The organism is Cupriavidus sp. 05T42 (genome assembly GCF_056396345.1).
The window spans coordinates 1-57,311 of the sequence record NZ_JBFTLH010000018.1 but is presented as its reverse complement, the minus strand read 5'-3'; the positions used below and the strand labels follow the sequence as shown (position 1 = coordinate 57,311).

53 protein-coding genes (1 of these 53 running past the window's edge) are annotated in these 57,311 nt (G+C 67.5%); 42 read left to right on the top strand and 11 right to left on the bottom strand.

Annotated elements, in window-relative coordinates:
* Nucleotides 1–820: the final stretch of a sigma-54 interaction domain-containing protein gene (locus AC1EJR_RS21465; protein WP_477147535.1), read on the top strand. Its footprint begins 893 nt before the window's first position; the window shows 820 of its 1,713 coding nt (coding positions 894–1,713); its start codon lies beyond the left edge, outside the window; its stop codon occupies nucleotides 818–820.
* 16 nt (nucleotides 821–836) lie between these two features.
* Here AC1EJR_RS21465 and AC1EJR_RS21460 read toward each other — a convergent pair whose 3' ends face one another.
* On the bottom strand, nucleotides 837–1,262 hold the full coding sequence (locus AC1EJR_RS21460; protein WP_441590972.1) for a DUF1801 domain-containing protein: 426 nt from the start codon (nucleotides 1,260–1,262) through the stop codon (nucleotides 837–839).
* A 208-nt stretch (nucleotides 1,263–1,470) separates the two neighbouring features.
* Between AC1EJR_RS21460 and AC1EJR_RS21455 the strand changes: the two genes are divergently transcribed.
* Both AC1EJR_RS21455 and loiP read left to right on the top strand, forming a co-directional pair.
* Nucleotides 1,471–3,189, top strand: coding sequence for a cation:proton antiporter domain-containing protein (locus AC1EJR_RS21455; RefSeq protein ID WP_092301184.1), 1,719 nt, complete (start codon nucleotides 1,471–1,473; stop codon nucleotides 3,187–3,189).
* A 176-nt stretch (nucleotides 3,190–3,365) separates the two neighbouring features.
* Nucleotides 3,366–4,115, top strand: a complete 750-nt coding sequence (loiP, locus tag AC1EJR_RS21450) for a metalloprotease LoiP (protein WP_441590976.1) — start codon at nucleotides 3,366–3,368, stop codon at nucleotides 4,113–4,115.
* Between the two features lie 30 nt (nucleotides 4,116–4,145).
* On the opposite strand, the gene AC1EJR_RS21445 is transcribed toward loiP, so the two are convergent.
* Entirely contained in the window at nucleotides 4,146–5,069 is a 924-nt protein-coding gene (locus AC1EJR_RS21445; protein ID WP_477113674.1) for a LysR family transcriptional regulator, read from the bottom strand.
* 119 nt (nucleotides 5,070–5,188) lie between these two features.
* Here AC1EJR_RS21445 and AC1EJR_RS21440 point away from each other — a divergent pair, with 119 nt between their 5' ends.
* Entirely contained in the window at nucleotides 5,189–5,617 is a 429-nt protein-coding gene (locus tag AC1EJR_RS21440; RefSeq protein ID WP_092301176.1) for a VOC family protein, read from the top strand.
* A gap of 101 nt (nucleotides 5,618–5,718) precedes the next feature.
* Here the strand turns inward: AC1EJR_RS21440 and AC1EJR_RS21435 are convergent, their stop codons facing one another.
* Nucleotides 5,719–6,714, bottom strand: a complete 996-nt coding sequence (locus AC1EJR_RS21435; RefSeq protein ID WP_092301173.1) for a LacI family DNA-binding transcriptional regulator — start codon at nucleotides 6,712–6,714, stop codon at nucleotides 5,719–5,721.
* Nucleotides 6,715–6,928: 214 nt separating this feature from the next.
* On the opposite strand from AC1EJR_RS21435, the gene AC1EJR_RS21430 reads away from it, so the two are divergent.
* From AC1EJR_RS21430 to AC1EJR_RS21305, 26 genes are all read left to right on the top strand, one after another.
* On the top strand, nucleotides 6,929–8,059 hold the full coding sequence (locus AC1EJR_RS21430) for an L-talarate/galactarate dehydratase (RefSeq protein WP_477110701.1): 1,131 nt from the start codon (nucleotides 6,929–6,931) through the stop codon (nucleotides 8,057–8,059).
* Between the two features lie 167 nt (nucleotides 8,060–8,226).
* A complete protein-coding gene (napE, locus tag AC1EJR_RS21425; RefSeq protein ID WP_092301325.1) occupies nucleotides 8,227–8,385 on the top strand; it encodes a periplasmic nitrate reductase, NapE protein in 159 nt (52 codons plus the stop codon).
* A gap of 86 nt (nucleotides 8,386–8,471) precedes the next feature.
* The gene (locus tag AC1EJR_RS21420) at nucleotides 8,472–8,855 is read left to right on the top strand and encodes a chaperone NapD (protein ID WP_092301167.1); all 384 of its coding nucleotides are present in this window, start codon (nucleotides 8,472–8,474) and stop codon (nucleotides 8,853–8,855) included.
* Entirely contained in the window at nucleotides 8,827–11,322 is a 2,496-nt protein-coding gene (napA, locus tag AC1EJR_RS21415; protein WP_477147534.1) for a periplasmic nitrate reductase subunit alpha, read from the top strand. Before AC1EJR_RS21420 ends, napA begins: the two co-directional genes overlap by 29 nt.
* A 30-nt stretch (nucleotides 11,323–11,352) precedes the next feature.
* Nucleotides 11,353–11,826, top strand: a complete 474-nt coding sequence (locus AC1EJR_RS21410) for a nitrate reductase cytochrome c-type subunit (RefSeq protein WP_255370982.1) — start codon at nucleotides 11,353–11,355, stop codon at nucleotides 11,824–11,826.
* A 19-nt stretch (nucleotides 11,827–11,845) separates the two neighbouring features.
* On the top strand, nucleotides 11,846–12,436 hold the full coding sequence (locus AC1EJR_RS21405; RefSeq protein WP_477113672.1) for a NapC/NirT family cytochrome c: 591 nt from the start codon (nucleotides 11,846–11,848) through the stop codon (nucleotides 12,434–12,436).
* A 57-nt stretch (nucleotides 12,437–12,493) separates the two neighbouring features.
* Nucleotides 12,494–13,129, top strand: coding sequence for a cytochrome c biogenesis heme-transporting ATPase CcmA (gene ccmA, locus AC1EJR_RS21400; RefSeq protein WP_477147533.1), 636 nt, complete (start codon nucleotides 12,494–12,496; stop codon nucleotides 13,127–13,129).
* Nucleotides 13,129–13,794, top strand: a complete 666-nt coding sequence (gene ccmB / locus AC1EJR_RS21395; protein WP_092301152.1) for a heme exporter protein CcmB — start codon at nucleotides 13,129–13,131, stop codon at nucleotides 13,792–13,794. Before ccmA ends, ccmB begins: the two co-directional genes overlap by 1 nt.
* 4 nt (nucleotides 13,795–13,798) lie before the next feature.
* On the top strand, nucleotides 13,799–14,560 hold the full coding sequence (locus AC1EJR_RS21390) for a heme ABC transporter permease (protein WP_477147532.1): 762 nt from the start codon (nucleotides 13,799–13,801) through the stop codon (nucleotides 14,558–14,560).
* An 18-nt stretch (nucleotides 14,561–14,578) separates the two neighbouring features.
* Nucleotides 14,579–14,731 (top strand): heme exporter protein CcmD, encoded by a 153-nt coding sequence (locus tag AC1EJR_RS21385; RefSeq protein WP_477147531.1) that lies wholly within the window; start codon nucleotides 14,579–14,581, stop codon nucleotides 14,729–14,731.
* On the top strand, nucleotides 14,728–15,183 hold the full coding sequence (gene ccmE, locus AC1EJR_RS21380; protein ID WP_092301143.1) for a cytochrome c maturation protein CcmE: 456 nt from the start codon (nucleotides 14,728–14,730) through the stop codon (nucleotides 15,181–15,183). The genes AC1EJR_RS21385 and ccmE overlap by 4 nt, the downstream gene beginning before the upstream one ends.
* The gene (locus tag AC1EJR_RS21375; RefSeq protein WP_477147530.1) at nucleotides 15,180–17,189 is read left to right on the top strand and encodes a heme lyase CcmF/NrfE family subunit; all 2,010 of its coding nucleotides are present in this window, start codon (nucleotides 15,180–15,182) and stop codon (nucleotides 17,187–17,189) included. Before ccmE ends, AC1EJR_RS21375 begins: the two co-directional genes overlap by 4 nt.
* Nucleotides 17,186–17,725 (top strand): DsbE family thiol:disulfide interchange protein, encoded by a 540-nt coding sequence (locus tag AC1EJR_RS21370; RefSeq protein ID WP_092301137.1) that lies wholly within the window; start codon nucleotides 17,186–17,188, stop codon nucleotides 17,723–17,725. The genes AC1EJR_RS21375 and AC1EJR_RS21370 overlap by 4 nt, the downstream gene beginning before the upstream one ends.
* Nucleotides 17,718–18,731, top strand: coding sequence for a cytochrome c-type biogenesis protein CcmH (locus tag AC1EJR_RS21365; RefSeq protein ID WP_477113670.1), 1,014 nt, complete (start codon nucleotides 17,718–17,720; stop codon nucleotides 18,729–18,731). Before AC1EJR_RS21370 ends, AC1EJR_RS21365 begins: the two co-directional genes overlap by 8 nt.
* Before the next feature lie 471 nt (nucleotides 18,732–19,202).
* The gene (locus AC1EJR_RS21360) at nucleotides 19,203–19,478 is read left to right on the top strand and encodes a phage tail assembly chaperone (RefSeq protein ID WP_477113669.1); all 276 of its coding nucleotides are present in this window, start codon (nucleotides 19,203–19,205) and stop codon (nucleotides 19,476–19,478) included.
* Nucleotides 19,475–20,056, top strand: a complete 582-nt coding sequence (locus AC1EJR_RS21355) for a DUF7338 family protein (RefSeq protein WP_477113668.1) — start codon at nucleotides 19,475–19,477, stop codon at nucleotides 20,054–20,056. The genes AC1EJR_RS21360 and AC1EJR_RS21355 overlap by 4 nt, the downstream gene beginning before the upstream one ends.
* Nucleotides 20,043–20,711 carry a hypothetical protein gene (locus AC1EJR_RS21350; RefSeq protein ID WP_477113667.1) on the top strand — a complete coding sequence of 223 codons (669 nt, stop codon included), beginning with the start codon at nucleotides 20,043–20,045 and terminating at the stop codon, nucleotides 20,709–20,711. Before AC1EJR_RS21355 ends, AC1EJR_RS21350 begins: the two co-directional genes overlap by 14 nt.
* Before the next feature lie 10 nt (nucleotides 20,712–20,721).
* The gene (locus AC1EJR_RS21345; RefSeq protein ID WP_477113666.1) at nucleotides 20,722–21,195 is read left to right on the top strand and encodes a hypothetical protein; all 474 of its coding nucleotides are present in this window, start codon (nucleotides 20,722–20,724) and stop codon (nucleotides 21,193–21,195) included.
* On the top strand, nucleotides 21,192–21,734 hold the full coding sequence (locus AC1EJR_RS21340; protein ID WP_477113665.1) for a hypothetical protein: 543 nt from the start codon (nucleotides 21,192–21,194) through the stop codon (nucleotides 21,732–21,734). The genes AC1EJR_RS21345 and AC1EJR_RS21340 overlap by 4 nt, the downstream gene beginning before the upstream one ends.
* 281 nt (nucleotides 21,735–22,015) lie before the next feature.
* Nucleotides 22,016–22,723 (top strand): FadR/GntR family transcriptional regulator, encoded by a 708-nt coding sequence (locus AC1EJR_RS21335; protein WP_477147529.1) that lies wholly within the window; start codon nucleotides 22,016–22,018, stop codon nucleotides 22,721–22,723.
* Nucleotides 22,724–22,751: 28 nt separating this feature from the next.
* Nucleotides 22,752–24,164 carry an FAD-binding oxidoreductase gene (locus AC1EJR_RS21330; RefSeq protein WP_441590993.1) on the top strand — a complete coding sequence of 471 codons (1,413 nt, stop codon included), beginning with the start codon at nucleotides 22,752–22,754 and terminating at the stop codon, nucleotides 24,162–24,164.
* A gap of 76 nt (nucleotides 24,165–24,240) precedes the next feature.
* A complete protein-coding gene (locus tag AC1EJR_RS21325) occupies nucleotides 24,241–25,449 on the top strand; it encodes an efflux RND transporter periplasmic adaptor subunit (RefSeq protein ID WP_477147528.1) in 1,209 nt (402 codons plus the stop codon).
* Between the two features lie 25 nt (nucleotides 25,450–25,474).
* On the top strand, nucleotides 25,475–26,188 hold the full coding sequence (locus AC1EJR_RS21320) for an ABC transporter ATP-binding protein (RefSeq protein WP_441590997.1): 714 nt from the start codon (nucleotides 25,475–25,477) through the stop codon (nucleotides 26,186–26,188).
* Nucleotides 26,189–26,222: 34 nt separating this feature from the next.
* On the top strand, nucleotides 26,223–27,377 hold the full coding sequence (locus AC1EJR_RS21315; RefSeq protein WP_092301125.1) for an ABC transporter permease: 1,155 nt from the start codon (nucleotides 26,223–26,225) through the stop codon (nucleotides 27,375–27,377).
* Between the two features lie 22 nt (nucleotides 27,378–27,399).
* Nucleotides 27,400–28,566: an ABC transporter permease gene (locus tag AC1EJR_RS21310; protein WP_477147527.1), complete on the top strand. Its 1,167-nt coding sequence runs from the start codon at nucleotides 27,400–27,402 to the stop codon at nucleotides 28,564–28,566.
* 146 nt (nucleotides 28,567–28,712) lie between these two features.
* Nucleotides 28,713–33,587, top strand: coding sequence for an ESPR-type extended signal peptide-containing protein (locus tag AC1EJR_RS21305; protein ID WP_477147526.1), 4,875 nt, complete (start codon nucleotides 28,713–28,715; stop codon nucleotides 33,585–33,587).
* A gap of 74 nt (nucleotides 33,588–33,661) precedes the next feature.
* Here AC1EJR_RS21305 and AC1EJR_RS21300 read toward each other — a convergent pair whose 3' ends face one another.
* Complete coding sequence (locus tag AC1EJR_RS21300) at nucleotides 33,662–34,552, bottom strand: LysR family transcriptional regulator (RefSeq protein ID WP_441644214.1); 891 nt, start codon at nucleotides 34,550–34,552, stop codon at nucleotides 33,662–33,664.
* A 135-nt stretch (nucleotides 34,553–34,687) separates the two neighbouring features.
* Between AC1EJR_RS21300 and AC1EJR_RS21295 the strand changes: the two genes are divergently transcribed.
* Nucleotides 34,688–36,694, top strand: coding sequence for an FUSC family protein (locus AC1EJR_RS21295; RefSeq protein ID WP_477113662.1), 2,007 nt, complete (start codon nucleotides 34,688–34,690; stop codon nucleotides 36,692–36,694).
* Between the two features lie 33 nt (nucleotides 36,695–36,727).
* Here the strand turns inward: AC1EJR_RS21295 and AC1EJR_RS21290 are convergent, their stop codons facing one another.
* From AC1EJR_RS21290 to AC1EJR_RS21280, 3 genes are read right to left on the bottom strand one after another with little or no spacing between them, the layout of a single operon-like run.
* Nucleotides 36,728–37,693, bottom strand: coding sequence for an SRPBCC domain-containing protein (locus AC1EJR_RS21290; protein WP_477147525.1), 966 nt, complete (start codon nucleotides 37,691–37,693; stop codon nucleotides 36,728–36,730).
* Entirely contained in the window at nucleotides 37,677–38,033 is a 357-nt protein-coding gene (locus AC1EJR_RS21285) for an ArsR/SmtB family transcription factor (protein WP_092301107.1), read from the bottom strand. Before AC1EJR_RS21285 ends, AC1EJR_RS21290 begins: the two co-directional genes overlap by 17 nt.
* Nucleotides 38,034–38,087: 54 nt before the next feature.
* Nucleotides 38,088–38,711, bottom strand: a complete 624-nt coding sequence (locus tag AC1EJR_RS21280; protein ID WP_092301320.1) for a TetR/AcrR family transcriptional regulator — start codon at nucleotides 38,709–38,711, stop codon at nucleotides 38,088–38,090.
* Nucleotides 38,712–38,862: 151 nt separating this feature from the next.
* On the opposite strand from AC1EJR_RS21280, the gene AC1EJR_RS21275 reads away from it, so the two are divergent.
* The 9 genes from AC1EJR_RS21275 (at nucleotide 38,863) to AC1EJR_RS21235 (ending at nucleotide 48,979) form a co-directional block, all read left to right on the top strand.
* On the top strand, nucleotides 38,863–40,167 hold the full coding sequence (locus AC1EJR_RS21275; protein ID WP_477113660.1) for an alkaline phosphatase family protein: 1,305 nt from the start codon (nucleotides 38,863–38,865) through the stop codon (nucleotides 40,165–40,167).
* A 64-nt stretch (nucleotides 40,168–40,231) separates the two neighbouring features.
* Nucleotides 40,232–41,494 carry a cytochrome-c peroxidase gene (locus tag AC1EJR_RS21270; protein WP_477147524.1) on the top strand — a complete coding sequence of 421 codons (1,263 nt, stop codon included), beginning with the start codon at nucleotides 40,232–40,234 and terminating at the stop codon, nucleotides 41,492–41,494.
* A gap of 205 nt (nucleotides 41,495–41,699) precedes the next feature.
* A complete protein-coding gene (locus tag AC1EJR_RS21265; protein ID WP_477147523.1) occupies nucleotides 41,700–42,374 on the top strand; it encodes a CDP-alcohol phosphatidyltransferase family protein in 675 nt (224 codons plus the stop codon).
* 7 nt (nucleotides 42,375–42,381) lie between these two features.
* Entirely contained in the window at nucleotides 42,382–43,209 is an 828-nt protein-coding gene (locus AC1EJR_RS21260) for a HalD/BesD family halogenase (RefSeq protein WP_092301095.1), read from the top strand.
* Entirely contained in the window at nucleotides 43,206–44,207 is a 1,002-nt protein-coding gene (locus AC1EJR_RS21255) for a flippase-like domain-containing protein (protein ID WP_477147522.1), read from the top strand. The genes AC1EJR_RS21260 and AC1EJR_RS21255 overlap by 4 nt, the downstream gene beginning before the upstream one ends.
* Nucleotides 44,208–44,231: 24 nt before the next feature.
* A complete protein-coding gene (locus AC1EJR_RS21250) occupies nucleotides 44,232–45,017 on the top strand; it encodes a phosphocholine cytidylyltransferase family protein (RefSeq protein WP_477113658.1) in 786 nt (261 codons plus the stop codon).
* Nucleotides 45,014–46,723 carry a phosphoenolpyruvate mutase gene (gene aepX, locus AC1EJR_RS21245; protein ID WP_454757048.1) on the top strand — a complete coding sequence of 570 codons (1,710 nt, stop codon included), beginning with the start codon at nucleotides 45,014–45,016 and terminating at the stop codon, nucleotides 46,721–46,723. Before AC1EJR_RS21250 ends, aepX begins: the two co-directional genes overlap by 4 nt.
* On the top strand, nucleotides 46,720–47,925 hold the full coding sequence (gene aepY, locus AC1EJR_RS21240) for a phosphonopyruvate decarboxylase (RefSeq protein WP_477106112.1): 1,206 nt from the start codon (nucleotides 46,720–46,722) through the stop codon (nucleotides 47,923–47,925). Before aepX ends, aepY begins: the two co-directional genes overlap by 4 nt.
* Complete coding sequence (locus AC1EJR_RS21235; protein ID WP_477147521.1) at nucleotides 47,912–48,979, top strand: 2-aminoethylphosphonate aminotransferase; 1,068 nt, start codon at nucleotides 47,912–47,914, stop codon at nucleotides 48,977–48,979. The genes aepY and AC1EJR_RS21235 overlap by 14 nt, the downstream gene beginning before the upstream one ends.
* A 149-nt stretch (nucleotides 48,980–49,128) precedes the next feature.
* On the opposite strand, the gene AC1EJR_RS21230 is transcribed toward AC1EJR_RS21235, so the two are convergent.
* Both AC1EJR_RS21230 and AC1EJR_RS21225 read right to left on the bottom strand, forming a co-directional pair.
* Nucleotides 49,129–49,464: a helix-turn-helix transcriptional regulator gene (locus tag AC1EJR_RS21230; RefSeq protein ID WP_177220013.1), complete on the bottom strand. Its 336-nt coding sequence runs from the start codon at nucleotides 49,462–49,464 to the stop codon at nucleotides 49,129–49,131.
* A gap of 62 nt (nucleotides 49,465–49,526) precedes the next feature.
* Nucleotides 49,527–51,125, bottom strand: coding sequence for a phospholipase D family protein (locus tag AC1EJR_RS21225; RefSeq protein ID WP_477113657.1), 1,599 nt, complete (start codon nucleotides 51,123–51,125; stop codon nucleotides 49,527–49,529).
* A 130-nt stretch (nucleotides 51,126–51,255) separates the two neighbouring features.
* Here AC1EJR_RS21225 and AC1EJR_RS21220 point away from each other — a divergent pair, with 130 nt between their 5' ends.
* Complete coding sequence (locus AC1EJR_RS21220; protein ID WP_441644207.1) at nucleotides 51,256–52,335, top strand: alkene reductase; 1,080 nt, start codon at nucleotides 51,256–51,258, stop codon at nucleotides 52,333–52,335.
* 25 nt (nucleotides 52,336–52,360) lie between these two features.
* On the opposite strand, the gene AC1EJR_RS21215 is transcribed toward AC1EJR_RS21220, so the two are convergent.
* Nucleotides 52,361–53,500 (bottom strand): Rieske 2Fe-2S domain-containing protein, encoded by a 1,140-nt coding sequence (locus AC1EJR_RS21215; protein ID WP_441591016.1) that lies wholly within the window; start codon nucleotides 53,498–53,500, stop codon nucleotides 52,361–52,363.
* A gap of 243 nt (nucleotides 53,501–53,743) precedes the next feature.
* Here AC1EJR_RS21215 and AC1EJR_RS21210 point away from each other — a divergent pair, with 243 nt between their 5' ends.
* On the top strand, nucleotides 53,744–55,690 hold the full coding sequence (locus AC1EJR_RS21210) for a PAS domain-containing hybrid sensor histidine kinase/response regulator (RefSeq protein ID WP_441644206.1): 1,947 nt from the start codon (nucleotides 53,744–53,746) through the stop codon (nucleotides 55,688–55,690).
* Nucleotides 55,691–55,709: 19 nt separating this feature from the next.
* Here the strand turns inward: AC1EJR_RS21210 and AC1EJR_RS21205 are convergent, their stop codons facing one another.
* Entirely contained in the window at nucleotides 55,710–56,795 is a 1,086-nt protein-coding gene (locus tag AC1EJR_RS21205) for a flavodoxin family protein (protein ID WP_477147520.1), read from the bottom strand.
* Nucleotides 56,796–57,311: the final 516 nt, after the last annotated feature.

Here is a 57,311-nt window from a genome sequence, read left to right as displayed (position 1 = left end):
CACGCCGCTGGTCAGCCTGAACCTGGCCGCGTTCCCGGCCACGCTGATCGAGGCCGAACTGTTCGGCCATGCGGCGGGCGCCTTCACGGGCAGCCATCGGCATGGCCAGCCCGGCAAGCTCGAACAGGCAGCCGGCGGCACGCTGTTCCTGGACGAAGTCGCCGATATTCCGATGGAGATGCAGGTCAAGCTGCTGCGCGTGCTGGAAGACCGCATGGTCGAGCGGCTCGGCAGCCGGCAGGCGCGGCGGGTGGATTTCCGGCTCGTGACCGCCACCAACCGCGACATTCAGGCGCTGATCGACGGTGGCCGCTTCCGGCTCGACCTCTACTACCGCCTCAGCGGCGTGGTGCTGCGCGTGCCGGCGCTGGGCCAGCGGCTGGAGGACATTCCCGCCCTGCTCCATCACTTCGTGCAGGCGTTCTGCCAGCGCAACGGCGTGCCGGTGCCGCAGGTCATGCCCGATGTGGCGCGGCACCTGGCCTCGCGGCGCTGGCCCGGCAATGTGCGCCAGCTACGGCAGAAGATCGAGGAAGCGCTGGTGTTCTGCGACGGCAGCCGGCTCCGGGTGCAGGACTTCGCCCGGGGCGAGGAAAACCATATGGCGACCATGGTGGCGCCGGCAACGCACCCGCTCGGGCAGGTCTTCGCGCCCGAGGATGCCCCGGCCCCGGCGGCGGCCCGGCTGCGCGACCTCGCTTATGACGCCGTGCTGCAGGCCATCGCCCGCCATGGCGGCAACAAGAAGCAGGCCGCGCTGGAGCTGGGCATTTCCCGCTCCCATCTATATAAGATGCTCGAGCGCGGCGGCGAAGCCTGAACCGGGAATTCCGGAACTAGCCCTTGCCCTGGTTCAGCGCAACGGCGGCACGGATCAGGGCCTTCAGCGCCTTGGCATCGATCTTCTCGCCCTCACGGAAGTCGATGGCGCGCCGGGTGTTGCCGTCCAGGCTGGAATTGAACAGGCCGGACGGGTCGTCCAGCGAGGCCCCCTTGGCGAAGGTCATCTTCACCGCGCTCTTGTAGGTCTCGCCGGTGCACAGGATGCCGTCGTGGGACCACACCGGCACGCGCCACTTCCATTCCTCCACCACCTCGGGGTCGGCTTCCTTCACCAGCGCGCGCAGGCGGGCGAGGGTTTCGCCGCGCCAGTCGCCCAGTTCCGCGATCCGGGCGTCGATCAGGGCTGCCGGGGACTCGTCCGCTGGCGCGGTGGCCTTGGTTGCGGTCTTGGCCGGGGCTTTGGTCTTCGTTTGGGTCATTCCCGCCTCTCCTCTCGTATTTATCCGCCTTTTGGTGCGTGTATGGTTGTCGAAGTGGCGCACCTTGCCAAGCCCCCGCTGGCGGGCGCTGGCCGGAATCTGCCCGTTTTTTCATGGGCCCCGCCGTCGAGGCCGGGCACCTGCCGTTACAATTGCCCCTCGCCCCAGCATTTCACTGGCCGCTTGCGCAGCACCCCGCAGACGACGCATGGACCACGACTTCACCCTCATCACCACCATCGCCGCCGGCTTCGGCATCGCCCTCGTGCTTGGCTTCCTGGCCGAACGCGTCAAGATTCCCGCCCTGGTCGGCTACCTCGTCACCGGCATCATCATCGGCCCCGGCACGCCGGGCTTCGTCGCCGATGTTCATCTGGCCTCGCAATTATCCGAAATCGGCGTGATGCTGCTGATGTTCGGCGTCGGCCTGCATTTCTCGCTGCGCGACCTGCTCGCGGTAAAACGTATCGCCATTCCCGGGGCAGTGGTGCAGATGGCGATTGCCACCGCGCTGGGCATGCTGGTGGCGTGGATCTGGGACTGGAGCCTGGGCACCGGGCTGGTCTTCGGCCTCTCCCTGTCGTGCGCGAGCACGGTGGTGCTGCTCAAGGCGCTGGAAACCCGCAACGTGCTGGAAACCATGAACGGGCGCATCGCCGTGGGCTGGCTGGTGGTGGAAGACCTCGCCACGGTGCTGGTGCTGGTGCTGCTGCCGCCGCTGGCCGGGCTGCTCGGCGGCACAAACGCCGCGCCAGACCAGGGCGCGCAGGCGCTCGGCTTCACCATCCTCCAGACGCTGCTCCAGGTGGTGGCGTTTATCGCGCTGATGCTGGTGGCCGGGCGACGCATCCTGCCGTGGCTGCTGTGGCAGGTGGCCAAGACCGGCTCGCGCGAGCTGTTCACGCTGGCCGTGGTGGCGGTGGCGATTGGCATTGCCTATGGGGCGGCCGAACTGTTTAACGTGTCGTTCGCGCTGGGCGCCTTCTTCGCCGGCATGGTGATGCGCGAGTCGGAGTTCAGTCATCGCGCCGCCGAGGAATCGCTGCCGCTGCGCGACGCGTTCTCGGTCCTGTTCTTCGTCTCGGTGGGCATGCTGTTCAAGCCGGCCATCCTGATCGAGCAGCCGCTGCACGTGCTGGCCGTGGTCGCCATCATCGTGTTCGGCAAGTCGCTGGCGGCCTTCGCGCTGGTGCTGGCCTTCCGCTATCCGCTCAATACGGCGCTGACGGTGTCCGCCAGCCTGGCGCAGATCGGCGAATTCTCGTTCATCCTGGCCGGGCTGGGGGTCACGCTGGGGCTGCTGCCGGAGGAAGGCATGAGCCTGGTGCTGGCCGGCGCGCTGATTTCCATCGCGATCAATCCCCTGCTGTTTGCCGGCGTGGAGCCGCTGCGAAAGTGGATTCTCAAGCGATCGGCGCTGGCGCGGCGGCTGGAGCAGCGCGGCGACCCCTACGCCGAGCTGCCGATGACCACCGAGCGCAAGTTTCTGGAAGGCCAGGTGGTGCTGGTCGGCTACGGCCGCGTGGGCAAGCGGATTGCCCAGGCGATGCAGGAGCGCGGCATTCCCTTCGTGATTGCGGACGAGAACCGCGAGCGTGTGGAGTCCCTGCGCCGCGCGGGCTTCGCGGCGGTCTCGGGCAATGCGGCCGACCCGGCGGTGCTGATCCAGGCCCATATCGCCCACGCGGCGATGCTGGTGATTGCCGTGCCGGAGCCGCTCTACGTGCGCCAGATGGTGGAAACCGCCAAGACGCTGAACCCCAACGTGGAGATCGTGCTGCGCACGCATAGCGAGGACGAGTCCGCGCTGCTGCGCAAGGAAGGGCTCGGCACGGTGTTCTATGGCGAGGAGGAACTGGCCAAGGGCATGACCAGCCATGTACTGGGGCGCTTCGTGCCGCGCGGCGCGCATGAGGCCACGGCTTGAGTCGCGTCAGGATCGATTCACGATTACCTCAGGATTGATGCGATTGGCAGAAATCCGATTTCCATAGCCAGCGCGCGGAAACACGGCGGACCTTGATCTGGATGCGGGTTCGCCCGCGATGAAGTGGCATAGCCTCCCATTCCCGGGAAACTCCCGCCACTACCTCGCGAACCGCTATGAAAGGCTTCCTCGTACTTCCGCTGCTCACCACTGCCCTGCTCGCCGGTTGCGCCGGCACCGATGTCAACAGCCTGGTCACCGCCGGCACCTCGCTGGCGCAGGCCGCCACCCTGACCGACGCGGAGGTGAAATCGCTGTCGGACCAGGCCTGTGCCGAGTCCGACCAGACCAACAAGACCGCCGGCCCCCGCACCAACTACGCAAAACGCCTCACCAAGGTCATGGCCGGGCTGAAGAACAGCGATGTGCCCAATCTCAACGTGCGGGTGTACCTGACCAAGGACGTCAACGCCTGGGCCATGGCCAACGGCTGCGTGCGGGTCTACAGCGGCCTGATGGACATGATGAGCGACGACGAGGTCCGCGGCGTGCTGGGCCACGAACTCGGCCACGTGGCGCTGGGCCACAGCAAGAAGGCCATGCAGGTGGCCTACGCCGCCACCGCCGCGCGCAGTGCGGTCGGCGCCACCAACGGCGCCATGGCCGCGCTGTCTTCCTCCCAACTGGGTGAACTCGGCGAAAAGCTGGTCAACGCGCAGTTCTCGCAGGCGCAGGAGACCGCCGCCGACGACTTCGCCTTCGACCTGTTGACCAAGAACAAGGCCAATACCAAGGCGCTGGTCACCGCGTTCGAGAAGCTGGCCAAGCTCGATGGCGGCAAGTCGAGCATGTTCGGCTCGCATCCGGGCTCGGAGGCGCGCGCCAAGCATATCGAGGGCCGCATCAGCAAGGTCGCATCGAAGTAAGACCCGTACGATCAATACGAAAAAAGGGGCCTAAGGCGTGGCGATGCCGCGCAACCGGGCCTCCAGCGGGGCGAGCCGCTCGCGCAACAGCGCCTGCAAGTGGCGCACCGCCGGCGAGAACTGCTTGCGATGCGGGCAGATCAGGCTGAGCGGCGCGCTCTCGCCCGGCTGGTGCGGCAGCACCACCTCCAACGTGCCCGCTTCCACATCCGCGCAGACATCGAGCCACGACTTGTAGGCGATGCCCTGCCCCGCCACCGCCCAGCGGCGCGCCACGTCGGCATCGTCGCAGATCATCGCCCCGTTCACCGCCACCAGCCGGCGCTTGCCCTCCACCGGGAACACCCATTTGTCATAGAGGCGCCCGCCCAGCAGGTACAGCACGCAGCGGTGGCGCAACAGGTCGTCCAGGCTTGCCGGCCGCCCGTGCGCGGCCAGATAGTCGGGCGATGCCACCAGCACGCGGCGGTTCTCGGGGGCCAGCGGCAGGGCCACATAGCTCGCGTCCTCGGCCAGTCCGTAGCGGATGGCCACGTCGACCGGCTCCCGGAACACATCGCTGACGCGGTCCGAGAGCAGCAGCCGCAGTGACAGGCGCGGATGGCTCGCGCAGAACGCCGTGATCCACGGCAGCAGCACGTTGCGGCCGACATCGGACGGCGCCGACACCTGCAAGACCCCGCTCAGATCCCCCTCCTCGCTCCGGGAACGCTCGTGGCCTTCGTGCAGCAGCGCGAGCACATCGGTGGCGTACGGCAGGTATCGCTCGCCCTCGGCGGTCAGCCGCAGGCTGCGCGTGGAGCGCACGAACAGGCGCAGGTCCAGCTCCCGTTCCAGCCGCTGGATGGCGGCGCTGACCTGCCCGGGCGGCAGATCGGCTTCGCGCGCGGCGCTGGAAAAGCTGCCGAGCGCGGCACTGCGGACAAACAGGGTCAGGTCCTCGAGTCTGAGCATCGGATCATCACGATTTGGGGGCGCGGGGGTGCGGAAAGCGCATTCTGCCGCATCCCCGCTGATTGGGCTGAGGCGGGCGGATCGGAGGTAAGCTGTCGCACCGAAAACGGAGACAGCCCATGAAACCCTATATCACCTTGATCACGCTGGGCGTGGACGATCTGGAACGCTCGCTGCGCTTCTACCGCGATGGCCTCGGCCTGCCGACCGCCGGCATTATCGGGCAGGAATTCGAGCATGGCGCCGCCGTGTTCATCGACCTGCAAGGCGGGACCAAGCTGGCGCTGTTCGCGCGCGAGAACCTCGCCCGCGAGGCCGGCCTGCCGGTGGCGCCGCCCAGCGCCACCGAGTTCTCGATGGCCCACAACGTGCGTAGCGAGGCCGAGGTCGATGCCGTGATGGCACAGGCGAAACAGGCCGGCGCGACCATCACCAAGCCCGCGCAGAAGACCTTCTGGGGCGGCTATGCCGGTCACTTCCAGGACCCGGACGGCCACCTGTGGGAAGTGGCGTACAACGTCCACCTGCTGCCGCCGGACGGGATGTGACAGTGGACCGGCCTAGCGTGCCGGCTGCAAAGGTTGCGCCGGCTGATACGGTTCGAGCCGCGCCGGGCAGAGCACCTTCATCGGCGCACTGATGCAGCGTCTTACGTGGTGCCCCGCTCGATGATGCGGAAGCCCACGTCGATCACCGACTCGGGCACCGGCTCGCCCCGAAAACGCGCCAGCAACTGCCGCGCGGCCAGTTCGCCGATCTGCGCGCCATCCACGTGGACGGTGGTCAGCGGCGGGTTCATATGCGCGGCGAAGTCGGCGTCGCCGAAGCCGCAGATCGCCAGATCCTGCGGCATGCGCAGCCCGCGCGCGTGTGCTTCGATCATCACACCTTGCGCGAGCTGGTCGGAACTGCAATAGATTGCCTCGATGTCCGGGGCCTGCGCCAGCAGGTCGGCCAGCGCCTTGCGGCCGTATTCAAGGCTGCTCGGGGCGGGCACCACCACGGTCGGCACATCGTGGCCCACCGTGGACAGGAAGCCCTCGCGTCGCACGGCGGCCCGCTGGTCGTCGCCGGTGGCGATGGCCAGCCGGCGCCGCCCCTGCCCGAGGAAGTAGCCGGCGATGGCGCTGCCCACCTTGAGGTGCGAGAAGCCCACCGCCATGTCCACGGGCCGATCGCTCAAATCCCATGTCTCCACCACCGGAATGCCGGCGCGGCGCAACTGGTCGCGCGCGGTCTGCGAATGGATCAGGCCGGTCACCACGATGCCGTCCGTGCGACGGCTGATCATCGTGGCGAGCAGCGCCTCCTCCCGGGCGTGATCGTAGCCGGTCTGGCCGAGGATCAACTGGTAGCCGGCGGCGTCCAGCGCATCGGTCAGCGCCTTCACGGTCGGCAGGAACTGCTGCACAGCGATGTTCGGCACCAGCGCGGCCACCATCAGGCTCTTGCGGGACTTCAGCCCGCCGGCCAGCAGGTTCGGGATGTAGCCGGTCACCGCCACGGCCTCGCGCACGCGCGCGATGGTGGCCTCGGACACCATGCCCGGATTGCTCAACGCCCGCGAGGCGGTAATCAGCGAGACGCCGGCCTGCCGGGCGACATCATGGAGCGTGACGGACTTCGACGCTGGAGCTTGGGGCATGCGGGTTCTGGCGGGTTTAAGCGGATTGGATGGAGATACGATGTCGGCCGACGGGTTGACCCAGTCGTATGACAACGTTAGCATTCTACCGACGATTGCCTGAACTGGCGCGCATCCCGGCCATAAACAACGACCACGTGGCCAATACGACGCATCCCACCCGGGCATTCCGCCCTTGAATGACAACGTTGTCATACTCTGAAAAGGAACCCGCATGTCTCCCGATTCGATCGCCTGGATCCGCCTCTCCACCTGCTACCTGCCGCTCGCCACTCCGATCAGCGACGCAAAGGTGCTGACCGGCCGACAGAAGCCGATGACCGAGGTGGCCATCCTGTTCGCCGAAATCCAGACCGCCGATGGCCACGCCGGGCTCGGCTTCAGCTACTCCAAGCGGGCCGGCGGCCCCGGCCAGTACGCCCACGCCTGCGAGATCGCCCCGGCCCTGCTGGGCGAGGACGCCAGCGACATCGCCAGGATCTGGGACAAGCTGTGCTGGGCCGGCGCCTCGGTGGGACGCAGCGGCCTGTCCACGCAGGCCATCGGCGCCATCGACGTGGCGCTCTGGGACCTGAAGGCGAAGCGCGCCGGCCTCTCGCTGGCCAAGCTGCTGGGCGCCCACCGGGACGCCGTGCGCTGCTACAACACCTCGGGCGGCTTCCTGCACACCCCGCTGGACCAGCTCAAGGTGAACGCGGCGGCGTCCGTCGAGCGCGGCATTGGCGGCATCAAGCTCAAGGTGGGCCAGCCAGACCGCGCCGAAGACCTGCGCCGCGTGGCCGCCGTGCGCGAGCACCTGGGCGATGCCGTGCCGCTGATGGTCGATGCCAACCAGCAGTGGGACCGCCCCACCGCGCAGCGCATGTGCCGCACCTTCGAGTCGTTCAACCTGGTCTGGATCGAGGAACCGCTGGACGCCTACGATCACGAAGGCCACGCCGCGCTGGCCACGCAGTTCGACACCCCCATCGCCACCGGCGAGATGCTGACCAGCGCCGCCGAACACTGGGACCTGATCCGCCACCGCGCCGCCGACTACCTGATGCCCGACGCGCCGCGCGTGGGCGGCATCACGCCGTTCCTGAAGGTGATGGCGCTGGCCGACCACGCCGGGCTGATGATTGCGCCGCACTTCGCCATGGAACTGCATGTGCATCTGGCGGCAGCGTATCCGCGCGAGCCGTGGGTCGAGCATTTCGACTGGCTCGAACCGCTGTTCAACGAGCGGCTGGAGATCCGCGACGGCCGCATCACCGTGCCCACGCGCCCCGGCCTGGGCGTCTCCATCAGCGAGCAGGCCCGCGCCTGGACCCGCGCGCAGACGGAGTTTGGCGCCCAGCCCTGAGCCTCGCCCCGGGGCGGTCTCTGACTTATCAGAGATCGCCCGATACACGCCCTCCGCACGACCCACACACATCACGCCGTGCCATATTGGCCCAATGCGCGCTTGACACCACCGGATGCGCTTCCTTAAATGATCCCGTCCCCACGAAATCCATGCCGGACTTTGCGATGGCTGTCGCCGACGATCCGCAGCGCAAGAAAGAAGAACTCCGGAGCTTCCTGTTCCTGACCGCCGTGATGGTGCCGGTGCTGACCGTCATCGTCGTGGCCGGGTACGGATTCATCGTCTGGATGACCCAGCTCGTCAGCGGCCCGCCCACGCATTGATTGGCATGGACCGACGTCGCCCGGTGGGGTGACGCCTGCAGTTCCTGTAGCACTGAACGACGCGGCCTGCTGCCRCAAGGACAGTCATGCCAGGTACCACGCATTCCACCCCCGAGCCGCCACTCCCCACGGCGCAGCCGGGAGACACCCGCGCAGAGAGCCCCGATGACGCCGATGCGCAGCAGTGGCACATCGCCGGCGTGCTCGTGCACACCCAGCCGGCGAGCCTCGATGCCGTGCGCGGCGCCATCGCCGGTTTGGCCGGTGCCGAGATCCACGCCGCCAGCGACGCCGGCAAGCTCGTMGTCACGCTGGAAGCCCCCACCTCACGCGCCATCGCGGCGCATCTGACGTTCCTCCATCAGCTGGACGGCGTGCTGGCGGCCACCCTGGTCTACCAGCACAACGAGGATGCGTGCGACATGGACACGGAGATTGTCGATGAAAGTCACTCGCCGGGACTTTATTAAGCAGACGGCCGTGGCCGCCACCGCCTCGGTGGGCGGCATTCCGCTGGGCGCGGACGCGGCCAACTTCGTCACGGACAGCGACCTGACCCGCCTGAAATGGGACAAGGCGCCCTGCCGCTTCTGCGGCACCGGCTGCGGCGTGACCGTGGCAGTCAAGGAAAACAAGGTGGTGGCCACCCAGGGTGACCCGCTGTGCGAGGTCAACAAGGGCCTGAACTGCGTGAAGGGCTACTTCCTGTCCAAGATCATGTACGGGCAGGACCGGCTGACCAAGCCGCTGCTGCGCATGAAAAACGGACAGTACGACAAGAACGGCGAGTTCCAGCCCGTGAGCTGGGACAAGGCGTTCGACGTGATGGCCGCCCAGTTCAAGCGCGTGCTGAAGGAGAAAGGCCCCACGGCGGTCGGCATGTTCGGCTCGGGCCAGTGGACGATCTGGGAGGGCTACGCCGCCTCCAAGCTGATGAAGGCCGGTTTCCGCACGAACAATATCGACCCGAACGCCCGTCACTGCATGGCCTCCGCCGTGGCCGGCTTCATGCGCACCTTCGGCATGGACGAGCCGATGGGCTGCTACGACGATATCGAGGTGGCCGACGCCTTCGTGCTGTGGGGCTCGAACATGGCCGAGATGCACCCGATCCTGTGGACCCGGGTGACGGACCGCCGCCTCTCCGCGCCCAAGACCCGCGTGGCGGTGCTGTCTACCTTCACCCATCGCTCCTACGAACTGGCCGACCTGCCGATCATCTTCACGCCGCAKACCGACCTGGCGATCCTGAACTACATCGCCCACTACATCATCACCAATAACAAGGTCAACAAGGACTTCGTCAACAAGCACACGGTGTTCAAGCAGGGCGTGACCGACATCGGCTACGGGCTGCGCCCGGACCACCCACTGCAGAAGAAGGCCAAGAACGCGGCCGACCCCAACGCCGCCACGCCGATCACGTTCGACGATTTCGCCAAGTTCGTGGCGAAGTACGACGTGGCCACCGTCAGCAAGCTCTCCGGCGTGCCGCGCGACAAGCTCGAACAGCTGGCCGCCCTCTACGCCGACCCGAACATCAAGGTCGTGTCTTTCTGGACCATGGGCTTCAACCAGCACACGCGCGGCAGCTGGGCCAACAACATGGTCTACAACATCCACCTGCTGACCGGCAAGATCGCCACGCCGGGCAACAGCCCGTTCTCGCTGACCGGCCAGCCCTCCGCCTGCGGCACCGCGCGCGAGGTGGGCACGTTCTCCCACCGGCTGCCGGCGGACATGCTGGTGGCCAACCCCAAGCACCGCGAGACCGCCGAACGGATCTGGAAGATCCCGGCCGGTACCATCCCCGAAAAGCCCGGCTACCACGCCGTGCTGCAGAACCGCATGCTCAAGGACGCCAAGCTCAACGCGTACTGGGTGCAGGTGAACAACAATATGCAGGCGGCGGCCAACCTGATGGAGGAAGGGCTGCCGGGCTACCGGAACCCGGAAAACTTCATCGTGGTCTCGGACGCCTACCCCACCGTGACCGCGCTCGCGGCGGACCTGATCCTGCCTGCCGCCATGTGGGTAGAGAAGGAAGGCGCCTACGGCAACGCCGAGCGGCGCACCCAGTTCTGGCATCAACTGGTCGATGCCCCCGGCGAGGCCCGTTCGGACCTGTGGCAGTTGGTGGAGTTCTCCAAGCGCTTCAAGATCGAGGAAGTCTGGCCGGCGGACCTGATCGCCAAGATGCCGGAGGTCAAGGGCAAGACGCTGTTCGATGTGCTCTACCGCAACGGCCAGGTGGACAAGTTCCCGCTCAAGGAAGTCAACCCGGACTACCACAACGATGAAGCCAAGGCGTTCGGGTTCTATATCCAGAAGGGGCTGTTCGAGGAATACGCGAGCTTCGGCCGGGGCCACGGCCACGACCTGGCCCCGTTCGACGCCTACCACGAGGCGCGCGGCCTGCGCTGGCCCGTGGTCAACGGACGCGAAACCCTGTGGCGCTACCGCGAGGGCAGCGACCCCTACGTGAAGGCCGGCACCGGCTTCCAGTTMTACGGCAACGCGGACGGCCGCGCGGTCATCTTCGCCCTGCCCTACGAGCCCGCCGCCGAGTCGCCGGACAAGGAATACCCGTTCTGGCTGGCCACCGGCCGGGTGCTGGAGCACTGGCATTCCGGCTCGATGACCCGCCGCGTGCCCGAGCTGTACCGCGCCTTCCCCAACGCCGTGGTGTTCATGCATCCCGAGGATGCCAAGGCGATGGGACTGCGGCGCGGCGTGGAGGTGGAGGTGGTGTCCCGGCGCGGGCGCATGCGCTCCCGGATCGAGACGCGCGGGCGCGACCAGCCGCCGCGCGGGCTGGTCTTCGTGCCGTGGTTCGACGCCAGCCAGCTGATCAACAAGGTGACGCTGGACGCCACCTGCCCGATCTCGCTCCAGACCGACTTCAAGAAGTGCGCGGTCAAGATCGTGAAGGTATAGGGGGGCCACGCCATGCGATCAACAGTCTGGATGGGTTGGATCCTCGCCAGCCAGTTCGTGCTGGCCGGCGCGCAGGCCCAGTCCGAGGGAAAGGGGCTGACCGACGCCATGCGCGGTCCCACGCCCATCGGCAGCGAGTCCAAACCGCCCCTGCTCTACCCCACCGAGAACAAGGACGTGCGCCGCACCCGCAACTACACCATGCAGCCGCCGACCATCCCGCACAAGATCGACGGCTACCAGCTCGACAAGGACTACAACCGCTGCATGTTCTGCCACGCGCGCACCCGCACCGAGGAGACCCAGGCGATTCCGGTCAGCATTACGCACTACATGGACCGGAATAACAACGTGCTGGCCGATGTCTCGCCCCGGCGCTACTTCTGCACCCAGTGCCACGTGCCGCAGGCCGACGCCAAGCCGCTGGTCGGCAACACGTTCACGGACGTGGAGACCATGCTGAAGAAACCGGCGGCGCCCAAGGGCACTGCAGCCAAGAAATAAGACCTGGCGGACTAGCGCGATGCTCGACCTGCTCACACGATACTGGCGCACCATCAACCGGCCCAGCGCGTATTTCAGCCTCGGCTTCCTCACGCTGGGCGGCTTCATCGCGGGCGTGGTGTTCTGGGGCGCGTTCAACACGGCGCTGGAGTTCACCAATACCGAGAAGTTCTGCACCGGCTGCCACGAAATGCGCGACAACGTGTACCAGGAGCTGCAGGGCACCATCCACTTCACCAACCGCAGCGGCGTGCGCGCCAAGTGCTCGGACTGCCACGTGCCGCACAACTGGACCGACAAGATGGCCCGCAAGATGCAGGCATCGAAGGAGGTCTGGGCCAAGATCTTCGGCACCATCGACACCCGCGAGAAGTTCCAGGCCCATCGGCTGGAGCTGGCCCAGCACGAGTGGGCGCGCTTCAAGGCCAACGACTCGCTCGAATGCCGCAACTGCCACGACTACCAGTCGATGGACTTCACGCGGCAGAGCCCGCGCGCCCAGGCCATGCACTCCACCTACCTCGCCAACAAGGAGCGGACCTGCATCGACTGCCACAAGGGCATTGCGCACCGGCTGCCTGATGTCTCCAAGGCCGAGGGCAGCGAATGACCCACGCCGCGCGCGCCCGTTCCCGCTCCCGACCCCGTTCCGGCTGAGGCCCGCCCCATGCTCGCGGCCCACCAGCTCGCCTTTGCCCGCGCCGGCCGCGCCGTGTTCCATGGCATCGACATCGACCTGGCGCCGGGGCAGGCCATCGCCCTGACCGGGCCCAATGGCAGCGGCAAATCCACGCTGCTGCGGGTGCTGGCCGGGCTGCTGGTGCCGCTGGCCGGCGCCGTGACCTGGCAAGGGCGGCCCGTGCGCGGTGGCGATCCGGACTATGGGCGATCGGTGGCCTACCTCGGCCACCACAACGGGCTCGATGCCGACATGAGCGCCACCGAGCAACTGGTCTATGCGGCGCGGCTGGCCGGCCACCGGGTCACGCCGGAGGCAGCGCGGGCGGCGCTGKCGGACGCCGGGCTCGCGCGGATGGCCGATGCGCGCCTGCGTACGCTCTCCCAGGGCCAGCGGCGGCGTATCGCGCTGGCGCGGCTGACCCTCACACCGCGCCCGCTGTGGCTGCTGGATGAGCCGCTGGCGGCGCTGGACGCCCCCGCCGCCGACCACTTCCGCACCCGCCTCGACGCCCATCTGGCCGCCGGCGGCATKGCCGTGATCGCCCTGCACGGCCCGCTGGCGCTGCCACTGGCAACGGCGCGCGGCAGGCTGCGCGGGCTCGCGCTGGAGGGCACCGCCTGATGCATGCCTTCGGCGCCACGCTCGTCCATGACCTGAAGCTGGCCTGGCGCCGGCGCGACGGCCTTGTCGCCACGCTGGTGTTCTTCGTCATCGCCGCCAGCCTGTTCCCGCTCGCCATCGGCCCCGATCCGCAGCAACTGCGCGCGCTGGCGCCCGGCATCCTGTGGGTGACGGCGCTGCTGGCGTCGATGCTGTCGCTGTCGCGCCTGTTCGCCGCCGATCATGCCGAAGGCAGCCTGGAGCAGATGCTGCTGTCCCCGGCGCCGCTGGCGCTGCTGGTGCTGGCCAAGATCTGTGCGCACTGGCTGACCAGTGGCCTGCCACTGCTGGTGCTGACGCCGGTGCTGGCGCAGCAGTATTCGCTGCCGGCCGGGGCCACGTGGATGCTGGCGGCGTCGCTGCTGATCGGCACGCCGGTGTTGAGCCTGATCGGCGCGGTGGGCGCGGCGCTGACGCTGGGCGTGCGCGGCGGCGCGGTGCTGCTGTGCATCCTCGTCCTGCCGCTCTGCGTGCCGGTGCTGGTCTTTGGCGCCGGGGCCGGCGCGGCGGCGGATGCCGGGCTCGACGTCATGCCGCAGTTGTCGCTGCTGGGCGCCTGCCTGGCACTGGCGCTGTGCCTGTGTCCGCCGGCCGCCGCTGCCGGCCTGCGCATTGCCATGGAGTGAGACGATGGGACCCTCGGCCGACTTGCCCCGCTCCGCCAGACTGCCCCAGCCCTCCCGGTCGCGCTGGCTGACCTACGCCTCCCCGGCCCGCTTCGACCCGCTGGCCCGGCGGCTGACGCCGTGGTTCGCCGTGGCGGCAGCGCTGCTTCTGATCGCCGGGCTCTACCTCKGCTTCGGCGTGGCGCCGACGGACGCCCAGCAGGGCGAGGTCTATCGCATCATCTTCATCCACGTGCCGGCAGCGTGGATGTCGATGTTCATCTACCTCGTGATGGCCAGCTACTGCGCGCTGGCGCTGGTGCTGCGCACGCGGCTCTCGTCGATGATGGCCTCCGCGCTGGCCCCCACCGGCGCGCTGTTCACCTTTATTGCGCTCTGGACCGGCGCGCTGTGGGGCCAGCCGACCTGGGGCACGTGGTGGGTCTGGGACGCCCGGCTGACCTCCGAACTGATCCTGCTGTTCCTCTACCTCGGCTTTCTCGCGCTGGAAAACGCCATCGACGACCCGCGCCGCGCCGAGCGTGCCTGCGCGGTGCTGGCGCTGGTCGGCGTGGTGAACATCCCCATCATCTATTTCTCGGTGCAGTGGTGGAACACGCTGCATCAGGGCGCGTCGGTGAGCCTGACCGCCGCGCCATCCATGGCGCACACCATGCTGGCCGGCATGCTGCTGATGACGCTGGCCTGCTGGATGTACACGATTGCCGTGGCGCTGGTGCGCGTGCGCTGCATCCTGCGCGAGCGCGCCGAGCCGCGGCTGATCTAACGAGAACCGGAGCCGATCATGCTGAACCTCCTGCTGTCTTCGCCCCATCTGGGCTATGTGGCCGGCRCCTTCGGGGTGGCGTTTGCCGCGCTGGGGCTGGAAATGATGCTGCTGGCGCGGCGCGCGCGGGCCGCGCGGCGGCTGGCGGCTGGCGACGCACCGCGCGCATGACCACCCGGCGCCGTCGCCTCGGCTGGCTGCTGGCCGCGCTGGCCTGCGCCGGCGTGGCCACGGCACTCGTGCTCAACGCGTTCCGGGGCAACCTCGTCTTCTTCTTCAGCCCGACGCAGGTGGCCGCGCAGGAAGCCCCGGCCGGCCGGGCGTTCCGGCTGGGGGGGCTGGTCGAGACCGGCTCGCTGCGCCGCGAGGGCGACGGCATGACCATCCGCTTTATCGTCACGGACACCATGCGACAGGTGCCCGTGGTCTATCGCGGCCTGCTGCCGGACCTGTTTCGAGAAGGCAAAGGCGTGGTGGCGCGTGGCCAGTTGCGCGACGGCGTGTTCCAGGCCACCGAAGTGCTGGCCAAGCACGACGAGAACTACATGCCGCCCGAGGCCGCCGAGGCCCTGAAGCAGGCCGCCCAGACCAAGGCACGCATCCCGGAGACCACGCCACGATGATCGTCGAACTCGGTCACTTCGCCCTGATCCTCGCGCTGTTCGTCGCCGTGATGCAGGCGGTGCTGCCGATTGCCGGCGCCGCGCGGGGTCCCGGCGGCGACGCCACGCTGATGGCCGTGGCCCGCCCCGCCGCCGTCGCCCAGGCGCTGCTGGTGATGGCAGCCTACGGCGCGCTGACGCTGGCCTTCCTCGACAACGATTTCAGCGTGCGCTACGTGGCGGCCAACTCGAATACCGCGCTGCCGGCGATTTATCGCGCGGCGGCGGTCTGGGGCGGGCACGAGGGCTCCATGCTGCTGTGGACACTGATGCTGGCGCTCTGGACGCTGGCCGTGGCGCGCTTCAGCCGCGGCCTGCCGCCGGCGCTGCGGGCCCGCGTGATCGGTGTGCTGGGCGCCATCAGCGTGGGCTTCCTGCTGTTCCTGCTGTTCGCCTCCAACCCGTTCATCCGCCTGCTGCCGCCGGCCATGGAGGGGCGCGACCTGAACCCGCTGCTGCAGGACCCCGGCATGGTGTTCCATCCGCCCCAGCTCTATATGGGCTATGTGGGCTTTGCCGTGGTCTTCGCCTTCGCGGTGGCTGCGCTGCTGGGCGGGCGGCTGGACGCCGCCTGGGCGCGCTGGGCGCGGCCGTGGACCACGCTGGCGTGGAGCTTCCTGACCATCGGCATCCTGCTCGGCAGCGCCTGGGCCTACTACGAGCTGGGCTGGGGCGGCTGGTGGTTCTGGGACCCGGTGGAGAATGCCTCGTTGATGCCCTGGCTGGCCGGCACGGCGCTGATGCACTCGCTGGCCGTCACCGAGAAGCGCGGCGCCTTCCGCGCGTGGACCGCGCTGCTCGCCATCTTCACGTTCTCGCTGAGCCTGCTCGGCACCTTCCTGGTCCGATCGGGCGTGCTGACCTCCGTACACGCCTTCGCCGTGGACCCGACGCGCGGCGTGTTCATCCTCGCCCTGCTCGGCGCCATCACGGGCGGCGCGCTGGCGCTCTATGCCTGGCGTGCGCCGCGGGTGTCGGTGCGCGCGGCCTTCGCGGCGGTCTCGCGCGAATCCTTCCTGCTCGCCAACAACGTGCTGCTGGCCGTGGCGGCGGCCACGGTGCTGCTCGGCACGCTCTACCCGCTGCTGCTGGACGTGCTCGGCCTCGGCAAGATCTCGGTGGGGCCGGCCTATTTCGAACAGGTCTTCGTGCCGCTGATGGCGCCGGCCGTGCTGCTGATGGGCGTGGCCCCGCTGGTGCGCTGGCGCCACGCCGCCCTGCCCGACCTGGCCGCGCGGCTGCGCTGGGCCGCCATCGGCAGCCTGCTGGTGGCCCTGGCGCTGCTGGCGACGCTGCGCACGGCCTCCGCGCTGACCGGGCTCGGGCTGTGGCTGGCTACCTGGTGCGTGGCCAGCGGGCTGACCAGCCTCGCCAGCCGGCTGCGCCATCGTGGCCGATCGGCGCTGCGGCAGTTGCCGGCCGGGTATTACGGGATGCTGCTCGCGCATGTCGGCGTGGGCGTGTTTATCGCCGGGGTGACGCTGGTGAAAAGCCAGGAAAGCCTGCGCGAGTTGCCGATGCGCGCCGGCGAGGTGGTCAGCGTGGGCGGCTACACGTTCCGCTTCGAGGGCGTGGCGCCGGTGCGCGGCCCGAACTACGCGGCGTTCCGCGCCAAGCTGGTGGCCAGCCGCGACGGGCAGACGGTGGCCACGCTGGCGCCGGAACGGCGCGTGTACCRCAGCCAGGACATGCCGACCACCGAGGCCGCCATCGATAATGGCTTTACCCGCGACCTCTATGTGGCGATCGGCGAACAGGTGGCCGACGGCCAGTGGGCGGTACGGCTCCACGTGAAGCCGTTCGTCGGCTGGATCTGGGGTGGCTGCGTGCTGATGGCGCTCGGTGGTCTGCTGGCGGCTTGCGACCGGCGTTATCGACGTCGGACGGCCGAGGTGGAAGCGGAGGCCGCGCCCCCGGCCCCGCGCCCCGCCGTGCCGCTGGCCACCACCCGGGAGCCGCTGCGATGACGCGCTTTCTGCTGCCGCTGGCCGTCTTCCTCGCCCTGGCCGCCGCGCTGGCCGCCGGGCTGCGGCACGATCCGCGCGAACTCCCATCGGCCATGGTCGGCAAGCCCGCGCCAGCGTTGCAGTTGCCGCTGCTGAAGGCTTCCAGCGATGTACGCGCCACATCCGACCTGAAAGGCAAGGTGTGGATGCTGAACGTGTGGGCGTCGTGGTGCACCGCGTGCCGCGTCGAACATCCCGTGCTGACCGACTTCGCCGGGAAGTCCGAGGTGCCGCTGGTCGGCCTGAACTACAAGGACCAGCCCGACGCCGCGCGCGACTGGCTGCGGCGCATGGGCGATCCGTACGTGGCGTCGCTGGTGGACGCGGATGGCAAGGCCGGCATCGACCTGGGTGTGTATGGCGTGCCGGAAACCTATGTCATCGACCGAGCCGGGGTGGTGCGCTATCGACAGGTGGGGCCGGTCACGCCGCAGGTGCTGGAGCAGAAGATCCTGCCGCTGCTGCGCACGCTGGAACGGGAGCCCGGCCATGCGTAGAGTCGCGCTCGCCTGCCTGCTCTGGATGGCGTGCGCCGCCCACGGCGCCGAAGACGCCGCCAAACTGGACGCCCGCGTGCATGCGCTGGCGGAACAGCTGCGCTGTCTGGTCTGCCAGAACCAGACGCTGGCCGATTCCAACGCCGACCTCGCGGTGGACCTGCGCGCCCAGATCCGGGAGCAGCTACGCAGCGGCGCGAGCGAGACCGCCGTGAAGGACTTCCTCGTGCAGCGCTATGGCGACTTCGTGCTCTACGACCCGCCGGTGCGACCATTGACGTGGCTGCTGTGGTTCGGGCCGGCGCTGCTGGTGCTCGGCACTGCGGTGGTTGTGGTGCGGGCGCGGCGGCGGCATCGGGCGGTGTTCCGGCCTCGTACTGATCGGCCAGAATCGTTCGATAGTGGTCCGCCGCCGGGACGGTCCCGTTGGGTGGTCGCCGCCTCGCTGGCCCTGCTGCCAGGCGGGGCGATGCTGCTCTACCTCCACCTCGGCAACCCCGGCATGGTCCGCGCGGCGTGGGCCAGTGCGCCGGCCACGCTGCCGACTGGCGATGGGCATACGGTCGACATGCAGCAAATCGACGCCATGGTGTCCCGGCTGGCCCTGCGCCTGCGGCAGGAGCCGGGCGATGCCAACGGCTGGTACATGCTGGCGAGGTCTTATACGGCGCTGGAACGGTTTGACGACGCGGCGGCGGCCTACGCGAAGGCCGTGGTGCTGGTGCCGGATGCGGCGGCGCTGCGGGCCGACTATGCCGATGCGCTGGCCAGCGCGGCTGGGGGGCAGCTGGAGGGGGCGCCGATGGAGCAGGTGCGGGCGGCGCTGGCGCTGGATGGGGAGGAGCCCAAGGCGCTGGCCCTGGCGGGGACGGATGCGGCTGAGCGGGGGGCGCTGCCTGAGGCGATTGGGTATTGGGAGCGGTTGTATCGGTTGCTGCCGGCGGATTCTGAGACGGCTCGGAGGGTTAGGGGGAATTTGGAGGCGGCTCGGGGGGCGTTGAAGTAAGCGGTGTTGGCTATTGTGCCCAACGGCATGTTTCACATCGCCCTTCGGGCGCTGCGACTCACTTTTCTTTGTCTCGCCAAAGAAAAGTAAGCAAAAGAAAGGCGACCCCGCTGCGGCTAAAAGACTCCTTACGATTTTGTAAAAACGCGGCGGGGCGCGAACTCGCTCGGCCTGCGGCCTCACTCAAACCGCGCGCCCCTCCTGTCCGCGTTTTTACAAAATCGTAAGGCGCCGCAGAGGGGATACACACCTTCAGGCCTCGCTTCGCATCGGGGTTGCTCGCGGATGAGGCAGGAAAGACCCCACAGCCGTCTCCGCGAACGAAGCCGATGCGAAGCGAGGCGAGTAGGTGTGCGGGGCCGTCTGCGGCGCTCGCGTAAATTGTTAAAACGCGGATACAAGGAAATCGATGTTTGAGTGAGGCCGTAGGCCGAGCGAGTTTCGATTTGTGGGGTAGCGGAAGGCAAGGTCATGGCCCTGGCCGCAGACGGCAAGGCACAACTGCTTCCGCCGCCGGCTCCCTCGCTGGACGCTCTCGCCAATGCAGCGCGAATAGAGCGAGACGCAGCGCTTACCGCGTCGGACTTCATGGTCCTCCGCCATCGAGATGAGCTGGAAGAAGGCATCCCTACGACGCTATCGGCGGACGAGTACCAAGCCTTGATCAAATATCGCGGCCAGTTGCGTAACGTCCCCGAGCAGGCTGGCTTCCCAACCGAAATCGACTGGCCGGAGATGCCCTCATGATGCTTTTCCGATTCGCTGGGCTTTACGTGCTCGACCTGCTGGCCAACCTGGTCGGGTACTGCCTTAACTGGTTGTTTCCATTGTTCGCCCAGCGTGATGGAAACCTCCCGCAGTGCCTCCGATGGTTCCAGACGCACGATGCCACGCTCGATGGCGTGGGACTGGACGGAAGCATCGAGCCACGCTTCGTGGCGAGTACCGCATGGCTACGGACGAAGGATGGCAAGCCCCGCAACCCGCTGTGTCAGTACTTGTGTCGGGTCGCTTGGCTGTATCGGAACAACGCGTATGGATTCGCGGTCGACGTGCTCGGCGCGGTGGGACCGTTCGTCGCTATCGGCGCAGGCATGGAGTTGGCCGCGCCTGCAGCCCAGGCCGTGCCAGGCAACCGGCTTCCAGCCCAAAGTGGCTGGCGCCTTGAGCTCTATCGCGGCTCGAATGGCCGAATGTACTTCCACTTCTGGCTGGTCAAGGACCGGCTCAACGGGAAGTGCCACGAGGCGAACATCGGATGGAAGACCTTTTCCCGGCCGGGGCATAATCCCTCCTTCAATAGGAGAGAAAATGTCCCTCGATAATCAAAAGCCGCCATCCGACGAAGATGTCAAGCACTGGATCAATCGCAGGGGCGATAGCTTTGACAACAATTTCAATGCTATTCGCGACGTCAGTGCGAAGGTTGGCGATGAAGCCCTCCGTTTCGTCGGGTTAGCCCAGCTCGGCGGCATTGCGGGGTGTCTCGGTTTTATTGGAGCACTGAAGCACGGAAGCAGCCCCATCATCTATGCGATCGTCGCATATGTCATTGGAGTTGTTTTCCTGTTGCTTTCGCACCTTTTCCGCTATCAAAGCCTGGTTAACTCAGGACGGTTCGTAATGCGGCAAGCTGCTGAGTTTGCGCGCAAGCCTACCGTCGAGGTCAGTCAGCGTCTGGACGGCGAAGCGGAGGCAAGAGACGCCGCATTCTTTGACTGGTCTGCCCACGCCGCGATTGCGTCTGCGCTTATGTTCGTGATTGGATGCGGGTTCGCGATCATGGGGGCCCTTCAAGTGCGCGACCTTCCTTCCGGTCCCTCACCAACTGCGCTCACGGGTACCCTTGATGCAGCAAAGGCGGCAGCACACGCCTTAAGGCCCCGACCTGGGCCCATTTCAGATCCGCTTCAGCCGCCACCGCAATCAGCGCCCGGTGTTCTAAAGGAAGCGAATGACGCCGATCCACAGCGAAAGTAGGAGCGGGCTGATGAACCTTTCCGAGGCCCGAGACTGGGTAACATTTGCGGGTGCCATTGTGGGCGGTATCGGCGGAGTCCTGAGTTTTTGGTGGAAGGCCAGAGAAAAGGCGGACAAGATCCTGGTGGGAATGGATACCATCCATGCTGAGCAGCTTCCCCAAACGATGCTCCACGTCGTAAATCGTTGCGACCATTCGATCGTGATCGCCGACTATGGATTCATCAAAGAGTCTGGTGAACTCGTGTCGCTGCCGGAAATGTGGGAAGAGTGGCCCGTTGACGAGGATGGACTCACTCGGGGCCAGCTGTCCCTCCCGAGCAGGAACGCAAGTTTTGAGGCTGGAACAACGCTTTCATGGCGCGCCGTGGGCTGCTTTGCGCGGACGTCATCCCAACAACATATGCGCGTGGCCTTTCGCCGGGATCTCGCCTTCCATCGGGGGCTATGGATTCGGCTCCGAGCTTGGATTTCCCGCCTGTGACTAATCTCATAATGCTTAAAGAAGCACTTCCAAACTTCCCCGATGAAGTGCTTGAGGACTGGCTTCTGACGTATGCAAAGTCTGAAGGTTGGCCACCGCCCCTTGATAGCGCGGGGTTTCCGATGGCGCGCTGGCGCTATCTGCTCGGCTTGCGGTCGCTGGCTGAACTTCAGGCGTTGTCGTGGACCCTAGAGGAGCGGGTTTTGGGACTGGAGGAGCTCGCAGCCGGGCAGGCGAACAAGATCGTCAGCTTACTCAAGGCTGCGGTTAAGAAGGAGCGGAACGAGTACTCGGCGATAGGCGATTCGGAGGCGCGTATCGCGCGAATCGTTCAGCATGTTAAGGCTTCGGGCAGGCTACCTAAGGCGCCAACCCTAATAGATAGCGGAAAAGGGCTCGAAATTATGGATGGCAACCACAGGGTCGCCACCTACTTTTTCTTGCTCAGTGGAGCGGAAAATGGTGTTCCAAACACCATTCCCATCATTCCGGCTCAGACTTTCTGGATTGGTCGCACTCCTGATACGTCCACAGGCTAAAAGCGGATTCCCTAAACTGCCAAACGTCGAGCAAAGTCATGCCAATCGGCGCGCGACGTTACACGATTTCCGCCGCGTTTTGACAATTTACGCGAGGGGGTCGCCGCAGCCGGCGCGATTTCTTTGGTTATGTTCTTTGGCAAGACAAAGAAAGTGACTCGCAGCGCCCGCAGGGCGATGTGAAATATGCCGTTGCGAACAAAAGCCAACCCCGCAAAGACCCAAAACCTAACGTTTACACCTAGTTTTCATATAACCATAAAAGTGTAACGTCTCACCCCATGCAGACAACCMGCCCCATCACCCTCACCGAACGCGTCATCCAGCAGCTCCGCGCCGAGATTGCCGATGGCGTGTATCCGGTTGGCGCCCGCCTGCCCACCGGCAAGCAGCTGGCCGAGCGCTACGGCGTCAGCACCGCCGTGATCCGGGAGGTGACCGAGCACCTGCGCTCGCAAGGGATGATCGAGAGCCGTCAGGGGCTGGGCAGCACCGTGCGCGCGCGCGTCAGCGATGCCGGGTTCCGGCTCTCCGGCCAGGCCGGCGCCGATGCCGCCGATCTGGCGGCGATCTACGAACTGCGTCTGGACCTGGAAAGCGCCGCCGCCGCAATGGCCGCGCGGCGCCGGACCGACGACGATCTCCAGCGCATGGCCGACCTGCTCGGTACCCTTGCCGCCCAGTTGCACGACATCGACCGGGGTGCCGAATCCGACACCCAGTTCCACGTGGCCGTGGCCGCCGCCACCCACAACAAGTACTACCAGGACCTGCTCCAGTACCTGAACCTGCAGCTCCATCACGCCGTGCGCACGGCGCGCGGCAATTCCCAGCAGCAGCCGGGGCTGCCCGAGCAGGTGCATGGCGAGCATGTGGCGATTTTCGAGGCGATCCGCGCGGCGGACCCCGAGGCCGCCCGGCTGGCCGCCGCCGCCCATCTTCGCAATGCCGCCGCGCGGCTTGGCCTGCCGCTGCGGGCCGCCGCCTGAACCCCCTCTATATATAGATAGGTATCCCATGTCCGACGCCGCCTTCCTGCAACGCCTGACCGACACCCTTGGCCCCGACGTGGTGGCCACCGCGCCCGATGACGTGGCGCCGTGGACCAGCGACTGGCGTGGCCTCTACAAGGGCCAGGCCCAGGCCGTGATTCGGCCGCGCACGACCGAGCAGGTCTCTCGGGCGCTGGCGCTGTGCCAGCAGGCCGGCGTGCCGGTGGTGCCGCGCGGCGGCAATACCGGCCTGTGCGGCGGTGCCGCGCCGGACAACCGGTCCGTCAACGTGATCCTGAGCCTGGACCGCATGGACAAGATCCGGTCGATCGACACCATCGCCAACACCATGGTCGTGGAGGCCGGCTGCATTCTCGGCAATCTGCGCCGTGCCGCCGAGGAGGCCGACCGGCTGTTCCCGCTGTCGCTGGCGGCCGAGGATTCGTGCCAGATCGGCGGCAATCTCGCCACCAACGCCGGCGGCGTGAACGTGGTGCGCTACGGCATGACGCGCGAGCTGGTGCTGGGCGTGGAGGCGGTGCTGCCCGATGGCGAGGTCTTCCACGGCCTGCGMACGCTGCGCAAGGACAACACCGGCTACGACCTCAAGCAACTGCTGATCGGCTCCGAAGGCACGCTGGGCGTGATCACGGCTGCCGCGCTGCGCCTGCTGCCGCGCGCCGACTCGCGCGCCGTGGTGCTGGCTGCCGTGGAATCGTCCGAGCAGGCGCTGAAGCTGTTCTCGCTGCTGTTCGCCCGTTGCGGCGCCCGGCTTCAGGCTTTCGAGTTCTTTACGGGCGACTGCCTGGAACTGGTGCTGACCCATGCCGAAGGCGTGCAGGCGCCCTTCCCGGAGCGCCATCCGGCCTACGTGCTGGTGGAAATCGCCGACACGGCGCCCGAGGACGTGCTCAACGCCCTGCTGGAATCGGTGATTGGCGACGCGCTGGAGCAGGGTCTCTGCCTCGACGCGGCGGTCTCGGCCTCGCTGGCCCAGTTGCAGAGCCTGTGGCGGCTGCGCGAGGAGATCTCCGAGGCCCAGCGCGCCGACGGGCTGCACCTGAAGCACGATGTTTCGCTGCCGATCGAGCGGATTCCGGCCTTCATGGCATCGATGGAGGCCCGGCTGCTGGCGAAGCACCCCGGCATCCGCCCGTTCATCTTCGGCCATTTTGGCGACGGCAACCTGCACTACAACCTGTCGCGCCCGCTCGGCGCGGACGCCAAATGGGCGCTCAACGAGGGCAAGGCGGTCAGCGAGGACGTGCTGGACGAAGTGGCCCGCTACGACGGCAGCATCAGCGCCGAGCACGGCATCGGCCAGCTCAAGCGCGACGCGTTCCTGGCACTGAAAGACCCGCTCGAACTGCGCCTGATGCGCGCCATCAAGCAGGTGTTCGACCCCAGCGGCATCATGAATCCGGGCAAGCTGCTTTGATTCCGCGCAGGCGCCGGCGTCGGGATCACACGGCGCTATACTGTCAGCCCTTTTCCGCACCCTATCGGTTGAAAAATTGGCTGATCAAGACCTGAGCAGGCTGAAGATCGATCGCAGTGCCATGGCGCCCGCGCCGCGTGGGCGCCGCCGCTGGCTCCGCTACGCGGCCATCGCCGTGGTCGTGCTGGCCGTGATCGGCATTGGCGCCCGGCTGGCCGGGCCGCAGGCGGTGGAGGTGGTCACCGTCTCCAGCGCCTACCCCTCCCAGAACTACACGCTGCTGAACGCCACCGGCTACGTGGTGCCGCAGCGCAAGGCGGCGCTGGCGTCCAAGGCGCAGGGCCGGCTCGAATGGCTGGGCGTGCTGGAGGGTTCGCGCGTCAAGAAGGACGAAATCATCGCCCGGATCGAAAGCCGGGACGTGGAGGCGTCGCTGGCCCAGGCCCGGGCGCAGGTGCAGGTGGCGCAGGCCAACCTGCAACTCCAGCAGGCCGAACTGCGCGATGCCGAGGTGAACCTGCGCCGCTCCGAGACGCTGCTGGCGCCCAAGGCCATCTCGGTGCAGCAGTACGACGCCGACCTGGYCCGCTACAACAAGGCGAAGGCGTCGATCAACAACTCGCAGGCGTCCATCACCTCCGCCCAGGCCAACGCCCGCTCGGCGGAGGTATCCGTCGAGCAGACCGTGATCCGCGCGCCGTTCGACGGCGTGGTGCTGATCAAGCACGCCAACGTGGGCGACAACATCACGCCGTTCTCGGCCGCCTCGGACACCAAGGGCGCGGTCGTGACCATTGCCGACATGGAGACCCTCGAAGTCGAGGCCGATGTGTCCGAGTCGAACATCGTCAAGATCATCGTCGACCAGCCCGTGGAACTGCTGCTGGACGCCCTGCCCGACCTGCGCATGGCCGGCCGGGTGTCGCGCATCGTGCCGACTGTGGACCGCTCGAAGGCCACCGTGCTGGTCAAGGTGCGTTTTGTCGACCGTGACCCGCGCGTGCTGCCGGACATGAGCGCCAAGATCGCCTTCCTCTCCAAGCCAGTGCCGCCCGAGGACCGCAAGGCGCTGGTCGCCGTGCAGCCGGCCGCCATTGTCGAGCGCGACGGCAAGCCGGTGGTGTTCCAGGTGGTGGATGGCAAGGCCAGGCAGGTGCCGGTGACCAAGGGCGCCCGCGTGGGCGAGCTGGTGGCCGTGCAGGGCGTGAAGCCCGGCGACACGCTGGTGCTGGCGCCGGCCGACAAGCTGTCCGATGGCAGCAAGGTCTCCGTGGCGAAGAAGTGACGTGACGACCGACGTGACAACCGCCGTGACAACTGATCCCGCCGCCCCCCGCCCCGCTGAGCCGCTCGTCGCCATCCGCCACCTCGCCAAGTCGTACCGGCGTGGTGCGCAGACGGTGCCGGTGCTGTCCGACATCACACTCGACATTGCCGAGGGCGATTTCATCGCGCTGATGGGGCCGTCCGGCTCGGGCAAGAGCACGCTGCTGAACCTGATCGCCGGCATCGACCGCCCGGACAGCGGCGAGTTGCGCGTGGCCGGGGTGGACATTGCCGGGCTGCCGGAATCCTCGCTGGCCGACTGGCGCGCCGCGCACGTMGGCTTCATCTTCCAGTTCTACAACCTGATGCCGGTGCTCACCGCGTACGAGAACGTGGAACTGCCGCTGATGCTGACGCGCCTGTCGCGCCATGAGCGGCGGGAGCGCGTGGAGATGGTGCTGGGCATGGTCAATCTGGCCGACCGGATGGACCACTACCCGTCCGAGCTGTCCGGCGGCCAGCAGCAGCGCGTGGCGATTGCCCGCGCGCTGATTACCGACCCCACGCTGATCGTGGCCGACGAGCCCACTGGCGACCTCGACCGCACCTCCGCCACCGAGATCCTGGCCATGCTGCAACGGCTCAATGCCGACGCCGGCAAGACCATCATCATGGTCACCCACGACGCCCACGCGGCCGAGGCGGCGCGCTCGCTCGTCCATCTGGAAAAGGGCGAACTGCTGGCCGGCCGGCGCTAGTTTCAGCATTCCAGGACATCAGGACCCCATCGCCATGTACCTGCCCCGGCTGATCGCCCGCAACGCCATGCGCCACAAGCTGCGCACGGCGCTGACCGTGCTCGGGCTGGTCATCGCCGTGCTGGCCTACGGGCTGCTCCAGACCGTGGTGGATGCCTGGTACGCCGGCGCGGCGGCGGCGTCCAACGCGCGGCTGGTCACGCGCAACTCGATCTCGCTGGTGTTTCCGCTGCCGCTGAGCTACGAAAATCGCATCCGTGGCGTGGAGGGCGTGACGCAAGTCGCCCGCTCAAGCTGGTTCGCGGGCACCTATCGCGACCCCAAGAACTTCTTCGCCCAGTTCGCCGTCTCGGACAACTACATCGATCTGTATCCCGAACTGATCCTGCCGCCCGAACAGCGCGCGGACTACCGGCGCGACCGCCGGGGCGCGCTGGTGGGCCGGCAATTGGCCGACCAGTACGGCTTCAAGATCGGCGATGTCATCCCGCTCAAGGGCACGATCTACCCCGGCACGTGGGACTTCGTCGTGCGCGGCATCATGGAAGGCCGCGATGAGTCCACCATCACGCGGCAGATGCTGTTCCACTACGAGTACCTGAACGAAAGCATCCGCAAGAAGGCCGTCGGCAAGCCGGATCAGGTGGGCGTGTTCATCCTCGGCATCGACAACCCGGACAATGCCGCCGCCGTCTCCCGCCGCGTGGACGACGTCTTCCGCAACTCGCTGGCCGAGACCATGACCGAGACGGAGCAGGCGTTCCAGCTCGGTTTCGTGGCGATGTCCAACCAGATCATCGCGGCCATCCGCGTGGTGTCGTACGTGGTGATCGTGATCGTGATGGCCGTGATGGCGAATGCCATGGCGATGAGCGCCCGCGAGCGGACCACCGAATATGCGACGCTAAAGGCACTTGGCTTCGGGCCGGGCTTCCTGGCGATGCTGGTGTTCGGGGAGTCGATGGTGCTGTGCATGATCGGCGGCGCCATCGGCATATTACTGACCCCACCGGCCGCCAATCTGTTCAAGTCGACGGTCGGCAATGTGTTCCCGGTGTTCACGGTGTCGCACGAAACCGCCGCGATGCAGGCGGCCTGCGCACTCGTCTGCGGCGTGGCGGCGGCCATCGTGCCGGCCGTGCAGGCGGCGCGCGTGCGCATCGTCGAGGGCCTGCGGGCCATCGGCTGACCGGCCCGGCCCCCTCCCCCACATGGTCATCCCACTCCACTACATCGCACGCAACGTCTGGGCCCGGCGGCTCACCACCGCGCTCACGGCGGGCGGGCTGGCGCTGGTGGTCTTCGTCTTCGCGGCGATGCTGATGCTCGACGCCGGCCTCAAGCAGACGCTGGTGACCACCGGCGAGGCGGACAACGTGGTGCTGATCCGCAAGGGCGCCGAAACCGAGATCCAGAGCGCGATCACCCGCGACCAGGCGGCGGCCATGGAGATGCACCCGGCCGTGGCGATGAACAAGGAGGGTCGGCCGATGGCCTCGCGCGAGGCCGTGGTGCTGATTTCGCTGACCAAGAGCGGCGCGGCCTCCCCGGCCAATGTGGTGATCCGGGGGATATCGCCGCAGGGCGTGACGCTGCGCCCGCAGGTACGTATCACGGCCGGGCGCGTGTTMCGGCCGGGTTCGTCGGAAATCATCGTCGGCAGCAGCATCGCCAAGGGCTTCGGCAACGTGCGCATTGGCGACCACCTGCGCTTTGCCCAGCGCGACTGGACCGTGGTGGGCCATTTCGACGCCGGCGGCAGCGGCTTCGACTCCGAGATCTGGGGCGATGTAGACCAGCTCATGCAGTCGTTCCGGCGCACCAGCTATTCGTCGATGGTGGTGCGCCTGGGCCAGGCGGACGGCTTCGACAAGTTCCGGGCCGACATCGACGTGGACCCCCGCCTCGCCAACGAGGCCAAGCGCGAGCAGCAGTTCTACAGCGACCAGTCGCGCGCGCTCTCCACCTTCATCAACATCCTTGGGCTGACGCTGACCACGATCTTCTCCGTGGCGGCGATGATCGGCGCCATGATCACGATGTACGCCTCGGTGGCCAATCGCGTGGGCGAGATCGGCACGCTGCGCGCGCTGGGCTTCCAGCGCACCAATGTGCTCGCGGCGTTTCTTATCGAGGCGGTGCTGTTGGGCTTTGTCGGCGGCGTGGCCGGGCTGGCCTGCGCGGCGCTGATGCAGTTTGCGTCATTTTCGACGACGAACTTCCAGACCTTCGCCGACCTGTCGTTCCGTTTCCTGCTCACGCCGGGCATCGTCGTCAAGACGCTGCTGTTCTCGATGGCGATGGGCTTCATCGGCGGATTCCTGCCAGCGCTGCGCGCGTCGCGCCTGAATATCGTGGATGCGCTGCGCGCGCGTTGATCGGAAACCCGTTCGGGTGATCGGATAGATCCGGATCGAAACCGGGTCGGGGGGGCCCCCCCGGCGTCTCCCGGTTTCTAAAGTTTCTACCATTCAGCGCAGACCGCTTCATTTCTACCCTCCATGCACACTCATGGAGAGCAGAAATGAACACCACCTATCGCGCAGTCTTTAACGAATCCCTTGGCACCTGGGTTGCCGTTTCCGAAATCGCCAAGTCCCACGGCAAGCGCAGCAGCGTGCGCAAGGCACTGACTGCCTTGGCCGTGGCGGCAAGCCTGATGGGCATGCAAGGCATGGCCAATGCCGGCGAGATTGACGCGGAAGCGGCCGTGCTCGCCCAGCCCACGACTTCCCAAGACATCCAGTCGGCCGACGCGGCCGCCTGCGAGCCCGAACTCGACGCCGCCGGCCTGCCGATTGTCGATACTTGCAAGGAAACTGCGACGTCTGGCGATCAGAAGCTCGTCATCGGCGCTGGCGTTGTCACCGGCCTCGGCGGCCTCGCGGCCCTGCTCAATGGCGGTGGCGGCAGCCACGCCAGCGCACCGGCCCCGGCGATCGCTCCCGACTTCGCCCCGGTGATCGCTCCGGTCGTCGCCCCCGACGCCGAGCCCGCACCCAGCCCTGCCCCGCTTCCCGGCGTTCGCATCGTCAATGCCACAGACACCCAGGTCTCTGCCGGCCAGATCGGCACGGAAATCGAGAGCGACAACGCCACGGTCATCAACGCCGGCCAGGTATCGGCCACCGGCGAGGGCGCCGTCGGGACATCGGTGACCGGCGACGGCGCAACGGTGGTCAACGAAGGCAGCGTGACGGTCGCCGAAGGCGGCACCGGGACTCGCGTCGACGGCTCGAACGCCACGATTACCAATACCGGCAACGTTTACACCGCGGGTACCGGTTCGATCGGGACGCTTGTCAATGGCGACGACGCCATCGTCACCGACGCCGGACAGAACACCATCACGGACGGCGCCACGGGCGTCTCCGTGAACGGCGACCGTGCCGAGGTCAACCTGATTGGACAGATGACGGTGGGCAACGATGCTACCGGCGCGCAGCTGAACGGCAACGACGGCCATATCGTCATCGGCAGCGCCGGTCAGGGCGCGGCTACGACAAACGTCACGGTAATCGGTGGTAACGCCACCGGCGTCAAGGTGGCCGGCACCGGTAATACGATCACGCTGCACGGCGGCATCACCGTAGACAAGGACCAGAGCGCCCCCGATGCGGCCGAGCGGTTTGCGGAAACCGCCACGGGCCTGGCCGTCACCGGGAGCAGCAACACCGTGATTCTGAACGGGCAATTGCACGTCGTGGCCGATGGCGAAGAGATTGAAGCCTTCGTTGCCCGTGGTGGAAGTGGCGCGGCGGAGTCGCTCAACGGGGTGATCGTGTCCGGAGACGTGGCTGGCGCAGAAAACACCAACAAGGTGTTCCTGAATGGTGGCGTGTCCTTGACGGGCGAAAAAAATGCCTTGACCGGGGCAGCCGGCAGTGCGCAGTCCGCAGGCAGCAGCATCTACGCGCCGCTCGTTACCGTCGACGGCAACAGCGAACTGCACATCTCGGGTCACTCCAGCATCGAGGGCAGCGGCACGTTCTCCCCGAAACTGATCACGGCCAGCAACGGCGCCCGCATCATCTGGGAGAACGGCGACCTTAACGCCGATACCAGCCGGTACAGCACCCACGAGATGTATGACAACGGCGGCACGGCCCTGATCGATGTCCGCAGCGGCGCCAGCCTGGACATCAAGGATTCAGCCCATGTCCAGGCTGGCACCCAGACCCACTTCATCGAGGCACGGGGCACGGGCAGCCGGGTCAACAACGAAGGTACGATCGACCTGACGAAGGTGAACGAGGATGCCCCGATCACGGGCACAGGTACCCACGTCTCCACGGTCGCCCTCTTCGCTTATGAAGGCGCCAGCGCAACAAATAGCGGCACGATCTCGCTCAACAGCGATGATGCCGAAGCCGTCCTCGAAGGCAACGGCGACTGGGAGTGGGTCAACTATCATGCCGTTCAGAGCGGCATGATGGGGATGATCGCGAGCAATGCGGGCAGCACCGMCGTCAACACCGGCACGATCACCGGCCATGGCTACCGGCTCTACGGCATGGGTGCCATCGAGGGCGCCGTGCGCAACGAGGGCAAGATCGACCTCCAGCCGAAGTCGGATATCGCCTTTGCTCGCGCCKACGACTACGGCKCCGGCATGTACGCAGGCACCGACCGCGTCAGTCTGGGCACGGCCACCAATGCGCCCGGAGGCACCATCACCATGCATAACGCTGGCATCGGCATGGTTGCCCAGAAAGGTGCGACTGTTGTCAACCAAGGCGCCATCAACCTCGTCGCCGACGAGGGCGCAACGGCGCGCGATGGACAGTTGATCGGCATGGCCGCCTACAACGGTGGCACCGCCATCAACGACACCACGGGCGTCATCAACATCGAGACCGGTGCGGGCCGGGCCTTCGACGTTGACGGCACCAGCCTGATCGTCAATCGGGGCAGCGTGAACTTCAACGGCCAGACCATGGACCCGAGCGACTCGCATATGGGGGCCACGCCGAACACGGCCACGCCACTTGCCGGCGTCATTGCCGGAACAGGCCAGTCGGTTACGCTGGATGACCCCCTGGGTTATGTCGCCGCCAACCATCTCACCAACTATGGCGCAGTGACCAACGCCGCCACGCTGGACATGCGCAGCAGTTGGCTGCTCAACCAGCAAGGCGCCAGCTTCTCGTCGCCGTCGAACTCGCTGACGCTGGCTTCCTTCGAGAACAAGGGCACGCTGGCGGCCGGCGCGGTGCGGAGCGGCACGGGGTACAACCGGGCCGGTGCCACGATGAATGTGGGACTGCTGACGCTCGCTTCGAACGCCACCTTGTTTAACGAAGGCAACTTCCACGGCAGCGCAACGGCGGCGTCCTATACCAACAACATCGTCAATACCGGCAACTGGACGGTGAACGCGGGCAATGCCATCCAGGGCCGCCTCAACGTCTTCAATCAACAGGGCGGCACCCTGCGCAATACGGCGCCGGGCACTGGCACGCTGGTCAACATCAGCTCCCTGCCTGGGGGCCAGCCGTTCAACAACGCCGGCACGATCACGGCCACCGACGGCTACAGCGCCCTCAAGACCGCCAATGGCGACGCGACCGCCAATCCGAACAACTGGCTGGTCAACCGTTCGACGGGCGTGATCAACGGCATGATGAACGGCACCGAGAAGGCACTGATCAGCATGGGCCGCGCCACCAGTTTCGGCAACGAAGGCACGATCAATGTGCAGGGCAACGGGGCGGTGGGCATCCTGGGCGTCAATTCGGGTTACACCACCCACATCATCAATGCCGGCACCCTCAACGTCGGCACCGAAGCCGGCAAGGCGGACGGCACGAACGGCACCGGTCTGGTCGGCATCAAGGGCACCAACACCGCGAACCAGATCTACAACAACACCACGGGCGTCATCAACGTCTACGCCAACAATTCGTACGCCTTCGGCGGCAATGGCAAGGTCGTCAACAACGGCACCGTGAACCTCGAGTGCGACACCGGCTGTGCGATCTTTGCGCCGGGCAGCGCCGCGGCCATCACGGGCAGCAACAAGGCCATCGTGGCCCAGACCACAGCGCCCTCGCAGGGCACCGTGCCCACGCCGGCAGCCGAAGCGCCCCGCATGGTGCTGCGCGGCTACCAGGTCGGCACCAATGCCAACGGTACGGCCGGCACCCTGCGCGGCAGCCATCTGGACGTCTCCGAGGTCAAGGTCGACACCGCCTTCGCCGCCGGCACCGCCGCCAAGGCGGTCACCTTCGACAACGTGTTCCAGGGCACTGATATCACCGGCGCCCAGAGCATTCAGTCCGACAGCGCCGTCTGGACCGCCAACGCGGCCCAGGACGCCAAGGGCATCGACGTGACGATGACCAAGAACGCCTACCAGGACGTGGTGACCGACGCCAAGCTCAAGGACGCCGCCGCCGCCCTCGAAGGCGCCTACTCCAACAACGCCGTGTTCCAGAGCCTGAACCTGGCCACCGCCGCCGAAGTCACCAAGGGCGTGAGCCAGCTCACCGGCCAGGGCTTCGGCCAGGCCATGAACCAGGCCAAGGTGCTCAGCAACCGCTTCAACGTGCTGGCCGACAACGTCAAGGAAACCCCGAGCGGCCTGGGCTTCAACATGGTCACCCGTGGCACCCCCGGCGCCCGCCTGGCCGGCTCCGAGTACGACATGGCCGTGCTGTCCTCGCGCTTCAGCGTGGGCGACCAGGGCAAGGTGGCCGTGCGCTACGGCGTGGCCAACCTGGCCAGCATCGACGCCGGCTCCAACGCCGCCGCCAGCAACGGCCTCTCGGGGGTGAGCCAGTTCGCCGGCGTGCAGTACGTCAACCCGATCGCCGCCGGGCTGGAACTCTCCGGTGACCTGCAGTTCGAGCAACATCGGCTGGAATCGAGCCGCTCGCTCAACTACGGCAGCGTCAACGAGACCGCTTCCTCGAAGAACGGCCAGGACAAGTACCGCGCCAACTTCGTGGTGGGCAAGCCGGTGGAAGTGGCGAAGGGCTTCACCGTCACGCCGATGATGGGCCTGGACATGCGCCAGACCCGCGACCACGCGGTGAACGAGCAAGGCGCCGGGGCCTACAACCTCAACGTCTCGGGCGCCACCACCACGGCGATGGACGCCATCGGCGGTGTGAAGCTGGGCTATCAGCACGCGAACGGCCTGAACGCCAGCGTGCGCCTGCAGGGCGGGCCGAACCTGTTCTATGGCGCCGGCCAGCGCCAGGCCAGCCTGGCTGGTGCCCCGGATGCGCGCTTCGCGCTGCCGGATGCCACCCAGCGCAGCCGCTTCAACTACAACAGCACGGTCAGCGTGGGCTACGCCAAGAACCTGCTCAACCTGTCCGCCAACGGCTACACGGCCGACCAGGACGGCGTGAAGGACTACGGCGTGATGTTCAAGGTGGTCAAGCAGTTCTAAGACGGATCCGAATCCGCCTCTCCATGCGGTGACTTCGGCCGGGCGCCTTGCCCGGCCTTTTTTCGTTTACCCGATTACCCGATGACCTCTTCGCAGACCGCCAGCCACGCGCGCGCCGCGTGAGACAGGTAGCGGCCCGGCGGCCAGACGTGGGCCATCGCCCAGTCCATGGTCGGCTCGGTCAGCCGAGCCATGGCGAGGGTGTCGGCGGCATCCAGCCGCGCCAGCAGCGGTTCGGGCAGAAAGGTGGTGCCGAGGCCGGCGGCGGCCATCGACACCAGAAAGTCCCAATGGCCGCTCTGCGCCACCACGCGCGGCGCCATGCGGGCCGTGGCAAACGCCTGGCGCAGCTTGCGGGTCAGCGAGAACTCGTCGGTCAGCAGCACCAGCGGCGTCTCGCGCAGCGCGTCGAGCTTCACCGTCCGGCCGCCCGCCCAAGGCGCGCCGCGCGGGCCGACCACCCAGATCGGATACCGCGCGAACTCGCGCGTGGCGAGATCCAGCCCGCTGTCGCCGGGCAGCACCGTGGCGCCCACTTCAAGTTCGCCATTCGCCACTTGTTGCTCGACCACCTGCCCGCCATGCTCGGACAAGGTCAGTTCGAGATTCGGATACCGCTGACGGAACGCGCTGACCGCAGGCGAGAAGAACAGGTTGACCATCGGCGGCAGGCCCACGGTCAGCTGCCCGCGCCCGAGTGACGACAGATCCGCCACTTCKAGCGTCAGCCGATGCACCACGCCAAGCGCCTCCTGCCCCCGGTCGTAGACCACCCGGCCCACATCGGTCAGTCGCACGGACTTCCCTTCGCGGATCAACAGCGGCTGGCCCACCTCGTCCTCCAGCTGACGCACCATCTTGCTGATGGTGGACTGGGTGACGTACAGCGACGCCGCCGCCTGCGTGAAGCTCTTGAGCCGCGCGGTTTCCACGAAGTAGCGCAGCGCGCGGATGTCGATGGGCATGGCATTCCCCGGGATCGATTGATATGAAAATTCCGACTGGATCGACGAATTTTAAATCATGCAGGGAATGATCGCCAGTTCGCTACACTGCCCCGCAACGCTCCCACACACTTCCGCCCCCGGACGATTCCCATCATGGCTGGCTGGCCGCATGCCCGACAGTGGCTGTTCTCGCTGAAGGCATTCGCGGCCGCGATGCTGGCGCTCTATATCGCCCTGTCCTTCGGCCTGCCGCGCCCCTACTGGGCCATGGCCACGGTCTACTTCGTCTCGCATCCGCTCACGGGCGCCACGCGCTCCAAGGCTGCCTATCGCGTGACCGGTACGGTGCTGGGCGCCACCGCCGCCGTGGTCACGGTGCCCGCGCTGGTCAATATGCCGATTGTGCTGACGGGCGCCATTGCGCTGTGGATCACGGGGCTGGTCTACCTCTCGCTGCTGGAGCGCGGCCCGCGCAGCTATGTGTTCCTGCTGGCCGCCTACACGCTGCCCATCGTGGCGCTGCCAGCCGTGAGCCATCCGGGGGAGATTTTCGATGTGGCGGTGGCGCGCATCGAGGAGATTGTCATCGGCATCGTCTGCGCGGGGCTGGTCGGGGCGATCGTGCTGCCGGCCAAGGTGGCGCCGGCGCTGCGCGAGCGCGCCGGGGAGTGGATTCGCGATGCCCGGGCCTGGGCGGCCGACATCCTCGCTGCCGACCCGCACGCCAGCGCCAGCCGCCACCGGCTGGCGGCGGACATGCTCGCGCTGGACCAGATGATCGCGCACCTGTCGTTCGATACCGAGAGCCGGCACACGCTGCACCACGCGCGGGCGCTGCGCGAGACCATGTCGCGGCTGATGCCCACGCTCTCCGCGCTGGACAGCGTGCTACGGGCCAAACCGCGCGCGCCGCACGCCAACCGCGCCCTGCAAGACACGGCCGATTTCCTGCGCGGCCGGATGGACGACTTGCTAGCCACCTGCGACGCCCTCCAGCACGGCATCGGCGACCGTCCCACGCAAGCCGTCCCGCCAGCCTCGGCGCGCATCGCCCCGTCAGAAAGCCCCACGGCAAGCCGCTATCACGATCACGGCATGCTGCTGTTCGGCGCGGCCTCCACGGGTCTGGCCGTGTTCTGCGCGGGGCTGATCTGGATGTTTTCCGGATGGGAGGATGGGGGCGGACCGGTGGCGGTGGCGGCCATCGCGTGCTGCTTCTTCGCCACCCTCGACGAACCGCGCCGCGTGACGCCGGTGTTCGCGCGTTGGAGCCTGGCGTGCCTGGGCGTGGCGTCGTACTACCTGTTTCTGGTCGTGCCGCACGCGCAGACCTTCGAGGCGCTGGTCGGCATGCTCGCCCTGCCCTACCTCGGCATCGGCCTGCTGATCGCGCGGCCCGGCTTCCAGTTGATTGCGATGCTGCTGTCGGTCAACACGGCCTCGTTCGCCAATATCCAGAGTATTTACGATGCCAACCTGCTCGGCGCCTTCAACACGAGTCTGGCGAACGCGGCGGCGATGCTGTTCGCGCCGCTCTGGGCGACGCTCGCGCGGCCGTTCGGGGCGCATGTGGCCGCGCACCGGCTGATCCGCGCGAGCTGGCAGGATCTGGCGCAGGCCGCCACGTGGCGCGGCGACCCCGCGCCGGTGGGCGCGCGCATGCTGGACCGCTTCGGGCAACTGATGCCGCGCCTCGGTGCCAGCGCGGACCGGCTGGCCTCGGACGGCTTTACGGAATTGCAGGTGGGCTATTGCACGCTGACGCTGCAGCAGGCGCTGCCGACCTTGCCGCCCGCCGCGCGCAAACCCGTGCGGCGCGTGTTGAGCGGGGTGGCGCGGCACTATCGCGGACGGCTGCGGACGGGCGAGGCGGTGCCAGCGCCGGCGCAGTTATCGGCTCGGATCAGGGAAGCCCTCGGCGCGGTTGCGGATGTACGTGACAACGCTGCCGTAATCAGCGCGCTGGTGGTGTTACGCGTGACGCTTGTCCACGGTGAGGACGAGGTGATATCGCGCATTCCGCGCAATCCCTCTCCCCCGGCCCCTCTCCCGCAAGCGGGCGAGGGGAGCAAACCGCCGTCCGTTGACAGGCCGAGGGGGTGCTCCCCTCTCCCTCCGGGAGCGGGGCGGGGGAGAGGGCAGGCGGCTCAAGATGCGTGATCGCATCGAGAAAGCGTGCGAGAGAAAACCCCTTCACACAACCGCCCCCGCCAGATACTGCGCCAGCGCGTCGAGCAGCAGCCCTGAGCCATGCTCCCGCGAACCCGCATCGTCATAGCCATCGAGAAAAGCGCCCTGCTCCGTCATGACGAGCCGCGTGCCATCGTCGACCGGCTTCATCTCGAAGGTGGCCAGCGAGACGGAAATCTTGCGCTCGCCCATATGCATCTCGTAGGCGTAGACCAGACGCTCGCCGGGCACCACATCGTAATAAATGGCATCGAAGGTCGAGACCAGCCMGTTGGCCCAGCTGCCCTTCAGGTGCTCGCGGCCACCGGGGCGGGCATCCATGGTCCGCGCCAGTTCCTGATAGCCATCGCCACCCCGGAACCATTGCGCCTTGGCCTTGGGGTCGGTCAGCGCGCGGAAGACCTCCGCCGGCGTGGCCTTGAAGGTCCGCTCGATGCGGAAGATGCCGTGCACCACCGAGCGCTCGGCGGGCGGCGCATCGGCCATACGGGCCACTTCCACCTCCAGGCGGTCCAGCGTCTCGGCCCAGCCCTGCGCGGCGCCGCGCGTGAAATTGCCGGCGACCGGGTCCAGCAGCGTGTAGCGCTGCTCGACATCGAGCTGCGTGCCGCCGCAGACGTTCTCGAACGACACCGTGGTCAGGGCGTTGAACAGTGCGGCGCCGTCGCCGCCGACCACGGTCATGTCGATCACCAGCCGCGCGTTCGGCAGGATCTCGACAAAATGGCCGCGCACCCAGTGCGACTGCCCATCCGGCGCGCGCATGCAGTAGTCGAACTTGCCGCCCACGCGGGGCTCGACCTCGGCCTCGGGAATCGTGAACCCTTGCGGGCAGAACCAGTGCTTGACGTGCTCGGCGGACGTCCACGCCTGGAACACGAGTTCCTTGGGTGCGTTGAACGCGCGCGAGACCGTCAGTGGGCGCGGTTGCGCCAATTGGGTTGCCGTATCTTCAGTTGCCGTCGCCATCGGGGGTTGCCTCCTTCTTCATGGTTTCCAGGTATTCGCCCAGGCGGTCGAAGTGGCCTTCCCACTCGGCCCGCCGGGCGCTGATCCACTGCTCGGCCTGACTCAGCGCGTTCGGCGCCATCCGGCACGTGCGTACCCGCCCGACCTTCTGCGACTGCACCAGCCCGGCCTGTTCCAGCACGGCCAGGTGTTGCATGACGGCCGGCAAGGACATCGCCAGCGGCCGGGCAAGGTCGGTCACGGACGCGGGGCCGCGTGACAGTTGCACCAGCAGGGTCCGGCGCGTGGTGTCGGCCAGCGCCTGGAACGTCATATCGAGAGGATCGGATTGGTTAAGCATGTGCTTTAGTATAGCGACGGCAAATAGTTAAGCAAGGACTTTAGCAATAAATCTTCAGGCGGGTTGGCGAGAAGCTTGCTGCGCCTGTAGCGCGGCGATGCGCGCCAGCACGGCGGGAAGTTCGGGGGGCGGCGTGAGCTGGCCGATCAGCCACTGCACGGCATCGGCGACCTTGTCGGCGTCGTAGTCGGCGGAAAAGCTGTGGAGGGTCGCGCCGTGGAGGAACAGCCGGAGCGCGAGCAACTCTGGCTGCGACGGGTCGTTCGGGCCCTGCCCGAACAGCCGCGCCGGCACGGTGGCCAGCAGCGGGCCGATGGCCTCGGCCAGCCGGGTATCGCCACGCGCGGCCATCCAGACTTCTAGGATGGCCAGCGAGGTGTGGCGCTGGCGGCGGTTCACCAGCGCATGGAGCATCAGGTGCAGGCGCACGCGGGATGGCATCGGCCCGAGCGCGGCCAGGCGCGCGGCCTCGGTATCGATCAGCTGCTCGACCATCGCCGGCAGCAGCGTGTAGCGCCCTTCCGGGAACTGATGCCGCAGCGAGCCGCGGCTGATGCCAGCCATTTCGCAGACGCGCGCCTCCCCAAAGGCGGCATAGCCCTGTTCGATCAACAACTGGGTGGCGGCATCGATCAGCGCCTGTCTGGTGGACGCGCTGCGCTCGGCTTGGGTCGGCATGGCCGCGATTGTAGCCACATCGCCCTGCGTCGCCATTGATTCCTCAACTGTCACAAAACAAACATACAAGTTTGTTTATATCTGGCCCGCGCGCGGCAAGAGAGCCCATGGTCCGGCCGCGCGCGCACCCACGACAACAAGGAAATTCCGAATGTTCAAGCTCCCCCGAGCCGGCTGGCTGGCCGCCTTGCCCGCCGCCGCCTGCGCCGCGCTGGCCGCGTTGGCTATCTCCGCCTGCGGTTCCGACGACAACAAGAGCACCACCACCACGCCGCCTGCCGCCGAAGTCCCGGCCCCAGTCGTGCCGAAGACCATCCAGTCGGTGCGCCACGTGTTCGTGATCACGCTCGAGAACCAGAACTACGCCACCACCTTCGCGGCGGACTCCAAGGCGCCCTACCTCTCCAAGACCCTGGTTGCCCAGGGCGCGCACCTCCAGCAGTACTTCGGCACCAGCCACGTCAGCCTGGGCAACTACATCGCCATGATCAGCGGCCAGTCGGTCACCGCCGACACCCAGATGGACTGCATGGTCTACAAGGACTTCGCGCTGACCGGCATGGCCGACCACGGCCAGGCCATCGGCACGGGCTGCGTCTATCCGGCCTCGATCAAGACGCTGCCTGACCAGCTCAAGGCCGTGAACCTGGCCTGGAAGGGCTATATGGAGGACATGGGCAACGACCCGGCCCGCGAATCCGCCACGTGCGGCCACCCGGCGCTGAACGCCACGGACGCCACCCAGTCGCCCCAGGCCGCCACGGCCGGCGGCGTGCCGGCGGACCAGTACGCCACGCGCCACAACCCGTTCGCCTACTTCCACTCGATCACCGACTCGCCGGACTGCGCGACCAACGTGGTCAACCTGAACAAGCTGACCGACGACCTGAAGACCGTGGCCACCACGCCGAACTTCACGTTCATCACGCCCAACCTCTGCAACGACGGCCACGATTCGCCGTGCGTGGACGGCGCGCCGGGCGGCCTGGTCTCGGCCGATGCCTTCCTGCAAAAGTGGGTGCCGATCATCATGGCTTCGCCGGCCTACCAGCAGGACGGCCTGATCATCATCAATTTCGATGAAAGCTCGTACTCGTCGCAGGCCATCGACACTACCACCACGCCGCCGACGCTGAACATGATCTTCTCCGGCCAGACCTGCTGCAACCAGCAACCCGGCCCGAACGTCACGTTCCCGATCACGCAGAGCTTCCCGGCCTCGGTGTCGCACTATCCGTACGACATCAACCTGGTCACCCAGAGCCATGGCGGCGACCGCACCGGCGCCGTGCTGCTCTCGCCGTTCATCAAGCCGGGCACGGTGTCCACCACGCCGTACAACCATTACTCGATGCTCAAGAGCCTGGAAGACATCTTCCAGGTGGGCGGCTACCTTGGGTACGCGGCGCAGGACGGGCTGGTGAGCTTCGGCACCGATATCTTCACCAACCTTTGATCGTCATCTGATCGACCACTGACTGCCGCCGGGTTGCGCAAGCGCCCGGCGGCTTGCCGTTGCCATGACCCTCGATACCGGATTGCCGCGCCGCCTGGGCGCCCTGCTGTGGCTGGCTATGTGTGTGAGCCTGCTGGCTGCCTGCCAGCCGCATGATGTTGCCACCCCGGCCGCCGCCGCGTCAGCCCCCGCCCCCGCCAAGCCCGACGCCGCCACGCTGGCCAGCCTCGGCAAGGCGATTTTCTTCGACCCCACGCTGTCTGCCTCGGGCCGGCAATCGTGCGCGAGTTGCCACGATCCCGCCCACGGCTACGGCCCGCCCAATGCGCTGGCCGTGCAGCTTGGCGGCCCGGACCTCACCCGCCAGGGCAAGCGCGCCACGCCCTCTCTGGCGTACACCCTCAATCGCACGCCGATCTGGCACAAGGTGCAGGTGGCCAGCCTCAGCGAGCGCCTGACCGAGACCGATAGCCCGCCCACGGGCGGCCTGATGTGGGATGGCCGCTTCAACAGCCTGCGCGAGCAGGCCGGCGGCCCGCTGCTGGATCCGGACGAGATGGCGAACCCGGACCGCGAAGCCGTCGTAGCCAAACTACGACGTGCTGCCTATGGCGACGCCTTCCGCGCCGCCTTCGGCGCCAATGTGTTCGACGATCCCCAGCGCGCCTTCGATGCCGCCACCCAGGCCCTCGAGCGCTTCCAGCTCGACGACCCMGGCTTCCATCGCTACAACAGCAAATTMGACGCCTTCCTCGATGGCGAAACCACCCTCAGCGCCGCCGAGACACGCGGTTTGCGGCTGTTCTCGGCCCCGGCGAAAGGCAACTGCGCGGCCTGCCATCGCATCGACAAGGGCGCCGACGGCTCCCATCCGCTGCTGACCGATTACCAGTTCGCCGCGCTCGGCGTGCCGCGCAACCCGGAGATCGCCGCCAACGCCAATCCGCAGTATTACGACCTCGGCCTGTGCGGCCCGAAGCGCACCGACCAGGCCGCCCAGCAGGGCTACTGCGGCATGTTCAAGACCCCCACGCTGCGCAACACGGCGCAGCGCGGCGCGTGGTTCCACAACGGACGCTTCCACAATCTGGAAGACGTGGTGCGCTTCTATGTCGAACGCGACCTGAAACCGGCCAAATGGTATGGGCGCGATGCGCGTGGCCGCACCGTGGCCTACGACGACCTGCCGCCCGCGCTGCGCCAGAATATCGACGACTTCGACCCGCCGATGGACCGCAAGCCCGGTGCCCGCCCGGCGCTGGACGACCGAGAGATCCGCGACGTGGTGGCGTTCCTGCGCACCCTCGACGACGGCTTCCGGCCCTAGCCCGCTTTTCGGCCGCCATCGCCCGCCCCGGGGCGGCGCCAGCGCCACATTGCAGGTGCCGCCCCCAGCGCCCGCCGGGCCCGTCCTCAGTGCGCCGTCCCGCAAAAAGGCGTATTCTGGTGCGCTTGTCATTCCCGCGCCACCGGCGTAGTGTTGCGCATCGCCCGGCCCCTCCGCGCCGGGACGCGTTCCAGATTGTTGACGGATGAACCAGAAATCCCCGAATTTCCCGGATGAGCCGCCCATGCCGCCCACCTGGGATGCCCGCCTTGCCCGCCGCCTTGTGCGGCCCCTCCGGAATACCCGAGTCACCCCGAACCACCTGACCACGCTGCGCCTGCTCATCGGGCTGGCCGGCGTTGCCTGCCTGGCGCAGGGGGGCTACKCGTGGACCAATTACGGCGCCCTGCTGGTCGTGCTGTCCAACTTCATCGATCACACCGATGGCGAACTGGCGCKAATCAGCGGCAAAGGCAGCAAGATCGGGCATTTCTACGATCTGGCCAGCGACGCCCTGATTACCGTGTTGTTGTTCGTCAGCATGGGCATGGCGATTGGCGCGACCGCGCCCGCGACCACCGAGGCGATCGGCCCCGTGGGCCGCGGCACCGTGGCCGGGCTGGCGGTGGCCCTGATCTTCTTCCTGCGCATGCGTATAGAATCGCGGGTTGGCAAGAGTGGCACCAAGCAGGCTTCCGCCGCCKGGTTCGAGACCGAGGACGTGCTGTACCTGTTGCCGCTGGTCAYGCTGACCAGCAGCATCGGACCGTTCCTGGCGCTGGCCTCGGTTGGCGCGCCGCTGTTTGCCCTGCTTGTGATCATCGACTACTGGCGCGTCATGCGGCGCCCCCAGGCGGTCGGCACCCCAACGAAACATTGAGGCAGCCATGACGGAACAGGCTACCCGCGACATCGCGCTCGATTCCCCGCTCGATCCAGTCATCGACGCTCCCGCGCCGCCTCCGCGTCATGCGGGCCACCCGGATGCCGCCGTGGCACGCGCGGCGGCCGGGCTGGACACGCCCGCGCTGCGCGCCGACTTCGACCGCCAGGGCGCGTTCCTCTACCTCGACACATTCCTGCCGCCCGAGCAGTGCGCCGAGCTGGAGGCGCTGGCCCGCGCGCTCCAGCCGGGGCTGAACCGCAACTACCTGCCCGGCCACAAGCAGGGTGGCAGCGTCAGCCGGCACACCATCGACGAGCAGGCGCCCTTCATTGCCGAACTCTATCGATCGCCCGCGCTGATTCATTGGCTTGAACAGGTCACCGGCGACAAGCTCCAGGTCTGCCCGCCCACCGACCCGCACGCCTACGCGCTCTATTACTACACGCGCCCGGGCGACCATATCGGCTGGCACTACGACACCTCCTATTACGACGGCCGGCGCTACACGCTGCTGATCGGCGTGCTGGACGAGTCCTCGTGCCGGCTCGAATACGAACTCCACACCCGCAACCCCGAGGTGCCCGACGAACCGGGCGCGGTGCAGATTCCGCCGGGCGGCATCGTGCTGTTCGATGGCGACAAGCTGCGCCACCGCATCACCCCGGCCGGCCCGAACGAGATCCGCGTGTCGCTGACCTTCGAATACGTGACCGATCCGGGCATGCGGCCGTGGCTGCGCTTTATCTCCAATATGAAAGACGCGGTGGCCTATTTCGGCTTCCGGCAGGTCTTCAAGCGCCTGCTATCAGGCGGGAAGTCTGGCAAGTGACGCGTGCCGCATTTATTCTGCTGACGATTGGCGCGGCGCTGTTTGTCGCGCTGTTGGCGTGGCAGGGCTTTGGCGCGGTCACGACCACGCTGATGTCGGCCGGCTGGGGCCTGGCCGTGGTCGCCGCGTTCCACGTGGTACCGCTGGCGCTGGACGCCGCCGCCATCGCCGTGCTGGTGGACCGCACCGCGCACCATGGCTCGTTCTGCACCGCGCTGCGTGCGCGCTGGGCCGGCGAGTCGGTCAACAGCCTGCTGCCGGCTGGCCAGATCGGCGGCCCGGTGCTGATGGTGCGCTACCTCGCCCATCATGGCGCCCGCATGCGCGACGCCGCCGCGGCCATCACCGTCAGCACGACCACGCAGGCGCTCTCCCAAATGCTGTTCGCACTGCTCGGCATTCTGCTGTTCGGTGCGCAAGGCAACCTCTCCGACCAGCGCACGCCGATCATCGCCGTGACGGTGGTCCTCGCCCTGTGCGTGCTGGCCTTCTGCATCCTCCAGCGGCGCGGCATGTTCGGCCGGGTGATGCGCGTGGCCGCGCGCGTGTTCGGCAAGCGCAACTGGGATGATCTGGCGTTGCGCGCCGATGCCGTGGACGAGGCCATCCGCGCCCTCTACCGCGACCGCCGCAAGGTAGCCGCCAGCTTCATGCTGAATCTGGCCGGCTGGATCGTTGGCACCGGCGAGGTCTGGCTGATTCTTTACTTCCTGGGCCATCCGGTGAGCTGGCACGAGGCGTTGCTGCTGGAGAGCGTGGGTCAGGCGATTCGTGGCGCGGCGTTMGCCATTCCCGGCTCGCTCGGCGCGCAGGAAGGCGGCTATCTGCTGCTGGCGCCGCTGGTGGGCCTGCCGCCCGATGCCGCGCTGGCGATGTCGCTGGCCAAGCGCGTGCGCGAACTCGTGCTCGGCATTCCTGGGCTGCTCTACCTGCATCACAGCGAGCGTCGATACCAGCGCCGGCGCACCCGGCAGGCCGCGTGGCAGGGCTCCGAATAATTCAAGCAAGGTGAAAAGACAATAATGCGAGCAATCATTCTCGCCGCGGGCCTGGGCCTGCGGCTTCAGCAACAGCCGGGCAAGCAGTTTCCGAAGTGCCTGCTGCGCTTTGACGGTATCACCCTGCTCGAGCGCCACCTGCGCATGCTCGACGCGGCCGGCGTCACGGAAGTTGTGCTGGCGCTGGGCTTCGAGCCCACTCAAGTGCAGGCCGAACTGGCCCAGATCGAGCGCCCGGCCGGTCACCCGCCCGTGGAAATCGTGCTGAACCCGCGCTTCGACCTCGGCAGCGTGCTGACCGTGCACACTGTGGCGGACGCCCTCGCGCGCGGCGGCGACGTCCTGCTGATGGACGCCGACGTGCTCTACGATGAGCGCATTCTCAACGCACTGGTGGCCGGCGAGACGGTCAACCGCCTGCTGATCGACCGCGATTTCGAGGCCGGCGACGAGCCCGTCAAGCTCTGCCTGCGCGACGGCGTGCCGGTAGAGCTGCGCAAGCAGCTGATGGCCGACCTCCAGTACGACACCATCGGCGAATCCGTAGGATTTTTCCGATTCCAGGAACACACGGCACGCCGGCTGGCCGAGATCGTCAAGGGTTACGTCGATTCGGGCCGCGCCAACATGCCGCACGAGGAAGCCGTCCGCGACCTGCTGCTCGAGTCGCTGGCCCAGCGTAACCACCAGTTCGACACGGCCGACGTAACCGGCGCGCCGTGGATCGAGATCGATTTCCCCGGCGACGTCGAACGCGCCGCCAATGAAGTCCTGCCCCAACTTCTGCCCATCGTGGGATTCGCACAATGAACGCCATCGACCCGAACCTGCTCGCCACCTCCCGCGCCGCCCGTCTGCGCCAGATGCTGGTGTCCAACCAGCTCGAATTCATCATGGAAGCCCACAACGGGCTGTCCGCGCGCATCGTGCGCGAGGCCGGCTTCAAGGGCATCTGGGCCTCCGGGCTGGCCATTTCGGCCCAGTTCGGCGTGCGTGACAACAACGAGGCCAGCTGGACTCAGGTGGTGGACAACCTCGAGTTCATGGCCGATGCCAGCGACCTGCCGATCCTGCTCGACGGCGACACCGGCTACGGCAACTTCAACAATGTGCGCCGTCTGGTGCGCAAGCTCGAGCAGCGCGGCATTGCCGGCGTCTGCATCGAGGACAAGCAGTTCCCGAAGACCAACAGCTTCATCGACGGCGAGCGCCAGCCGCTGGCGGAAATCGACGAATTCTGCGGCAAGATCAAGGCCGGCAAGGACTCGCAGACCGACGACAATTTCTCGATCGTCGCCCGCGTGGAAGCCCTGATCGCCGGCTGGGGCATGGAAGAAGCCCTGCGCCGCGCCGAGGCCTACCGTCAGGCCGGCGCCGACGCCATCCTGATCCACAGCAAGCTGTCCAAGCCGGACGAGATCCTGACCTTCGCGCGCGAATGGGCAGGCCGGGGTCCGCTGGTCATCGTGCCGACGAAGTACTACAGCACGCCGACCGAGGCCTTCCGCAAGGCGGGCATCAGCCTCGTGATCTGGGCCAACCACCTGGTGCGCGTGGCGGCCTCGTCAATGCAGGCCGTGGCCCGCGAAATCCACGACAGCGAAACGCTGGTGAACGTGGAAGACCGCATTGCCTCCGTCAACGAGATCTTCCGCCTGCAGGACGCCGACGAGTACTCGGCCGCCGAGAAGATCTACCTGTCCGGCGCGCAGGTGCCGGGCGCCGCCGTGGTGCTGGCGGCTGGCCGTGGCAAGGGCCTGGAGGCGCTGACCGAAGACAAGCCCAAGATCATGCTGCCGGTGGCCGGCAAGCCGCTGCTGCGCTGGCTGGTCGATGGCTTCAAGAAGCAAGGCATCAACGACATCACCGTGGTGGGCGGCTACCAGGCGCAGGCCATCGACACGGCCGGCATCAAGCTGGCGGTCAACGAGCGCCACGCCCAGACCGGCGAACTGGCCTCGCTGGCCTGCGCGGCCGATGCCATGCAGACCGACACCGTGATCGCCTACGGCGACCTGCTGTTCCGCAGCTACATCCTGCGCGATCTGCTGGAATCCGACGCCCCGTTCAGCGTGGTGGTGGATTCCTCGCAGACCGCACCGTCGAACCAGAGCGTGCGCGACTTCGCCTGGTGCTCGGGCGGCGACGACCGCGACCTGTTCGGCCAGACCATCACCCTGAAGAAGGTCTCGGACACCCTGCCCGCCGCCGGCGAAGCCCAGCCCAATGGCCGCTGGATCGGCCTGTTCAGCGTGCGTGGCGAAGGCCGCGCCAAGCTGCAGGCGCTGCTGGCCAAGCTGCGCGAGCGGCCTGACTTCGACCAGCTCGACCTGCCCGACCTGCTCAACGCGCTGGTCGAAGCCGGCGAGAAGGTCGAGGTCAAGTACGTGCACGGCCACTGGCGCGGTGTGAACGATCTGGACGATTTCCGCCGTGCCGGCGACTTCGCCCATACGCAGACGCCGTACGCCCTGGGGAATGTCGACGGTGAGGCCGACGGCGAGGCCGCCCGATGATCGAGGCGGTCCAGTTCGTGGAGGCCGCGCGCGAGCGTGGCTTCCAGTGGTACGCGGGCGTGCCCTGCTCGTACCTGACGCCGTTCATCAACTACGTGGTGCAGGACAACTCGCTGCATTACGTGTCGGCGGCCAATGAGGGCGATGCCGTGGCCTTTATCGCCGGCGTGACGCAAGGCGCGCAAAACGGCGTGCGCGGCGTGACGATGATGCAGAACTCGGGCCTCGGCAATGCCGTCAGCCCGCTGACCTCGCTGACGTGGACGTTCCGCCTGCCGCAGTTGCTGATCGTGACGTGGCGCGGCCAGCCCGGCGTGCATGACGAGCCCCAGCACGCGCTGATGGGCCCGGTCACGCCGGCCATGCTGGAAACCATGGAAATTCCATGGGAGCTGTTCCCGACCGAGCCAGCCGATGTCGGCCCCGCGCTGGACCGCGCCGTGGCCCATATGGACGCCACCGGCCGGCCCTACGCGCTGGTCATGCAGAAAGGCAGCGTGGCGCCCTATCCGCTGACGGCCCAGACGCCGCCGCAGGCACGGCCCAAGGCCACGCCGCAGGTGTCGCGCCGCAACGTGCCGGCCGCCGAACTGCCGAGCCGCCGCGACGCACTGGCCCGCGTGATCGCCCATACGCCGGTCGACGGCACCGTGGTGCTGGCCTCCACCGGCTTTTGCGGTCGTGAGCTTTATGCGCTCGATGATCGGCCGAACCAGCTCTATATGGTCGGCTCGATGGGCTGCCTCACGCCGTTCGCGCTCGGCCTCGCGCTGGCGCGCCCGGACCTGCGCGTGGTGGCCATCGATGGCGACGGCGCCGCGCTGATGCGCATGGGCGTGTTCGCCACGCTGGGCGCCTACGGCCCGGCCAACCTCACGCATGTGCTGCTGGACAACAACGCGCACGACTCCACGGGCGGCCAGTCGACGGTGTCGCACAACGTGTCGTTCGCCTCGGTGGCGGCTGCATGCGGCTACGCGTCGGCAGCCGAGGGCGATCACCTCGACCTGCTCGACCAGGTCCTGCAAGGCGCCGCCACGGCCAAGGCCGGCCCGACCTTCGTCTGCCTGCAAACCCGCGCCGGCACGCCGGACGGCCTGCCGCGCCCGACCGTGACGCCGGTGGAAGTCAAGACCCGCCTCGGCCGCCAGATCGGCGCCGATCAAGGCACAAGCCAAGGCACCGACCATGCTGCTGCTTAACCCGGGCCCCGTCACGCTCTCCGAGCGTGTGCGCCAGAGCCTGCTGCAAACCGACCTGTGCCACCGCGAAAGCGAGTTCTTCGACCTTCAGGACGAAGCCCGCGCGCGGCTGCTGAAGATCTACGCGCTCGACGCCGCCGCATGGTCCACCGTGCTGATGACGGGCTCGGGCACCGCCGCGCTGGAAAGCATGATCGCCGGCCTCGTCCCCGAGCAGGGCAAGCTGCTGATCGTGCAGAACGGCGTCTATGGCGAGCGCATCGCGCAGATCGCCACGCAGTACCGCATCGCGCACACGCTGGTGAAGCACGACTGGATGGACGCGCCCGACCTCGACCGTATCGCCGCCGCCCTCAAGGCTGACAAGGCGATCACGCACGTGGCGGTGATCCATCACGAGACCACCACCGGGCGGCTCAACGACATCGCCGCCGTGGACCGGCTCTGCCAGGAACACGGCGTGCGCCTGCTGGTGGATGCGGTGAGCAGCTTCGGCGCGGAGGCCATCGATTTCGGCGGCAGCATCGACGCCGTGTCCGCCACGGCCAACAAGTGCCTGCACGGCGTGCCCGGCGCGGCCTTCGTCATCGCCCGGCGCAGCGCGCTGGCGCAGGCGGCCAGCCGCACCTACTACCTGGACATCGGCCGTCTGGCCAAGCTCCAGGACCAGCGCAACACGCCGTTCACGCCGTCCGTGCACGCGTACTACGCGCTGGTGGAAGCGCTGCGCGAGCACGAKGAAGAAGGCGGTTGGCAGGCACGGCATCAGCGCTACGCCGCACTGGCCGAACAGGCCCGCGCAGGGCTGGCGGCACTCGGCATCGAACCGCTGTGGCCCGCCACCCAGTCGTCCGTGGTGCTGCGCGCGTACAAACTGCCGCAAGGCGTGACGTACGAGCAACTTCACGACGGCCTGAAGGCGCGCGGCTTCGTGATCTACGCCGGCCAGGGCGGCCTGTCCGCGCAACTGTTCCGCATCTCCACCATGGGCGCGATCACCCCGGCCGACATCGACCGGCTGGTGGACGGCTTCAAGGCGCTGACGCAGCGTTAGTCGGCTAGTCGGTCGGCTAGTCGGTCGGCAAGTCGGTCGGCTAATCGATCATAGGGAATCCGGCAGCGGGGTAAAGCAGACGGCCCAGTCGTCGGCTTCCTGCTCGCCGATTCCCTCGTCCATCAAACCCTGTTTCCAGCGGCCCTGCCTCAGAAGTCATTGTCGAGTGCCCTTCGAATGCGCACGCGGCGCTCGCCGGGCTGGTATTCGAGTGCGGCGCCTTCCTGGTCGAACGCGGCGTCGGCCACGACGTCCAGTTCGCGGTCGAGGCCCATGACCCAGAGGGCGCGGGCGAAGGCGCCGATGGCGGTGTCGGGGCTGCCGCGCTCGATGGCCTCGATGGTCGAGCGGGACAGGCCGGCGCGCTGCGCCAGATCGACCTGGCGCAGCTTGCGATGCTGCCGGGCGTCCCGGATACGGGAGCCGAGCGCGGCGAGGCGCAATCCGACTTCAGGGGGCAGTGGCGAGGCGATCGGGCGTGTCATAACAAGCATTATTGGCGTTACTGCTTGTTATAGCAAGCACAGACACACATGTGCCTCTGTCATCACAACTCCGACTCCACCGGCAGCAGGCGCATGAAGCCTTGGCCGATACGGTTCCAGGTGCTCATGTCCGGCTCGCTGGTGTAGGTGCGCAGCACGCCGTCCTCCCGGGTGATCCAGGCCAGTTGGAGGTTGCCGGTCTGGGGGTCGGGCAGCAGCACGACCTGGTAGGCGGCGTCGAGCAAGGCATCGTCGAGCCGCTTGCCAAGCATGTCGCACAGCGGCGCGCTGTCCACGACGATGCCCATCTCGGTGTTGAGCCGCGCCGAGCGCGGGTCCAGGTTGAGGGAGCCGATGAACAGCAGGCGCCGGTCGACCATATAGGTCTTGGCGTGCAGGCTGGCCCGGCTGCTGCCGCCCATGCCGTGCCCCTTTTTCTCCTTCGCCATTTCCGCGTAGGCGCTGGGCTTGAGTTCATAGAGCAACACGCCAGCCCGGAGCAGCGCCTCGCGGCGCGGGGCGTAGCCGGCGTGCACCGCCGAGACATCGGTGGCGCCGAACGAATTCGTGAGGATGTGGACCTGCACGCCGCGCTGTTGCAGCCCGGTCAGCCACGCCATGCCGGCATCGCCGGGCACGAAGTACGGGGAGACCAGCGTGAGGTCGTGCTGCGCGCTGCCCAGCACCTTGGTGAGCGCCGGAATCGCGTGGGTCGAATCGTCCTCGGGCGGCAGCGTGACCTTGGCGGCGCGGTCGGCGATGACCGTGGCGCGGCCCCAGTAGGCCGGCAGCGCCTCCTGCTGGATGGCGCGGATCACGCCGGACTCCAGCACGGTCTTGCCGTACGGCGTGGCGCGCAGCTTGACCTTGCGGTCGTCCAGGTACTGGCGCACGCGCTGCTGGAAGGCCACGGTCTCGGCGTCCGACTGGGGCGTCGCCAGGGTGGCGAGCGGATAGGTGGCCTCGGCATTCCAGTAATCGTCGAACACGGCCGAGACCTGCGGCACCACCGGGCCGGCCGCCAGCAGGTCCAGATCGCTGAAATCGACATCGCTCTTGGCCGCGAAGTAGGCATCGCCGATATTGCGGCCGCCCACCACGGTGAGCTGGTTGTCCGCCGTCATCGACTTGTTGTGCATGCGCCGGTCCACGCGGCGGAAATCAGTAGCGAACTCGAACATCCGCACGCCCCGGTTGGCAAACGGATTAAACAGGCGCACTTCGACGTTGGGATGGGCGTCCAGCGCGGCCAGCGCCTGGTCCTGGCCATCCGTGTGGAGGTCATCCAGCAGCAGCCGCACGCGCACGCCACGATCGGCGGCAGCCATAACCTCGGCGAGCAGGGTCAGGCCGGTGTCGTCGGCATCGAAGATGTAGTACTGGAGGTCCAGGCTGCGCTGGGCGGTGCGGGCCAGCGCGAGGCGCACGGCGAAGGCATCGGCGCCGGCGGTGAGCGGATAGAACACCGATTCGCCGGGATGCTGCGCCAGGCGCGGCGCCAGTGCCCGGCCGAGTGCGGTATCGGCGGTATCGGCGGAATCGGCCAAGGCCAGGGCCTGTGTCGGTGGCTGGGCCGGATGCGGCGGCAGGTTGGCGCAGCCCGCCCCCAGCATCGACATCACGATCACTCCTGCCGCCATCAGCCAGTTTGCAACGCGCATCGGACCGCTCCTGGATTGTTCCACCCGCAACAATTGAGTGGGTCGAAATCGACGTTTGCGATCTTACCGCGCGCTGCTAAGCTTGCGTTACTTGCAGTTTGCAAGCTTTATAACCGTGACGGATATGCTTATGCCCACCCTGTTCGATCCCCTGCAAATTGGTGACCTGGCGCTGCCGAACCGCATCGTCATGGCGCCGCTGACCCGGCTGCGCGCCGCCGAGCCCGTGCATGTCCCCAACGCGGTCATGGCCGAGTACTACGCCCAGCGCGCCTCCGCCGGCCTGCTGATTTCCGAGGGCGTGCCCATCTCCGAAGACGGCGTGGGCTACCAGAACGTGCCGGGCCTGTGGTCCGGCGAGCAGGTAGCAGGCTGGAAACAAGTGACGGATGCCGTACACGCCGCCGGCGGCCGCATCGTGGCCCAGCTGTGGCACGTGGGCCGGATTTCCGACCCGAGCCTGCTCAATGGCCGCCAGCCTGTGGCGCCGAGCCCGATCGCGGCCGGGGGCAATGTGAGCCTGCTGCGTCCGCAGCGTCCCTTCGTAGTGCCGCGTGAACTCACGCGTGACGAGATCCGCACCGTGGTGGCCGACTTCGGCCGCGCCGCCGCCAACGCCAAGGCGGCCGGTTTCGATGGCGTGACCATCCACGCCGCCAACGGCTACCTGCTCGACCAGTTCCTGCAGGACGGCAGCAATGTGCGGACGGATGAATACGGCGGATCGATCGAGAACCGCGCGCGCATCCTGCTGGAAGTGGCGGATGCCGTGACGGCCGTGTGGGACGCCAAGCGCGTGGGGGTGCATCTGGCGCCGCGTTCGCCCAGTCATTCGATGGCCGAAAGCCAGCCGGCCGAGACCTTCGGCCATGTGGCGCGGGCGCTGGGCCAGCGCGGCCTGGGCTTCCTGTTCGTGCGCGAGACGCCGGGCGAAGGCGCCCTGCTGCCGCTGCTGAAGCGCGAATTCGGTGGCGCGATCATCGCCAACGATGGCTTCGACCAGGCCGCCGCGACGGCTGTGCTGGCGACGGGCGATGCCGACGCCGTGGCGTTCGGCCGCGCGTACATCGCCAATCCGGATCTGGTGGAACGGCTGCGGCTGGGCGCCGACCTGAACGCGGTCGACCCGGCCACGATGTACGGCACGGGCGGCGTCGAGACGCGCGGGTATACGGACTACCCGACGCTGGAAACCGCGTCGGCGTCGTAATGGCGTAGGTCGGCTGGGACGGGGTTCAGATCTTCTGGATCGGAATCACCGTCCGGCCGCCGCACTCGCGCAGCAGGTCGCGCAGGTCGCGGATGACCGGGAACACCTCGTGGTTCCAGTCCGCGCCCTGCTTGTCGTGGGCGGCCTGTTCCATCTCCACGATCTCGCGGTCTTCCTTGAAGATCCGTTCGGTGAACCAGACCAGCAGCGGCCACGCCAGGTCCAGCGCGAACGGCAGCCCCGGGCGACGAATCGACAGCATGCCGAAGGTCCGGTTGGTGCGCTGCGCCGCGTCCAGCGGCACGTAGGCAATCCACAGGTCCATCACCAGCGTCCCGCTGCCCGAGCGAATCTGCAGTGTCTGATAGGGATAGACGGTACGTACCGTCATCACATCCTTGCTGGCCTCCCCGCCGTCCTTGCTGAACACCAGCGCCTCGCCCACGGGCTGCTTGCCGCCCTCGCGGGTGAAGGTGTAATCGACCTCGACGAAGCCCTCACCGCGCCTGCGCCCGACCGAGCGCGCGCGCATCATGCCCATCTGGCGCCGATGCAGGAACTGATGGTTCATGTCCATCAGGTTTTCATGCATGAACGAGTAGTGGCACTTCACCGCGCGGCCCAGGCGGCGGGTCTTGTACTGCTTGTCCGCCACGGAGGCGAAGGCCGGCAGCGGCTTGCTGTCCGCCAGCGCGGGGTCCCCGGGGAAGACGAAGATCAGGCCAGCCACTTCCTTGCAGGGGTAGGCGCGCACGCCGTTGGGCAGGCGTTCCTTGCCGAGGTAGGGCACGTCGATGCAGCGGCCAGTGCAGTCGTAGGTCCAGCCGTGGTAGCAGCAGCGGATCGATTCGCCATCGACCACGCCCGCGTGCAGCGGCACCTGTCGATGGGCGCAGCGGTCTTCGAGCGCGAACACGTTGCCGCTCTCGGTGCGCACCAGCACGATCGGGTCGCCCGCGAAGCGCACGCCGTGCGCCTTGCCGCGCTTCACTTCCTTGGACCAGGCTAGCGGATACCAGTAGTCGGGGTGGATCGGCACGCGCCGCAGGTCCCGCACGCCGACGTCACCGGCCAGTGGCTGCGGCGCCGCCATGGCGGCTGGCGGCGGCTCCGCCTGCACGGCTGAATCGATGGTTCGGCGGTCAAGCGCGGACTCGGCATACATGCGTGGCGTCTCCGTGGAGCCAGGACTGGCAGGGAAGCGATCGAGTCTACCCCATTGCGCCCCCCCGGTATGTCGGCATTTCTCCGACGTTACCCCACCCCGGCACGCCCCGCGCCACGTGTTGCGGAGCGGCGACAGCCCCGGCCTGCCCGATGGGTGGGAATCTCCTGCCTGCGGGTAGCCACCGGGCCAGAAATGGTCGAAATCTATGTATCCTTGGAGGATCTGAAGCCAGCCAACACGATGCCGCGCCCCGCATCCCCACCCTCCCCGCCCCCGCCGCCTTCGCAGCCTTCGGGGCCCTCGCCAGCCGCCTCGCCCAACGATGTGGATAGCGAACGCCTGCGCACGCTGGTGGAGGCCGTCACGGACTACGCCATCTTCACGCTGGACGCCGAGGGCCACGTCACCAGCTGGAACACCGGCGCGCAACGGATCAAGGGCTATGCGCGCGACGAGATCGTCGGCCAGCATTTCTCCCGCTTCTATACCGACGAGGCGCGCGCGCGTAACTGGCCGGGCATGGAGCTGGAGACCGCCGCGCGCATCGGCCGCTTCGAGGACGAAGGCTGGCGCGTGCGCAAGGACGGCACCCGCTTCTGGGCCAACGTGGTCATCACGGCGCTGCGCGACCCCAAGGGCCACCTGCTCGGCTTCGGCAAGGTCACGCGCGACATGACCGAGCAGCGCCTCGCCGCCGAGGCCCTGCGCCAGAGCGAGGAAACCTTCCGGATGCTGGTGGAGAGCGTCAAGGACTACGCCATCTTCATGCTCGACCCGCACGGCCGGGTGATGAGCTGGAACGCCGGCGCCTCCTATATCAAGGGCTACCGCCGCGACGAGATCGTCGGCAAGCACTTCTCGGTCTTCTATCCCGCCGAGGACCTGGCGGCGGACAAGCCCGGCCGCGAGCTGGCCATCGCCCGCGCCACGGGCCGCGTGGAGGACGAGGGCTGGCGCGTGCGCAAGGATGGCTCGCTGTTCTGGGCCAACGTGACCATCACGGCGGTCTATGACGAGCGCCAGAACCTGCGCGGCTTCGCCAAGGTCACGCGCGACATGAGCGAGCGCAAGCGGCTGGTCGAACTTGAACAATCGGAGCGCCGCATGAACGAGTTCCTGGCCACGCTCTCGCACGAGTTGCGCAACCCGCTCGCGCCGATCCGCAACGCACTGACCGTGATGCGGCTGCGCCCGCAGGAGCCCGCCGTCACCGAAAAGAGCCTGAGCCTGATCGACCGGCAGATGACCCACCTCACCCGGCTGGTGGACGATCTGCTCGACGTGGGCCGCATCGCCGCCGGCAAGATCGAGCTGCGGCGGGAGCCGATGCAGGCGCGCGAGATCATCGCGCTCGGCATCGAGGCCGCCGAGCCGACGCTGGCCGCCAAGTCCCAGCCGGTGGGCGTAACCGCCGCCACCGAGGACATCCCGCTGTTCGCGGACCGCACGCGGCTGGTGCAGGTGATCCAGAACCTGCTGCTCAATGCCTCCAAGTTCTCGCCACCGGGCGCGTCGATCTCGATTACGTCGATGGTGCGCCACCGCACGCTGGTGATCCAGATCATCGACCATGGCCGGGGCATCGCGCGCGAGTCGCTCGACACGATCTTCAACCTGTTCGTGCAGGAAGACCGCCCCGGCAGCACCGCGCAGGGCGGGCTGGGCATCGGCCTGTCCCTGTGCCGCTCGCTGGTGGAGATGCACGGCGGCTCGGTCTCGGCCACGAGCGAGGGGCCCGGGCTGGGCGCCACCTTCACGGTGCAGCTTCCGCTGGCCGCGGCGTTCAATCCGGCCGGCGAGAACGCCGATGCCGCCGCCGGCACGCCCCGGCCGCTGCGCGTGCTGCTGGTGGATGACAACCGCGACGCCGCCGACAGCATGGCAATCCTGCTCGAGATGTCCGGCCACGCCGTGACGATTGCCTACGATGGCATGGAAGCCGTGCACGTGGCGGCGCGCATGCGGCCGGACGTGGCGCTGGTCGACCTGGCCATGCCGGGCATGGACGGCTTCGCGGTGGTCCACGCGCTGCGCCAGATGCCCGCGCTGGCCAACACGCGCTATATCGCGATGACCGGCTTCGGGCAGGCCTCGGACCGCCAGCAGACCCAGGAGGCCGGCTTCCACCGGCATCTGGTCAAGCCGGTGGAGCTGGAAGCGCTGCTCCAGGCCATCGACGCCGGCTAGCATCGCCGGCCTCATCCCCCTACTTCACGCGCGGCGCCGGCAGACCCTMGTCCGCCTGCGGGAGGCCGCCGGACCGGCGCAGCCGCACCGCGCTGGCCACGGCCCCGGCCACGGTTTCCACCTCGCGCTGCACGTCCCCATCGACATCGAGTTCACGGTGCGACGTCGCGTAGGGCTTGTAATAGCCGATGAAACGGTCGAGCCGGGCCTTCTGCCCCGCATCGACCAGCCCCATCCAGTCGAGCCAGTCAGACAGCGCGCGCCGCACGCCTTCGATGCCGGCCACGTCGCCATGCACCGCGAGGCCGTAGACCCGGCCCGCGAGGTGCTTCGGGTAGTCCCAGCCCTTCAGTTCCAGTGCCTTGGCCTCGGGCACGGTCTTGCCGTGTGTGCTACTCGGGTCCGGGTTACCGCCATCGGCGCAGACCAGCCGGTCCATCATCAGCTTGAGCGGGCTGGTCACCTGATACCAGTACACCGGCGTGATGATCATCACGCCGTGCGCGGCGGCCCAGCGCGGGTAGAGGTCGTTCATCCAGTCGTTGACCTGCCCGAGCGCGTGGTTCGGATAGCAGCTGCACGGCCAGTGGCATAGCGGCATGGCGGTGGAGACGCAGCCCTTGCAGGGGTGGATCTGGCGGTCCGGGTCCGAGGTCAGCACGCTGAGGTCGAGCACATCGACGGTCATGCCATCGTGTTCGAGCCGCGCCCGGGCCAGTTCGGCGAGCCGCCATGACTTCGACATCTCGCCCGGGCAGGTGAAGTCGTTGCGCGCGGCAGCCACCACCAGCAGCACGCGGGGCGGCGTGGCGGGGTCTGACTGCCGTTGCTGCGCTGCCGCGATGGCGTCCCGGGCGGCGAGCCATTCCACGGAGACGTCGTAGCCGGGGTCCGCCGCGCCCGGGCCGGCCTTGGCGGTCAGCGGCGCCTTGCGGCTGTCGGCGTAGGCGGCCCAGGCGATGGCTTCGAGCCGGTCGATCGCGGCCTCTTCGGCGCGGAACGCCGGGTCGTAGAAGCGCGCCCGGAAGCGCTCGCGAAACGCCTCGCGCGGCATTTTTTCGGTGACCTGCCCCTTGCGCACGTCGTGGGCGGCGTCTTTGTCCATGGCGTTMCCCCTCTGTGGTGACGCATAGGTCTCTGCAAGATAGGCGCCACCCCGCAGCGCCCGCCAGTGGGGCGGCTTGGCAAGTCTTACAAGGGGATGCATGGAGAACGATGCAGGTTTTGCGCGCGGCGTCGCCCGTGGATACGCCGTCCCTCTCCCCCGCCCCTCTCCCGGAGGGAGAGGGGAGAAAACCAGGGGCCCATCAAAGCCTGTCGGTGTGCTCCCCTCGCCCGCTTGCGGGAGAGGGGAGAAAACCAGGGGCCCATCAAAGCCTGCCGGTGTGCTCCCCTCGCCCGCTTGCGGGAGAGGGGAAAAAACCAGGGGCCCATCAAAGCCTGTCGGTGTGCTCCCCTCGCCCGCTTGCGGGAGAGGGGAAAAAACCAGGGGCCCATCAAAGCCTGCCGGTGTGCTCCCCTCGCCCGCTTGCGGGAGAGGGGAGAAAACCAGGGGCCCATCAAAGCCTGCCGGTGTGCTCCCCTCGCCCGCTTGCGGGAGAGGGGAAAAAACCAGGGGCCC

Excerpts from the sequence above, each read along its gene's own strand:
- AC1EJR_RS21285 (WP_092301107.1), bottom strand. The coding sequence starts at position 38,033 with ATGCTTAACCAATCCGATCCTCTCGATATGACGTTCCAGGCGCTGGCC.
- AC1EJR_RS21230 (WP_177220013.1), bottom strand. The coding sequence starts at position 49,464 with ATGACACGCCCGATCGCCTCGCCACTGCCCCCTGAAGTCGGATTGCGC.
- AC1EJR_RS21315 (WP_092301125.1), top strand. The coding sequence starts at position 26,223 with ATGTACCTGCCCCGGCTGATCGCCCGCAACGCCATGCGCCACAAGCTG.
- AC1EJR_RS21250 (WP_477113658.1), top strand. The coding sequence starts at position 44,232 with ATGCGAGCAATCATTCTCGCCGCGGGCCTGGGCCTGCGGCTTCAGCAA.
- AC1EJR_RS21410 (WP_255370982.1), top strand. The coding sequence starts at position 11,353 with ATGGGTTGGATCCTCGCCAGCCAGTTCGTGCTGGCCGGCGCGCAGGCC.
- AC1EJR_RS21430 (WP_477110701.1), top strand. The coding sequence starts at position 6,929 with ATGTCTCCCGATTCGATCGCCTGGATCCGCCTCTCCACCTGCTACCTG.
- AC1EJR_RS21210 (WP_441644206.1), top strand. The coding sequence starts at position 53,744 with ATGCCGCGCCCCGCATCCCCACCCTCCCCGCCCCCGCCGCCTTCGCAG.
- AC1EJR_RS21365 (WP_477113670.1), top strand. The coding sequence starts at position 17,718 with ATGCGTAGAGTCGCGCTCGCCTGCCTGCTCTGGATGGCGTGCGCCGCC.
- napE (WP_092301325.1), top strand. The coding sequence starts at position 8,227 with ATGGCTGTCGCCGACGATCCGCAGCGCAAGAAAGAAGAACTCCGGAGC.
- loiP (WP_441590976.1), top strand. The coding sequence starts at position 3,366 with ATGAAAGGCTTCCTCGTACTTCCGCTGCTCACCACTGCCCTGCTCGCC.
- AC1EJR_RS21350 (WP_477113667.1), top strand. The coding sequence starts at position 20,043 with ATGTCCCTCGATAATCAAAAGCCGCCATCCGACGAAGATGTCAAGCAC.
- aepY (WP_477106112.1), top strand. The coding sequence starts at position 46,720 with ATGATCGAGGCGGTCCAGTTCGTGGAGGCCGCGCGCGAGCGTGGCTTC.
- AC1EJR_RS21220 (WP_441644207.1), top strand. The coding sequence starts at position 51,256 with ATGCCCACCCTGTTCGATCCCCTGCAAATTGGTGACCTGGCGCTGCCG.
- AC1EJR_RS21405 (WP_477113672.1), top strand. The coding sequence starts at position 11,846 with ATGCTCGACCTGCTCACACGATACTGGCGCACCATCAACCGGCCCAGC.
- AC1EJR_RS21280 (WP_092301320.1), bottom strand. The coding sequence starts at position 38,711 with ATGCCGACCCAAGCCGAGCGCAGCGCGTCCACCAGACAGGCGCTGATC.
- AC1EJR_RS21455 (WP_092301184.1), top strand. The coding sequence starts at position 1,471 with ATGGACCACGACTTCACCCTCATCACCACCATCGCCGCCGGCTTCGGC.
- AC1EJR_RS21445 (WP_477113674.1), bottom strand. The coding sequence starts at position 5,069 with ATGCTCAGACTCGAGGACCTGACCCTGTTTGTCCGCAGTGCCGCGCTC.
- aepX (WP_454757048.1), top strand. The coding sequence starts at position 45,014 with ATGAACGCCATCGACCCGAACCTGCTCGCCACCTCCCGCGCCGCCCGT.
- AC1EJR_RS21435 (WP_092301173.1), bottom strand. The coding sequence starts at position 6,714 with ATGCCCCAAGCTCCAGCGTCGAAGTCCGTCACGCTCCATGATGTCGCC.
- AC1EJR_RS21225 (WP_477113657.1), bottom strand. The coding sequence starts at position 51,125 with ATGCGCGTTGCAAACTGGCTGATGGCGGCAGGAGTGATCGTGATGTCG.
- AC1EJR_RS21370 (WP_092301137.1), top strand. The coding sequence starts at position 17,186 with ATGACGCGCTTTCTGCTGCCGCTGGCCGTCTTCCTCGCCCTGGCCGCC.
- ccmE (WP_092301143.1), top strand. The coding sequence starts at position 14,728 with ATGACCACCCGGCGCCGTCGCCTCGGCTGGCTGCTGGCCGCGCTGGCC.
- AC1EJR_RS21440 (WP_092301176.1), top strand. The coding sequence starts at position 5,189 with ATGAAACCCTATATCACCTTGATCACGCTGGGCGTGGACGATCTGGAA.
- AC1EJR_RS21355 (WP_477113668.1), top strand. The coding sequence starts at position 19,475 with ATGATGCTTTTCCGATTCGCTGGGCTTTACGTGCTCGACCTGCTGGCC.
- AC1EJR_RS21360 (WP_477113669.1), top strand. The coding sequence starts at position 19,203 with ATGGCCCTGGCCGCAGACGGCAAGGCACAACTGCTTCCGCCGCCGGCT.
- AC1EJR_RS21275 (WP_477113660.1), top strand. The coding sequence starts at position 38,863 with ATGTTCAAGCTCCCCCGAGCCGGCTGGCTGGCCGCCTTGCCCGCCGCC.
- AC1EJR_RS21460 (WP_441590972.1), bottom strand. The coding sequence starts at position 1,262 with ATGACCCAAACGAAGACCAAAGCCCCGGCCAAGACCGCAACCAAGGCC.
- AC1EJR_RS21260 (WP_092301095.1), top strand. The coding sequence starts at position 42,382 with ATGACGGAACAGGCTACCCGCGACATCGCGCTCGATTCCCCGCTCGAT.
- ccmB (WP_092301152.1), top strand. The coding sequence starts at position 13,129 with ATGCATGCCTTCGGCGCCACGCTCGTCCATGACCTGAAGCTGGCCTGG.
- AC1EJR_RS21215 (WP_441591016.1), bottom strand. The coding sequence starts at position 53,500 with ATGTATGCCGAGTCCGCGCTTGACCGCCGAACCATCGATTCAGCCGTG.
- AC1EJR_RS21345 (WP_477113666.1), top strand. The coding sequence starts at position 20,722 with ATGAACCTTTCCGAGGCCCGAGACTGGGTAACATTTGCGGGTGCCATT.
- AC1EJR_RS21295 (WP_477113662.1), top strand. The coding sequence starts at position 34,688 with ATGGCTGGCTGGCCGCATGCCCGACAGTGGCTGTTCTCGCTGAAGGCA.